Below are 57671 nucleotides of genomic sequence, written 5' to 3'. Positions count from 1 at the left end.
AAATACAGGCCGTATAGATGGACGTAAAGTGACTATTAAGGCATCTCAAGACGTAATAAATACTGGTAATATTCATGGTGAGAAACGGGTTAATATTAATGCTGGTCGTGATATTAATGTAGGTGCTCATGTAAATAGATTACAACATCACGATATTGTTGGTCGCCAAGGAACTATAGGTGTAGGAGAAAAAGGCGATTTAGTTTTATCTGCTAAACGAGATGTTAACCTTAAAGGTGCTATTGTTCATACTGGAGATAATTCTAAAGCAACGATTGAGGCTGGTCAGAATATTAATTTAACAACAGAGACATTATCCGCTAAAAAGGATATGACTGTTAATAGTGAGAATTATAATCGCACAGATCGTCGTACTGAATTAGGTACAGCTATTTTAAGTGATAGTAATGTTAATTTACAGGCAGGAAATGATGTAAATATCCGCAATGGTATTGTTAATAGTGAACATGGTGTCACATCTGTTGAAGCTGGAAATGATGTTACTATTACAAATGGGCAAAGTTATAGTCGTGATGAATATGGTCTAAAATACAAAGAAAAGAGTTTACTATCTCGTACAACTAATATCATACGTACAGATCATGAACGCACAGGTGTTTTATCTTCAACAATTGGTGGAGATACGATTAATGTGAAAGCTAATCGCAATGTTTCGGTAACAGGTTCTAATATTTTGGGAACAAAAGATGTATCTGTATCTGCAGGTAATGACGTGCGTACAGATTCAGGTGAAGAAACACAACGTGATGATGTATATCAATATAGTAAAAAATCTGGCTTAATGGGCGCTGGTATAGGCTTTACTATTGGTAGTAAGAAAGTGACTGATACACTAGAAGGAAATTCAAAAACTAATGTAAATACATTAATTGGTTCTGCGAATGGAAAAATTAGTATTGATGCTAATAATAAAGCACATCTCACTAGCACTGATATAATTGGTAAAGATGATATTGAAGTTAGTGCTTCTGATATTACTCTTGATGGTAAACATGATACTGTGGCATCGAAACAGGTGCATGAAGAGAAACAATCGGGTTTAACTGTTAGCTTAGGTGGATCTATCGCATCAGCACTGACTACTGCACGTGGATTACAACGTAAGGCTAATAGCCGAGATGATAAACGCTTAGGAACTTTAGAATCTCTTGAAGCTGGTAAGGAACTTAAAAAAGGTTATAGTAAGATTCAAGAGTATAAAAACTTTACTCCTGATTTTGTACGAGATGAAGCACAAAAATCAATAGCGTCTGGAATACTTAAAGAACAAAAAGTAAAAGAAATTGATAGTCTTTTACAAAATAATAAATTAACCGATAAAACTAGAAAGGCATTAGAAAAAGAAAGAAAAAGATTAGCTGAAGAAGCAAGTTATGAAAAAGCAAAAGGTTACAATGACTTAAATGACATAAATGGAGATCAAAAGCAATATAAAGAAAATAAACGGGCAAAAAAAGATGGATTAGCTAATATTCATGTAAGTGTTGGCTCTAGTAAAAGTAGAAGTGAATCAAGATTAGATAGTAGTAAATATGCAGGAGGTCATATAGTATCTGATAATGGAATTAAATTAGTTACAAAACCAACTACGACTGATTCAGGAGATATATTAGCTATTGGGGAAACCATTCGAGGAGAATCTGTTGAATTAGATGCAAGTAGAAATCTCTCCCTACAAGCTGGAACAAATACAACTACAATAACTGATAAATATGATAGTAAGGGCTGGTCAATCGGGGTTAACCTTAGTGTTAATGGTGGTGGTTTGCTAGGTATTGATGCTAATTATAATAAAGCAAAAGAAAATGGTACCATAGTTAAAACAACTCATTCGGGAACGGTTGTTCAAGGCAAAAAGGTAATTACAAACTCTGGTGCTGATACTAATATTGTGGGATCAAAAGTATATGGTGACTCTATTCAATCTCAAATAGGTAGTGATTTAACTATTAAAAGCTTGCAAGATAGTGAAACCTATAGAGGTGAAAAGAAAAATGTTGGATTTAGCATTTCTACAAATGGTACACAATTAGGTGGGGTATCTGCAGAATATTCAAAAGGTAAAATGACTAGTGATTATACTAGTGTTACTGAGCAAGCTGGATTATATGCTGGTGCTGAAGGCTTTGATATCACAACTAAAGGAAATACTAAATTAGAAGGTGCTGTTATTGATAGTAAAGCAAAAGCAGACAAGAATAAATTATCAACGAATTCCTTAACAGTTGAAGATATTAAAAATAAAGCTAAATATAAATCTAGTAATACAGGCTTAAGTTATACATCTGTATCTGGATTTAAAAATTTAAATCAAGCTGGTAAAGGTGCTGTATATAACTCTTTAGGTTTGTTACCAAAATTATTACCAGATTCGGAAAAATCAGTGGAAAGTACTACAAAATCTGTTATTGCTAATGGTACAATAACAACAGAATCATCTAATATTGATATTAATAAGATTTCCAAAGATACTAAAAATAGCCTAAATAAACTTGATACTATTTTTGATAAGAAAAAGGTAGAAGAACGACAAGAACTCGCACGATTATTTGCTAAAGATGCATTTGAACAACTTCATTATTGGGAACCTAAAACAAAAGAAGGAAAGGCTGCAAAAGCATTAGCACATGCAGTAGTCGCTGAAACATCTGCACGTATAGCGGGAAACCCTAAACGCAGTGGCTTCTATGCTGGTGCAACAAATGAAGCTTTGATTGGTGAAATTCAAAAAATTGCTAAATCTAATCCTGCTGTAGCACAATGGTTAAGTGCAAGTTTAGGGGCATTGGTAAATCATGGGCTTGGTAAATCTCCGATTACTGGGGCTACAGAGGCTCAATATGGAACTAAATATAATAGATTTTATAAAAGACGTGCAACGATTCCTGTTGCTGGATATATTAAAAAGAAAGATCAAGAAACACTTAACATGTATGGTTTAGGAATAAAAAAATCATATAATGGTATTAGTGAAAATGTTAGTACAGATAGTGAAGAAGATGAAAGCTATGTAGGAGCTCCTTATATTGTTTCAACTTGGGCTGATGCAGACACTGGAATGGCATATCATACTCTTTCAGATGGTACAGTTCAACCTATGAATAAAACTTGGGGTAAAGTTTTAGAGGGGCGTGGATACCCAACTGCTTTAGGTAATGATGGGGCGTTTTATACAGGAAGTGATGAAGTGGGTTGGTATTATAATCCTAATCCAGCTTTTGACTCAATAAAAAATGATAACCTTGCAAGAGCGATGTTAAAGAATGCAAATGATTCAGTAAATATAGAATTAGCTAGACTAAGACCTGGGACTGAGCAATCTATAAATGCTTTTGGATTTACATATAAGGTGAGAGCTGGAGATGAACCTAATACAGTATATAGAACCTATGGGTTTGGAAAAAGTTTAAATTTAACCGATGCATTGAAGGGTGCCGGGGTAATTAAAGAGGCTATGGGAGACACATTTGTAGTTAATAATAGTCAGCGGAGTGGTATTGGTTTATTAGGAATCAGCTTTGAAACAGTAAATACTCCTAATAATAGTGATATTGATTTAAAAAGCTCACGATTAAAATTAAGTCATACTGGCTGGGGTATTAATAATGATGTTAGGTTAAAGAAAGTAGAAGATTTAAATTTAAATATAGATAGACCAGATAAAGTTAAAAACCATACTCAGTATAATTTATCTGACTATACTAATTATGTTCCTGTAGGTACGGAGATTGAAGTTTCTAAAACCTATAAGGTTAAGTCCGATGTTTCAGCTGAAGATGAGCGTTTAGTTCAGCAATCAGTTCCTAATATGAATCTAAATACTAGGCGAGCTAGGGCTTTAGAAGTATTATTGAGAGACCAAGGAAAAATTTACATAAATCGAAATAATGGAGATCCTTATTTTGTAATAACTGATAAATATGGTCAAAGTCAACTATATACAAGTAGTGGGGGTTTTGCTTATATTAAAAATTCAATATTAAAATCGGATTACTATGAGGAGAAAAGTGATGATAAGTAGAGAAACGACTCTCCTAAAAAAAAATTTATACGATTTAGTTCATAATACTAGGGTGGGTAAAAAAGCATATATCTTTATGTTGATTGGCCTATTCTCAACGTATTTAGTGAGTAATGCCATTATTAATAATATATCAGTAGATTATATACTTATGTATTATGTAAGATATATTTTTAAAATATTGGGATTGGGGTTAACCCTAGAATTAAGTAGACGTAGATTACATGATTCTGGATATTCAGGAAAATGGTTATGGAACTGGGGGGCATTCGCTAGCATTATATATGCATATTATGTTTATGACATATATTCTACAGAGGGGCTGTTTTTGAGCTTTTTTGAACAGATATTCCTCATAGAGATATTGATTATATTTATTCCAGCAGTATTTTTATTCTTTTTGCCATCAGAACAATGTTTAAATAAATACGGTGATGGGAATTTGCAGATGATATCTAAAGTAAACTCTATTGGATATTTAAAATCTAAGATAAGTCTAGATAATGATAAAGGAATTATAGAATATTTACTAGATATTTATTTTTACCGCACATTTAAACCACAAGGACGTTCTAAGATTATTGAAACATGGATAGGAATAGGTACTTTAGGAACTATAATGAGCTTATTAGTAACTTTTGTGAATATTCTTTTTACAATAAAAAGTGAAACTGGAATAGAGATACTTGGAACTATATCTATTTATCTATTTTATCTACTATATGCTTATACGATTTTTTCTATTTTAGCATTATTTATTCGACGCCTGCATGACAGTTTGTATAGTGGATTTTGGGTACTATTGTTACTAATACCATTTGCAAATATTTTTGTCTTTTATAGACTATTAATAAAAGGTAGTTGGGATGTTAATAGCTTAAAGGAAATTTAATTTTTAATAAAATGGTGTTGAACTTTTTAGCGTTCAACATCATTTTGTGTATATTAAAATAATAGTGTAATTTATATATCTTGAATTGCAATAAGTAATGCGACAAAATTAAATCAATTTTCTAATCTCATGTTTAAACATGTCAAATGGTGTTTTAAACCCAAGGCCTTTCCTAGGTCGATTATTAATCAACATTAGTGCTTCTGTTAGTTTATCCAGTGTAACTTTAGCTAAATCGGTTTTCTTAGGGAAAAATTCTCGGAGTAACCCATTACTATTTTCATTAGAACCACGTTGCCATGCTGCATAAGCATCGGCAAAATACATTGGTATTCCAAACTTGTTTTCAACCTGTTCATAGCAAGCAAATTCCTTAACTCGGTCCACCGTAAAGGTTTTAAGTAATTTACTGGTTAATGTATTGTACAGGGAATTAATAGCTAAAAACATAGAATCTTTAGAGCGATCATTCATTTTTATAGCCACATAGAATCGTGTTTTACGTTCAACAAATGTAGCTAAACAGCCTTTGCTTTGACCTCTGGAAGAAACCATTGTATCTAGTTCCCAATGACCAAAAACCTCACGGTTTTCAACTTCTTGAGGTCGTTCTTTAATGGTTCTTTTAACACTGAAGCGTCCACGGGTTTCCTGTGTGCCAGGTTTTTTTCCTTTCCGGCGAAGTACTTTTTCTGTTACAGCAAGAAAACCACGATGGATCCAAGAATATATGGTTTTAAAGCTTAGAACATCAACTAATTCAGCGCCAATTACTTCTTCTGGAGACCAAGTTTGTTGTAACCTGGATTCAATTAAAGCCGCTAATTGAGGTGTTAACTCTGTTGGTCTGCCTTTATTAGCAGACTTACTAATTGCTAACTGCTGTGCTTTAATCGCAGAGTATTCGCCTTTAACACGATTTAATTCTCTTGCTACAGTAGAATGATGAACACCGATTAAACTAGCGATTTTACGAACAGAGTACCTTTCTTTTCTTAAAACTTCTATTTGACTTCGTTTTTCTATGGTAAGATGTATATAGCTCATATTAGAGACCTCCGTGTCATGTATTTGTGGTTATTTACATTTTATACGAGATCTCCAATATGAGTCTTTTTATTTATCGCAATATATTTTACAATTCATCATGTAAAATAATAAATTTAGTATATAATCCTTGTAAAAATATTCCAGCAGATGAAGTGGTAAAAATGAGGTGTAATAGAATCAATGAAATTAATATATTATTTTGCTACTATATCCTTGTTTTTAGTATTTGCCTATAGTGTAATTCAATATATCCGAAAATCTACTGAGGACATAAATGAAAAATATAGACTGATTAGTTTTGGAATATTTTTCTTTGTACTTTTTACGGATTTAAGGTTCTTAGATACCATAAATAAAGAATTTAAGTACCTAATTGAGTTTTTATTGTTATCATTTAGTACATACCTGTTTTCACTAATTTTTAAAAATAGTGATAATAAATGGATTTATTATTTATTTTCTCTATTTACTATATTGTTATTTTTAATGGCTATTTTGTTCTCAATCTAACTTTATATGTTACAAAAGCTTGTTATTAACTAGCGCCGCTGGATTTGATATCAATAATACGATAGGAAAATACCTTGATAAAAATACTAAGCAGATAAAAAAGTATATTAAGGAGAAAGAAGACGAATGGAAAAACAAATAGCAAGTATATTTTTCCTTTTAGGTTTTAACTATCTTATGATTAATTCTTGGGGTACTCGGAAGGGTATCTTCGTAGCACTCATAGGAAATTATTTCTTATTAAGTATTTTAATAGAATCATATTTTGGTTTACCTAAATTTATTGAGGACTTTAATGCACTATTTATGCTTGTAATCTGTATTTTAGGCACTTATAACTTATGGCATAAAAATAAAGCTGGAATACTAACAGAGTATGAAAAAAGAGGATGGATTTTGACTCGTACTTTCTTAGTATTATTTATTTTAGCTGTATTAGTATTTGCTTTAATTTTTATATTTATGGAGTATATTTATGGGATATACATTTAGACTGAGTTTTATTGTTTTAGAAGGTTCATGATATTCCGTTTTCAGTTAGTGGAAAATCTGTTAGAGAAAGATTATAGAATGAGCAAAAAATATTTATATTATATACTTACTTTTATAGTATCGATATCAATTTTAGGTATTTTTAGTTACTCTTTTAGGTATCAATGGTTTATAAACTCTATTGTTAATCAAAATCATAAACTTGGATTAAATCGTAATATAAAAGGTTTTGCTGCCGAATATCCTTATATTTATACTTATGGAGATTATGGAATTTTAATTATTAATACTTTACCTAACGGAAGTGTTAAGATTTTACCAAATTATAACGGGTTTACCTATATAGATGGGGCTTATAGTATTGATGATAGCAGTATACAGCGCTTAAAAAATGTGTACGGTGATAGACTACGTATTTATTCATCTATTGATGACTTTACTGAAGATGAACAATTGATAATAAATGAAATAACTAATATGCAACCTAAGAGATTTGATAAAAATGATTGGCTTTATAAATCTATTTAAATAAAAATGCTCAAAGAAAATAAAGTAGAAATTTTATAATAATTATTTTGTTTAGTGGATTTGACATTAATCCCTCTGTATTGCTACAATATTATGTATAATATATGCGATGAAGCAGAGTAGTAAACCTCTCTAGCGAGTGAGGATGGTGTAAGCTCACATTTGGTTGAAGGCGCTGTAGAGCATTGGCAGGAACGCAGGTATCTGTTAGTAAAGGCCAACATAGAAAAAAGAGGGCACAAGCCAAATAGGGTGGAACCGCGGGTATACTCGTCCCTGTAACGTTTTTCGTTACAGGGGCTTTTTTGTTTGTAACGAAATGGTTGATTTTATGTCGGTTGTGTAAAGTGGAGGCAGCAATGACATTTCAAGAGATTATTTTAAATCTACAAAAGTTCTGGAGCGATCAAGGTTGTATCGTTCAAAATCCATATGACATCGAAAAGGGTGCAGGTACAATGAACCCTGCTACATTCTTACACGCTATTGGTCCTGAACCATGGTCTGTATGTTATGTAGAGCCTTCTCGTCGTCCAGCAGACGGTCGGTATGGTGATAACCCTAACCGTTTGTTCCAACATCATCAATTCCAAGTTATCGTGAAACCATCTCCAGATAACATTCAAGAATTATACTTGCAATCTTTAGCTGCATTGGGCATTCTTGCTGAAGACCATGATATCCGCTTTGTAGAGGATAACTGGGAATCTCCAACATTGGGCGCTTGGGGCCTTGGTTGGGAAGTATGGCTCGACGGCATGGAAGTAACCCAGTTCACATATTTCCAACAAGTTGGTTCCATCGATTGTAAACCAGTTTCTGTTGAAATTACATACGGTTTAGAACGTTTGGCTATGTACATTCAAGGCGTAGAAAACGTATATGACCTTAAATGGAATGAAAACGTTACATACGGCGATGTTTGGCATGCCAACGAAGTTGAACAATCTGTTTATAACTTCGAATTAGCAGATACAGATATGCTTTTCAAATTGTTTGATATGTACGAAGCAGAAGCAAAACGCGTTTGCGAAGCTGGCTACGTATTACCGGCTTACGACTATGTATTGAAATGTTCCCACACATTTAACCTTCTTGATTCTCGTGGCGCTATTTCCATCAGTGAACGTACGGCTTTCATCGGTCGCGTGCGTGCATTAGCTCGTATTTGTGCCCAACAATACTTAGCTAAACGTGAAGAATTAGGTTTCCCACTTTTGAAAGGAGATAAATAAGATGGCAAAAGATTTATTATTTGAAATCGGTGCAGAAGAAATTCCTGCCGGCTTTATGCCAAATATCTTAGGTCAATTGAAACAATTGGCTGAAACAAAATTAAATGATGCCCATCTTCCTTTTGAAAGCATCGCAACATACGGCACACCACGTCGTTTGGCTCTTATCGTGAAAGGTCTTGCTGACACATCTGCTGAAATCAGCGAACGTCATAAAGGTCCTTCTGCATCTATCGCCTATGATGCTGACGGTAATGCAACAAAAGCAGCTATCGGTTTTGCTCGTGGTAAAGGTCTTGATGTAGCTGATCTCGTTGTAGAAGACGGCTATATTTACGCTGAAACTAAAACTGCAGGGGTTCCTGCAAAAGATATCGTAACTGATATGTTACCTCAATTGATTACAGGTCTCAACTTCCCTAAATCCATGCATTGGGGCAATTTAGATGCTAAATTCGTACGTCCTGTACGTTGGCTTGTAGCATTACTTGATGAAGAGGTAATTCCTGTAGAATTTGCTACTGTAAAATCTGGTAATGTAACACGTGGTCATCGTTTCTTAGGTGCTGATGAAATCACTATCAAAAATGCAGCATTATATGTAGACACATTAAAAGAAAACTTTGTTATGGTTGATCAAGACGCACGTCGTGAATTGATCTCCAAACAATTACATGATATTGCAGCTTCTAAAAATGCATCCATCGTTTGGGATGATGATTTATTAGAAGAAATTAACTATCTTGTTGAATGGCCTACAGCATTGTGTGGTGGCTTTGAAGAGTCCTACTTGGCACTTCCAGATGCAGCTATCATTACACCTATGAAAGACCATCAACGTTACTTCCCATTAGTTGACCAAGACGGCAAATTGTTGCCAATGTTCTTAACAGTTCGTAACGGCTCCGATCATTCTATCGAAGTAGTTCAAGCTGGTAATGAACGTGTATTGCGTGCACGTCTTGATGATGCTAAATTTTTCTTTAACGAAGACCGCAAGAAACCTATTATCGACCGTCAAGATGGTTTGACTAAAATTGTATTCCAAGAAGGTCTTGGTAACTTAGCGGATAAAACTGAACGTTTACTTAAATTGGGCCGTGTATTTGGTGAAGAATGTGGTTTACAAGAAGATGCAGCTGTTGTGTTAGAACGTGCTACAGAGCTCGCTAAAACTGACCTTACAACAGGTATGGTTACAGAGTTCACTGAATTACAAGGTGTAATGGGTAAAGAATACGCTTTACTTGATGGTGAATCTCCTGAAGTAGCAGAAGCTATTTTCGAACAATATTTACCACGTTTTGCAGGCGATGTATTGCCTCAAACTGAAGCAGGTAAAGTATTGTCCATCATCGATAAAGTAGATAACATCGTTGCCACTTTCAGCCGTGGCCTAATTCCTACAGGCTCTCAAGATCCATATGCATTGCGCCGTCAAACAATTGGTATTTTGAACATCTTGCTTGGTAGCGAATGGAATATCAGCTTACGTCCAATCTTCAAAGCATCTATGGAATTGCTTAATGTACCAGCTGAAAAACAAGACGAATTGCTTGGCCAAGTAGAAGAGTTCTTCACACTTCGTTTGAAAAATATCTTCCTTGATCGCGAAGTTCCTCATCATGTAATCGACTTGTTGTTGTCCAACAACGAATTGTCCGTTGCTGATGCTGAAGGGCTTGTAAATGCATTGTTAGCAAACCGTATCGATGAAAACGTTGAGCTTGTTCAAGCCTATACTCGTATGTACAATCTTGTAAAAGATGTGGAATATACAGGTGTTAATAGCGACTTATTGAAAGAAGACGCTGAAAAAGCACTGTTCGAAGCTGCTTCTAAAGCATTTGAAGCTAGCCTTGCAGCATGGGAAGCTGGTGACTACGCAGCTGTAGTAGCAGTTCCAGCTACTTTAGTTCCAGCCATCAACAAATTCTTTGAAGATGTAATGGTTATGGATAAAGATGAAGCTATTAAAGCGAACCGATTACAACTCGTTCGTTTAGCGTACAACGTAATGGCTATTATTGGCGATATTAGTGCATTAAAATAACATATTTCAGTAAAACTTAAAAGTTTTACAATGATATACAGGAGAAGAGGTACCGTGCGTACCTCTTTTTTGCTTTTACGAAGAATATGCAAATTTTATGCAGGATTTTTAGAGACTATGGCGAATACTTTATAATATACAAAGTTGTATGAGGAGATAGATGATTATGAATCATGATGAATTATATAAAGCCTTATGTAAGGTGCCAAGCGGCAAAGAAAAGTCTCGTGATAGAATTATTATTGAATTATATATGCGTTCTCAAGGAGCATCACAGAAGCAGTTAGTAGATGCTCTAAATATGCGTCCCGCTACTGTGTCGGAGCAGACAGATATTCTCATTGAATTGGGATATGTTACAAAACATATTGATTATATGGATAAACGTATATCTGTAGTCACCTTAACAGATGAGGGGAAACGGTTAGGCAAAACTCTTCTACATACATATAACGAATTTCTTAATGTAATGTTCTCTGATTTATCGGATGAAGAACAGGAGAATTTATACCGCTTATTAGGTAAGTTAAAACGACCAATAATACGTAAATAATACGTAAATAATACGTAAATATTTGGATTATTAAAATAATATAGAAAATACTTGCTAACAGTACGTGATTTATGATACTATATTGCTGTTAATTTGAGACAGTCCGCTGCCTATAAGGTGTAGGTATTGAATGTCTGCAAACAGGAGGAAACAATGAACATTATTAACGTACTTGAACAAGAACAACTTCGTACAGACATCCCTACTTTCCGCGCTGGTGACACAGTTCGCGTACACGTAAAAGTAGTGGAAGGTACTCGTGAACGTATCCAAGTGTTCGAAGGTTTGGTAATTAAACGTCAAAACGGTGGCGTACGTGAAACTTTTACAGTTCGTCGTATTGCATCCGGTGTAGGTGTAGAACGTACATTCCCACTTCACAGCCCACGTTTAGCTAAAATCGAAGTTATGCGCCGTGGTGTTGTTCGTCGTGCTAAATTGTACTACTTACGTAACCTTACTGGTAAAGCTGCTCGTATTCGCGAAAAACGCTAATGTTCATAAAAGGCTGCCGTCGGCAGCCTTTTATTTTTGCTAAAATTAGATATAAATAGTTCTATTTTATTATTCTATGAATTAAAGAGTTATAATAGAGGAATATAGAGCTGTAAAAAGATAAATATAAAATATACTAAGTATCTCTATTAGATGTATATAAAGTATATAGAAAGGATATAAAATGGCAGATTCACCTATCGTACATTGGTTCCCTGGGCATATGGCGAAAGCTACTCGTATGATTACAGAGTATATCAAGAAGGTAGATGTAGTTATCGAGTTATTAGATGCGCGTATTCCTCGCTCTAGTGCGAATCCTGTAATCCTTGAACTCGTTGGTCAAAAACCACATATTGTACTGTTAAATAAAATTGACTTAGCTGATCCTAAAGCCACAAAGGAATGGACTGAATTCTTTACTAAACAAGGCATTACAGTATTGGCTATCGATTCTAAATCTGGCAAAGGCAATAAAAAATTACTATCTACCGTAGAACGTCTAAGTAAACCTATCATTGATCGTTGGGTAGCGAAAGGTATTCGCAGTCGTTCTGTTAGGACTATCATCTTAGGCATTCCTAATGTTGGTAAATCTACATTGATTAACTCTTTAGCCGGTTCTGCTGCAACGCGTACAGCTAATAAGGCAGGTCATACACGTGGTCAACAGTGGGTTAAGATTGGTAAAAATCTTGAATTGCTTGATACACCAGGTGTATTATGGCCAAAATTAGAGGACCAACGTGCAGCGGCTCGCCTCGCTATGACAGGTGCCATTTCCGATGATGTTTATGATTTAGAGCATGTTATAAAACAACTATTAAATTACTTATTGACGAACACGCCAAATATTTTGGTAGAGCGTTATAAATTAAAAGAAGAAGAGATGACCGATGTTGATACGATTCTTGAAAGCATCGGACGTCGTCGAGGTTGTCTTGTAAGCGGTGGCATTGTAGATTTTGACAAGGCTCGCCGTATTATTTTGCAAGACTACCGCAATACTAAGTTAGGTACAATTACTCTCGATCAAGTTGATGAAGAACCGTACTACCCTGCAGATGGTGAGGAGAGTCATAATGGATAAGGATATATTTTCTAAGTTAAAAGTAGCAGATATTAAAGCTCTCTTTCAAACTGAACAAGCTTTAGAAATTTTGTCTTTTGCTCAAGAGGATACTCGTAGTTCTGTACAGAAATTGGCTGCTTCTTATATTAAGCGTCAAGAAAAAGAGTTAAAAGAACAGCAACGCCTCATGGGTATGTATGACTATGAAGGCATGTTCTATGATCAAGGTATCTATCATGTGGCTGGAGTCGATGAAGTGGGGCGTGGCCCTATTGCGGGCCCTGTAACGGTAGCTGCTGTTATCTTGCCACCTATGACATTAATTCCGGGGCTCAATGACTCTAAAAAACTAACAGAGGAAAAACGGGAAGCACTCTATGATATCATCATGGATGAAGCTGTTGCTGTTAGCTGTATTTTCTACGGTCCAGAAAAGATTGATGAACTCAATATTTATGAAGCAACGCGACAAGCGATGTATGAGGCTATTCGTACGCTCAGCGTACCAGCTGAAGCAGTAGTAGCCGATGCTATGAAATTGCCTGATTTGAGGATTCCCGTTGAATCCATCATTAAAGGTGATAGCAAAAGCGCTAATATTGCTGCTGCATCCGTCATTGCAAAGGTTACGCGAGATCGATATATGAAGAGCCTCGATGATGAATACCCTGGCTATGGCTTTGGTATTCATAAAGGTTACTATACGGAATTACATAAAGAAGCTATCGAGCAACAAGGGGTAACACCGCTTCATCGTAAGAGCTTTGAGCCTATTAAATCTATTGTGCGTTGGGTTAAATCTGAGTAAATCTTAGTTATTTATATATGGGGAATAGATTTATTTTATGATTCGACTATTAAGTTAATTCCTATAGTCGTATTAGTTTTATTCGTATTATCACATTATAAATTGCATATAGTTTATAACTGTAAAGAGGTTCCTATTGGTCACCTATGTGACTATTAGGAACCTCTTTTGTATTTACTTTTGTTACCTCCATAATTTACGCTACAAGTAAGTATTACCTGTTGAAAGATTAATATAGTATAGATATTAAATTCTATGAGTTGTTGTTGCAGATACACCTTATTAGGAGGTATATATGAAAACGATTAGTACTGGTAAAGCTTTTAATGAACTCGATTCAAAAGAACTGGGCAAATGGGGAGAACGAGTAGCTACCAATTATATTGAAAAAATGGGACTTACGGTAGTAGATACAAATTATCGAACCCGTTTAGGCGAAATAGACATCATTGCTAAACGTGATTTAGTCTATCATTTTATTGAAATTAAAGCTCGCCGAGGTATGCAACATGGACTAGCACGTGAGGCAGTTACCAAGAAAAAACAAAAGCATATTAAACGAGCTGCCATGTTGTTTCTATATGATCTAAATCAAAAAAAGCGCCGTTGGAAGGAAATATCCTTTGATGTAATAGAGGTGTATTTACACGAAGACTTTCAAAGTTCTATTCATTATTTACCACAGTGCTTTTAGTGAGGTCAGTTTATGTACGCAAAATTATATGGAGCCACCTTGCACGGCATTGATGGATGCATCATTACTGTAGAGGTCGATATATCACAAGGTTTGCCGGTTTTTGATATCGTTGGTCTACCTAATCAATCGGTTAAAGAGGCTCGTGAACGAGTGCGAGCGGCCATTAAAAATAGTGGCTACGAATTTCCAATGAGACGTATCGTAGTCAATTTAGCACCTGCCACAATTCGTAAAAGTAGCGCTGGACTCGACTTAGCGATTGCTTTAGGGATTCTGCTTGCATCAGGACAGATAAAGGGGCGTAAAGCAAAGATTTCGGCTTTATTTGATAAGAGTCTGTTTATGGGAGAGTTAGCGTTAGATGGTTCGCTATTACCAACCTTTGGGACTTTAGCTATGTCGCTAGCAGGATTAGATGCTAACTATTCAAAAGTTTATACAAGTATTGAAAATAGTAAAGTGCTACAAGCTATTCCTAATTTAACCATATATGGTGGATCATCACTACAAGAAATTATTACTATTTTAGAGGAACAAGCTAAGCCAAAGGTAGTTGATAAAAATAAACAAATAAGTATCAAAACAGAACATGTAGATAAACATAATATCAATAAATCAACTCTAGAGTCTATGCCATTAACTGGAACCAATGAAAATCTATATACAATGAGTAAACAGCACGTAAGCGCAATTAGTAATAGTTGTGTTGATACGTCTGTCACGGATGAAAGTATAACTATAAAGACTATTCAAACATATACAGTTGATTTTGGCGATGTACAAGGTCAAGAGTTAGGAAAACGAGCCATGCTCATCAGTGCTGCAGGTCATCATCATTGTATTATGATAGGACCTCCAGGTGGGGGTAAAACGATGATGGCCGAACGATTGCCTACCATATTGCCTCCTATGAATTGGAATGAAATCGTTGAAGTGAGTCGCATACAAGACGTTATTGGGTTACTCGGTGATAATGGGCTTGTTACATCTAGACCTTTTAGACATCCTCATCATACGGCAACTCTGGCTAGTATGGTAGGTGGAGGAATACAGGGGCGCCCTGGAGAGGTAACACTAGCTCATGGAGGCGTATTATTTATGGATGAGGCACCTGAGTTTCAACGTCAAGTAATTGATGCATTACGACAGCCACTAGAGTCTAGGACTATTACTATAAATCGGGCTCAAGGAAATTATATATATCCAGCTAATTTTATTTGTATTCTTGCGGCAAATCCTTGTCCTTGTGGTTATTACCATGATCCCCATAAGGAATGTGTCTGTACAGAAACGATGGTTAAAAACTACCAGCAACGGTTATCAGGGCCGATTATGGATCGTATTGATTTACATATTCCCGTTGAGAGACCGACCCTTGAACAGCTGTTAGATACATCAACTTCAAATATGACGAGTGAAAGTATGAGACAACAAGTTATCATGGCTACTGCTATGCAGCAAAAACGATTTGAAGGTTTTGACTTTAATTCGAATGGAGCAGTTCCTCATAAGGCAATTAGTGAACTATGCAATATTACAGATAAGGCCTGGAGTGTTTTAGGCAATATATTTGACCATTTTCATTTAAGTGGGCGAGCTTTTGATCGCATATTAAAGGTGGCTCGTACAATTGCTGATTTAGAAGAAAATCCAAAAGTAGAACCACATCATATTTCTGAAGCAATGTTATTTAGAACTGGCAAATAAAGTAATTATCTTATAAATTTAGTAGTTGTTTATTTGCCAAAAATAGTTGTTTAATTCTATATAAAACTAAGGCTTATATACATAGAAAGAATTACTAGGTGTTTATATGATTAGATACGATGACAATATTTATATTGCAGGATTACAAAGCTTATACAATGTTGGAGCCACATATGTAAGGCGATTTATAGAGGATTTTGGATCCCCTTATGATGCGTGGCAAGCTATTAAGAATGTAAAAAACTTAAAATCTTATACACATATTTCTGCATCTGATAAACGTGCTATTTCAACATCGGCTAAAGATGAGAAGTTGGATTATATTATCCATAAAGTAGACGAATACCAGATGGATTTTACTACCTTTTTAGACAAAGACTTTCCGTCTATTTTAAATCATATATATAATCCGCCAGCCATTTTATTTATGAGAGGTAATCGGGCACTCTTAGATGGACGATTAAATCGCATTGCTATTGTTGGAGCAAGGAGTTGCTCCTTATATGGCCGGAATGTGGCGAGAATGCTCGGCAAAGAATTGGGTAAATACAGTACCATTATTGTCAGCGGTGGAGCTCGTGGTATAGACTCACATGGTCATGAAGGCCTTCTAGCTAGTCAGGGGTATGGAATCATTGTTATGGGATGTGGTTTAGATATTACCTATCCTCGAGAAAATGCAAAATTATTTGATCGTATGTTACAAAATAATGGGTTACTTCTATCCGAATACCCGCCGGGTACACCGCCGTCCGCAAAACATTTCCCAGCACGGAATCGTATTATTAGTGGATTATGCAGAGGTGTTATCGTAGTGGAGGCCAAGTCCAGTAGTGGTTCTTTGATTACGGCAGATATGGCGGTTAGTGAAGGTCGAGATGTATTTGTGGTACCATGTAATCTATTAGACCATACGGCTGATGGAAATAAATTTCTAATGAGAAATGGTGCATATGTACTTACTGGGTATGAGGATATAGTTGAACAATATCATTTAACATTGCGGGAATATTTTTCTAGTGAACAAAAATTTTTACCAACAAGGAATAATGAAAATAAAGGTGTAAAAGATAGCGTTCAAATAGGGAATCATAGTCAAAGTGTTGATAGAAAAGGGTGCTCTATGTTAAGCTTTAATGTGGATAGGAGTGTAATATTGAGTGAAATACCTCATGATCGATGTATTACGGTTAGTGATATTTTGAAAGCTACTCGTATTCCATTACAACAACTACAGCCCTTATTACTAGAGTTAGAAATGGAAGGGGCTATAGAGAATCATCCGCCGAGAGGCTATATTAATATGACTAGGAGTGATATACTTGTCCATTAAACGATCTATCGTTATTGGCGAGCCGAAAGCAGCTAGTACTAGTAATGACACAAAAAAGAAAAATACTAAGAAAGAAAGTACTACGATAAAGCGTAAGGTAGCTAAGGAAGCCCTTACTCCAATGGGGATTGTACGGGATAAATCTGTACTACAAACTTCAGTGCCACCGGAGCAACGCGAACCTCGCGTATATAATCCTGATGGCAAAGTATTAGTAATCGTAGAGTCTCCTGCTAAATCTAAAACAATTGAAAAATTCTTAGGTCCCAACTACGTTGTAAAAGCGAGTATGGGCCATTTACGAGATTTGCCTAAATCTCAAATGGGCATCGATATAGAGCATGATTTCACGCCGCGCTATAGTAATTTGGTAACACGTAAAAAGGTTATTGATGAACTAGTTTCTTATGCTGATGAAAGCAGTGCCGTATTGCTCGCAACTGACCCTGACCGTGAAGGGGAAGCTATTTCTTGGCATTTAGCGTACATTCTAAATGTAGATCCTACATCTACATGCCGTATTACGTTCAATGAGATTACTAAAAATGCGGTAGCAGAAGCATTAGGTTCTCCACGTACTATCGATATGAACATGGTAGATGCTCAACAAGCACGCCGTGTATTAGACCGTATCGTAGGCTATAAATTGAGTCCTTTATTATGGAAAAAGGTTTGTAAAGGCCTCAGTGCAGGTCGTGTGCAATCCGTTGCAGTTCGACTTATCTGTGAAAGAGAGCGAGAAATTCAAGCTTTCGTGCCACAAGAATATTGGACTATTGAAGGCAATTTTGAAACGCCTAAAAAAGAGGCTTTCACAGCGGAATTAACCCATATTAAAGGTGAAAAAATCGATATTACTACTGAAAGTGATGCACAAGCCATAGTTGATGCTATTGGCAATGAAGATGCAGTAGTGACTAATATTGAAAAGCGCAAGCGTTCTCGTAAAGCGGCACCTCCATTTACAACATCTACCTTGCAACAAGATGGTGTGCGTAAATTGAACTTTGGTGCTAAGCGTACGATGATGATTGCTCAACATTTATATGAAGGTTTAGAAATTGGCTCCTATGGCCACGTAGGTTTGATTACATATATGCGTACAGACTCTACGCGTATCTCTAAAGAGATGCAAGCTATGGCTAAGGACTTTATTCTTCGCAATTATGGGGAAGACTATTATCCGTCTAAACCAAATGTGTACGGCTCTAAGGGTTCTGCACAAGATGCGCATGAGGCTATTCGTCCTACATCTCTCGAGTTAACACCTAAAATGGTGGAACCATTCTTGAGTCGTGATGAACTTAAGCTATATACGTTGATTTGGAATCGTTTTATGGCTAGCCAAATGGCGCCGCAACTAAATGAATCCACAACGATAGAGTTGAATGTAAAAGATGACTATACATTTAAAGCGACTGGCTCTCGTGTTATCTTCCCAGGTTTCAGTACCGTTTATGAAGATGCAAAAAAAGAGGATGTACCTCAATTACCTGTTTTAAAAAAGAATGATGCTGCCCATACGGTAGAGGTATTGCCTGAACAACATTTCACACAACCACCTCCACGTTACTCTGAGGCGAGTCTTATCAAGACATTAGAAGAACTCGGCATTGGTCGCCCTAGTACATACGCACCAATTCTAGATACTATCGTAAGCCGTAACTATGTGGAAAATACGAATAAACAATTCGTGCCTACAGAGCTAGGCTTTGTGGTGGTAGATTTCTTGATTGCATACTTTGAAAAAATCATCAATACTGGCTTTACCCGTGATCTAGAAGAAGAACTAGATGCTATTGCGTCTGGCAAGGATACGTATGTAAAAGTATTATCTGATTTCTACGAGGTCTTTGCGCAAGAGCTAGAAGATGCAAGTGACGTAGACCGCATTGAAATTGCATCTATGGAAAGTGATGAAATCTGTGAACTTTGCAATAGCCCAATGGTATATAAATTTGGTCGCTACGGTAAGTTCTTAGCATGTTCTAACTTCCCGGAATGTAAAAATACTAAACCTATTACAGTAGGAACTGGTGTAACATGTCCTAAATGTAAAGAAGGGGAAATCGTAGAACGCAAGTCTCGTCGTGGGCGTATTTTCTATGGCTGTAATCGATACCCACAATGCGACTTTACATTATGGGATAAGCCAACTCATGATTTCTGTGAAACATGTGGTTCTATAATGGTTGAAAAGACATATAAAAATGGTACAGTTAAAAAGTTCTGTTCCAATGAAACTTGTCCTACTAGGCCACCAAAGAAAACAAGAAAGAAAAAAAGCGAAGCTAGTGAAGAAACTGTAAAAGAATCTAAAAAGTCTAGCAAAGCTAAAAAAGAGGAAACTACAATTGAATCATAAAAATGTTATCGTTATTGGTGCAGGCCTTGCAGGATCCGAAGCAGCTTGGCAGCTTGCTAACCGAGGCATTCATGTAGACTTATATGAAATGCGTCCTGTTAAGAGTTCTCCTGCGCACCAAACAGATCAATTTGCAGAGCTCGTATGTAGTAACTCGTTGCGCGCTGGTAATATTGAAAATGCGGTAGGTCTTTTGAAAGAAGAAATGCGTCGTCTCGGTTCCATCATTATGGAATGTGCCGATGCAACTGCTGTTCCTGCAGGTGGTGCTTTAGCCGTTGATCGTCATTTATTTAGTGAAATGGTGACGAAAAAAGTAAAAGGTCATCCTAATATTACAGTTCATCTAGAAGAGGTCACTGAACTTCCTACAGAAGCAACTGTTATTTTTGCATCTGGTCCGCTTACATCTGAAGCATTAGGAGATAAGATTAAGGCCTTAACTGGTGAAACAGGCTTTTACTTCTACGATGCTGCTGCACCTATTGTAACGGCTGAATCCTTAAACTATGATAAAGTTTTTGCTGCCTCACGTTATGATAAGGGCGATGCGGATTATCTTAACTGTCCTATGACCGAAGAAGAATATAAAGCGTTCTGGCATGAGCTTACAACGGCTGAAGCCGTACAACCAAAAGATTTTGAAAAGGAAATCTACTTTGAAGGCTGTATGCCCGTAGAAATTATGGCGAGCCGTGGGGAAGATACATTGCGTTATGGGCCCTTAAAGCCTGTGGGCTTAGTGGATAAACGCACCGATGAGGAATCTTATGCAGTTGTGCAATTGCGTAAGGAGAATAAAGAAGGTACCATGTTTAATTTGGTAGGCTTTCAAACTCATTTAAAATGGGGCGAGCAAAAGCGTGTATTCGGTATGATTCCAGGCCTTGAAAATGCCGATTTTATTCGTTATGGTGTTATGCATCGCAATACGTATATCAATTCTCCTGAGTTATTGAATCATGCATTCCAGCTTAAAAAGGAACCGCGTTTATTCTTTGCTGGTCAAATGACTGGAGTTGAAGGTTATTTAGAATCTGCTGCTAGTGGTCTAATGGTAGGCCTACAAGTAGACCGTTACTTAGAGGAACAACCATTTATTGAGTTTCCTAAGACGACGGCTATCGGTTCCCTTAGTCACTATATTTCTAACTACGAAGGCTCTAACTTCCAACCGATGAATGTCAACTTTGGCATCATGGATCCATGGCCTCAAAAAGTACGCAAGAAAAAAGAAAAAAATGCACTGATTGCAAATCGTGCTTTAGAAGAACTGGATGCTCTAAAAGCTAAAGAAAATTTATAAGAAATAGCCTTTTAAGAAATAGTTTTATTTCAAAAAATAGTAAAAGTCCTACATTCATAGGTAAAACCCATGAGTGTAGGACTTTTTTGTTAAGTATTTTTGTATTTATTATTTACGTTTTTTAGTTTTTGTTGTTGATTCTGTAGCTACTATAACAGCTTGATTTTTCTTTTCAAGATAGCCTAGATAAATGAATACACAGATACCTACAATGATGGCTATTAAACTCGTCATTTGAGCAGATTTTAAACCTAGCGTTAAGTTTACGTAATCGCCACGTAAGAACTCTAAGAAGAAGCGAGCCGTAGAATAGAGAATGGCATATAGTACGAACACTTGGCCCTTAGCATGTTTGAAAGATCCAAATAATAGAAGGGCTACAAAGATGAGAATATCAATTTGACCTTCCCATACTTCGGCAGGCCAAAGCGGCTGATTACCGTAGGTGCGATAGGCAAGGGTACTTTCAGGATAGATAATACCATAATTACCACCCGTAGGATGACCGAAAGCATCACCGTTTAAAAGGTTTGCCATACGGCCTACCGATTGAGCTAAAATCAATGCAGGGGCAAATAAATCGGCAAAAGCCCAAAAGTCAATTTTGTTTTTACGAAGATACCAATAGCCAGCAATTGTGCCTAGTACCACGCCACCTTGAATGGCCATACCTCCTTGCCAAACAAAGGGAATTTCTAATAAATGATTACCGTAATAATCCCAATCAAAGAAGAATACGTCCCATAGACGAGCACCGATGAGACCAGCTACGGCTACAGTAATGGAAAAGTCGATGATGTGTTCATGCCAACCGCGGCCATCCTTTTTCAAAAGTACATAGGCAACAGAGGCACCACAAATGATAGCCAAAGCTAACATGGTACCATAGGCTCTAATAGGGAAGTCCCCTATGAAAAATAAATATTGATGCATACAAAACTCCTTATGTGATAATTTTTTATTAGTACATAAATTAAATTATAAATTACATATATCCTTCATGCAAGAAAAGAGATGAACTATATATAATATGGTATAATATAGAGATTGGTATTGTATCCCAGTATGGGACCTAGAATTAGGAGAGTACATGATTCGTAAATCTACTATTATAAAATCATTAACAGCTTTAGTAATGTCTGCATTATCTAGTACAATCGTACAAGCAGAGGTATTGGTACCATTAGATCAATTTTTAGCCACTACTACACGTCATTACGAAGCAAATCAATATAAAACAGCATATACAGTATATATTCCACAAAGTGAATTACAAGGTGATACGGTTATTTTAAATCCTGCAGCCGTAGGTGAACCTGTTAAATTGCCCATTACCAAAAAAGATGGTATATCCTATGTAGATATTGAGTCTGAGCCAGCTATGCTGGGTGTTAGTTATACAAAAAATAATGGTCAACTTATTTTAGGACCTGCACCAGAAGCATCTACGGTGAAAGCACCTTATACATTGCAAACACCATTGGCTTGGGCTTTTGATCCATGGACAACAGAGGGAATTCCGTATCAGGCAAAACTCAATACGAGTGGTGATAATATTATTTCTCCAAGTTGGTTTAAATTGCATAGCTTAGGTTTAGAAGCAAGTTCAAATGTAAATATTGATTATGTGAAAGCGTATAAGGATAAAGGCTATCATATTTGGCCGTTAATTACTAATCGGTTTGACTCTAATTTTACAAGTGGTATTTTGTCGGATCAATCGGTATGGAAGAAATTTGCTCATAACCTTGTTCAATATGCCTATATATATGGGTTTGATGGTTATAACTTTGACTTTGAAAACATTAATTATGCTGATCGTGATCGTTTAACAACATTTGTAACATATTTGTCTAATCATTTACATCAGTATAATATTAAAACTTCTATCGATGTGACTGGCTATTCTGATAGTCCAGAATGGTCATTAGTGTATAACCGTAAAGCTTTGGCAGATACAGTAGATTATGTAGTTCTTATGGCGTATGACGAAACTTGGGCTAAGAGTACTACTGCAGGTCCTGTTGCAAGTTATCCTTGGGTCCGTAGCCATACAGAAAGAATGCTATCTGAAGTTCCTTCTCAAAAGTTAATATTAGGCGTACCATTCTATATGCGCTTATGGCATGAAACGAATGGTTATGCAAAAAGCGAGACATTGGCTATGAAGAATACAAGTAATTACTTTGCTAATTACAGAGATAAAATGACTTGGGACGATCGATTAAAGTTATACTATTTATCTATTCCAACAGCTTCTGGTTCAGATCGTATTTGGTTTGAAGATAATACATCGTTAGGCTTAAAACTTGATCTGGTAAAAGAATTACACCTTGGTGGGTTTGCAGCATGGCGTAAAGGGTTTGAAGATATTTCTACGATTACTATGATTCAAGAAAAAGACTTAGGACGTGGTATTCCTAAATCTCCTACAGCAGTTGTTCCTGAACCTGTAGTTCAAGAAGCTAAACCATTAACAAAGCTTGAACAATACAAATTACGCTTAGAAGAAAAAGAAAAAGAAAAAGCAGCTAAAGCGGAAGCAAAACGGAAAGCTAAAGAAGAGAAAGAAGCTGCTAAACGCAAAGCAAAAGAAGAAGTTGAAAAAGTAAAAGCTGAGAAAAAACGCTTAGAAGAAGAGGCTAAAGCTAGAAAAGAACACAATAAACAAACTGTTAAAGAGCAAAATGATTTATATACTAGTCATAGTTCTGATCAAAATACAAGCCCTAAAAATGATTTAATAAAAACTATTCAAGTCGTAAAACGCTAGTGTTTGACTGCTTTTACAGTACGTAGTAAAATAAAAATATTAATTATAAAATGGCAACCTATGAGGTTGACCATATGAGGAGGCCCCTACATGAACGAAAAGTATGTAGCCCAAGATATTGAAAAAAAGTGGCAACAGTATTGGGAAGATAACCATACATTTAAAACAGAATATGATGAATCTAAAGAAAAATACTATGTATTAGAAATGTTCCCGTACCCATCTGGTAACTTACACATGGGTCACGTGCGTAACTATTCCATCGGTGACGTAGTAGCTCGTTTCAAAAAAATGAAGGGCTTCAACGTGTTGCATCCAATGGGCTGGGACTCCTTTGGTATGCCTGCTGAAAATGCGGCTATCAAACATGGTATTGCACCTAAAACATGGACTCTTGATAATATCGAGAACATGAAATTACAACAAAAAGCTCTTGGTTTGTCCTACGATTGGGACCGTGAAGTAGCGACTTGCAAAGAAGATTACTATAAATGGACTCAATGGTTCTTCCAACAATTTTATAAAAAAGGCTTAGCGTACAAAAAAGAAGCTAAAGTAAACTGGTGTGAAACTTGTCATACTGTATTGGCAAACGAACAAGTCATCGATGGTGTTTGCTGGCGCTGTGATAACCCAGTTGAGAAAAAAGACTTGTCTCAATGGTTCTTGCGCATCACTGAATATGCAGATCGCTTGTTAACTGATTTGGATACTCTTGATCACTGGCCACAACGCGTTAAATTGATGCAAAAGAATTGGATTGGCCGCTCAGAAGGTACGGAGTTTTCCTTTGAAGTACCGTCTATTAATGAACGTGTATCTGTGTATACGACCCGTGTAGATACAATTTATGGCGTAAGCTATGTAGTACTGGCTCCTGAACATCCATATGTAGAACGCATTATTGAAAACGCTCCTAATAAAGCTGAATTAGAAGCTTTTATTACACGTATGCGGAATATGAGCGATATCGACCGTACATCTACAGAGGCACCTAAAGAAGGTATGTTCACAGGCTCTTATGCAGTAAACCCTATGTCTGGCGAACAAGTACCGGTTTGGATTGCTAACTATGTATTAGTAGACTACGGTACAGGCGCTGTAATGGGTTCTCCTGCACATGATGAACGTGACTGGGAATTTGCTCATAAATACGATTTGCCAATTAAACAGGTTGTAGCTTGTGAAGGCGAAGAATATAGCCTTGAAAAATGGCAAGAATGGTACCATGAAGATGGCATTCTAGTTAACTCTGGCGATTATAACGGCCAAACATCTGCAGAGGCTCGTAAAAATATTACAGCTTCTCTTAATGAACGCGGTATTGGTGAAGGTAAAGTAAACTTCCGCCTTCGTGACTGGTTGATTTCTCGTCAACGTTACTGGGGCGTGCCAATTCCTGTAGTATATTGTGAAAAATGTGGTGAACAACTCGTTCCTGAAGAAGAGTTGCCAGTACGCTTGCCAGAGAATGTTAAATTTGAATCTGGTGCCGTATCTCCATTAGCTACATCTGAAAGCTTCCTAAATACTACATGTCCTAAGTGTGGTGGCCCTGCACGTCGTGAAACAGATACAATGGATACATTTATCGATTCTTCTTGGTATTTCTTGCGCTATGCAGATGCTAAAAACGATCAAGCTCCATTCGATAAAAAAATCGCTAACTACTGGATGAATGTAGACCAATATATCGGTGGTATTGAACATGCTATCTTGCACTTGTTGTACTCTCGATTTTTTGTGAAAGTTATTCACGACTTAGGTCTTATCGAAGCTAACGAACCATTCCGAGGCTTATTGACGCAAGGTATGGTTCTTAAAGAAGGCAGCAAAATGTCTAAATCTAAAGGTAATGTAGTTTCTCCAGAAGAAATCATCAATACCTATGGTGCAGATACTGCTCGTTTGTTTATTCTATTCGCGGCTCCTGTCGATCGTGACCTTGATTGGTCTGATCAAGGTGTTGAAGGCTCTTACCGTTTCTTAGGTCGTGTATGGCGTATCATTGATGCGTATAACGAAGAAGCTAAGAAGAATGTAACCGGTGAACTTACAAAAGACGAATTCGGATTACGTCGTGAGTTACACCGTGTCATCAAAAAGGTTACGGAAGACTTAGATAATAATTTCAACTTTAATACAGCAATTTCTGCAATCATGGAACTTGTGAATGCTATGTACGCTCATAAGGACAAAGCAGAGACTATCAATAGCGCATTAGCAAATGAATTGACTCGTTCCTTATTGCTTCTTTTAGCGCCATTCGTTCCTCATATTACAGAAGAGTTATGGCATGAATTGGGTGAAGCTACATCCATTCATACTGAAAATTGGCCTGTATACGAAGAAGCTGCGCTTGTAGTAGATGAAGTAGAAGTAGTATTGCAAGTAAATGGTAAAGTTCGTGATAAACTTACTGTTTCCGTAAATATTACAAAAGAAGAATTAGAAACATTGGCCAAAGAATCTAGCCGTGTTCAAGAATTTATAGAAGGTAAGAATATCGTAAAAGTTATTTACGTACCTGGTAAACTTGTAAATATCGTTGTTAAATAAGGATATTCTATTTGTTTAATATTGTAAGCCCCCAACTACATAGGTAGAAGGGGGCTTATTTTAAGTGAGGTAATTATGGCAAAACGTAGCGATTATATTTCCTGGAATGAATACTTCATGGGTGTTGCCATTTTGGCAGCACAACGTTCTAAGGATCCAAATACACAAGTTGGTGCATGTATTGTTAGTAATGATAATAAAATCTTGTCCATTGGTTATAATGGTATGCCTTTGAATTGCAGTGATGATGATTTCACATGGGAACGTGATACAGCTGATGATAATAAGTATTTCTATACCGTACATAGTGAACTGAATGCAATTTTGAATTATCGTGGCGGTTCTTTAGAGGGCTCTAAAATATATGTAACGCTTTTCCCATGTAATGAATGTGCGAAAGCCATCATTCAAAGTGGTATTAAAGCCGTTATCTATCGCGATGATCTCTATAAGGATACAAAAGAAGTAAAAGCATCCAAACGGATGTTGAAAACCGCAGGTGTAGACATTATTGAATACAAATCTACAGGCCGCACATTGAATATTACATTGTGATATAATAATTTTTTACCACTAATAAGAGCCCCTATATACGCTTGTATATAGGGGCTCTTTTATATGTAGTTTTCTATTATAAATTGATATCAACCAGATCCGTTAGATTGAACGTACAGTTTTTACTATCATCCAATGTAGGATTACACTGTAGTCATGTTTATACTTGTAAACGGCCATCAATCATAATGTCTACTTCTTGGCCATCACGAGTGTAGCCTTTAATATTCATATGTTCATCACCAATCATAAAGTCTACATGTGTTAAGGAGTAGTTAAGGCCACGTTCTTTTAATTCTTCTTCAGATAAACCATCACTATTTTTGAGGCATGTAGGATAAGATGCACCAATCGCTAAGTGGCAGGATGCATTTTCATCAAACAATGTTTCGTAGAAAATTTGGTTAGATTGGCTAATTGGGCTGAAGTGGTCCACCAAAGCAACTTCGCCGAGGTAGTGGGAGCCTTCATCGGTTTCTATTAACTCTTTTAATACTTCATAACCTTCTTTTGCAGTATAATCAACGATTTTACCTTCTTTGAAAGTAAAGGAGAAATCAGAAATAGTATTGCCATGGTAAATTAAAGGTTTTGTGCTGTATACAATACCATTAACACCATTATATTGGGGTGCGGAGAAAACTTCCTCTGTAGGAATATTGGCATTAAAAATAGTGCCATCTTTTGAAGATTCTTCACCACCTAGCCATATATGACCTTCTGGTAATTCTAATAAGAGGTCAGTACCATTTTTACAAGTATAACGCAATGCCTTTAAGTCTAATTTATTCAATGCTTCACAGCGGTGACGCAATTTTGCCATGTGATGACGATATGTGTCTTTCGGTTCTACACCTTCAATACGGCAAAGTTTTAATAGGGTAGCCCATAGTTGTTCAATTTTCTCTTCATCTGTACCTTCATAGCCAAGTAAATCTGCCCATAGAACAGTTGGTACAGAAGCAACGCACCACGTAACAGAGGACTTCATAATCGCTGTATGGTAGAAGGATAAAGCTTTATTTAAGTTGCGAGATTGTAGTGAAATACGATTTGTTGGAATACCTTCTAACGCTTTTGGATTCGCACTAATCAAAGATAAGAAAGCGGCCTTATCATCGATGTATTGCTTGTAGAATTCAGGAATCCAGTTAGCCGGTCTTTGTAATACAGATTCCTTAGCATGTAATAAACGTTGACGAGCGATTGGAGAACATCTCCAGTTGAGGACAACCTCTTTGGCACCTAATTCATATGCTTCTTCTGTGACGATAACTGCAAAGTCTTTGTTTTCCACATCTACAGAAATAACAAGAGTTTGATCTTCTTGTAAATTTACGCCATATTTTAACAAGGTATGGGCGTATTTTTTTAATGTTTCTTGATTCATTGTATCTCCTTATATTTGACATCAATTATGAAACTCCTGCTGGTGTGACCAATAGAGTCAACGATAGGAGTTTACTTTTTCATAGGGAATTCCTTCAGTAGGAGGTGCACTATGAAAGTAAAATTGAAGCCATATATGACAATTATATTAATCCTATGTGTTTTAGTAGGAATTTATTTCCTATGGCCTATTATAACAGATGAAAGCGATTCTGTCTTAGTTGAAGGAGCAATAGATGGAAATTCTTCTATATCAACTGTTGAACAAACATCCAACAAACCTATAGCTTATATTACGGGCGCCGTAGTTTCACCTGGTTTATATGAGTTTGAAAGTAGTGCTACTGTAGGTGATGTAGTTCAGTTAGCAGGTGGGCTATTACCTTATGCTGATGTAGAATCAGTTAATATGGCAAAGTCGGTTAATGCGGGAGATCATATCCACATAGTATTTAACTTCCACGGCAATCCAGAGGTTTTATTGCGCGGTAACAAAATTAATATCAATACAGCTTCTGCAAAAGATCTTGATGCATTACCAGGCATAGGACCCGCTATGGCAAAAAGAATTGAAGAGTATCGTTCACAAAAAGGACCCTTTACATCCGTTGAAGGTATCAAGGGGGTGAAGGGCATCGGTGATGGCGTATTTAAGAAGATTAAAGATAAAATTACAATCTAAATTTAGGAATACAGAACGAGCGTTTGAGGAATCAATCTTCAATACTCAAGTTTTAGTTAATACAAAGCCATTTATAACTTATAGCCAATGGGCACATACTATATTGGGATCTATAATAATTGGCACTATATTAGGATATGGTAAATATTATCCCGTACTTAGTCAAATGCATTATATTTTTGCGATTGCTTTAGCTATTATTGGTGTAACTGTTATTAAAATAATGCAATCTTATTGTAGGTGGCGTTTATATGCCAATTTATTAATATTAGTTTTTGCTGCAATGGGATTATCCTATTATCATACAGACTTACAAATTATTAATTATAGTAGCTATACATCATACTATTTACAGCAAGAAGGAGAATATCTAGGTACTGTTGTATCATCTCCTGAAATAGTAAATCTAGATGGACAGGAATATTACAAATATAATGTAGAGTTACATGGATTACATCCCTATAAAGATTCTGCTAAAAATGACTATATTAAGGCACAGGGTCGATTACAGATTTACTCAAAGGTATCTGCTACAAAGTATTCAATACGGCTAGGGGAACAAGCAATAATTGAAGGTACACCAAAAAGCTTATTTCTCATTGAAGAGGAAGGACGCATTAATCTTAGAGGCAGATATATGAGCTCTAATACAAGAGGTCGAATCTATGATGGTGTATATCGATCTGCTACTAATAAAGATTTACAAGCATTCCACTTTAAAGAAACATTTTCTGAAAAACTATATGGAAAAAGTTTATATTTATGTGGTCAAATACGAGAATCTATTGAAAAAAATATTGCTAGTAATCTAGATGGTCCACAAAAGGTATTAGCACAAGCCTTATGCTTGGGTGGTCATTATAGTGAGCTAGGGGAAAAGCGAATGAAAGATTTTGCTTATACGGGTCTCATCCATATTTTATCTATCTCTGGCTCACATATTGCACTGCTATTAGCCTTAATTTACGGTTTAGGAAGACTCGTTAAATTAGGGAAGCGCACATGCTTAATTTTAGGTATATTAGTAGCTTGTATATATTGCTGTATCGTTGGTGGAGATGCACCAGTTATACGTGCAACGATGATGAGTATACTCATGTGCATGGCTTATGTAAAAGGGCGATTATATCAAGCTAAACAGGCTTTATGTATATGCGCTATTCTATGTCTTGTATATGATCCATTCTCTTTGTTTGATGTTAGCTTTCAACTATCCTTTGGTGCAACCTATGGTTTACTTATATGGGGAAAGGTACTATATGAACGGATACAATGGCTACCAAAATGGATAAAAACACCGTTAGTGTTATGTGTATCAGCACAGTTGCTCATCTTGCCGCTACAGCTGTATTACTTTCACTATATTAGTATTGCTAGTTTGTTAGCAGCTTGCATAGTAGCACCTATATTAGATATATCCATCATTTTAATCTTTATAAGCACTGTTATTAGCTATGTAATGTCTATATCGTTTCTATGGTCTTTGATAGATGCACTATTACGCATATCGTTATATTTAAATCATGTCTTAGGGCGTAGTGGTAGTTTACTTTGGCTTGGTATGATGCATCTTTATTGTGTTTATGTATATTATGCTTTACTAGGTTTGTTTACGTACTTTTTGACACATAAGAAAAAGTATACTGTATATGTAGTGATGTCTTTATTATGCATGGTTACAGCCTATGGTGTTTCATACTATGTGACTCATCATCACAAGAATACGTTAATCCATTATATTCCTATGAAACAGTGTAATGTGCTGCTGTGTATAGCACCAAACCATGAACAGGCAGATTTGTTAATCGATGCACCAGATTATATTAAAACGATGCCTAATGAAAGACTAATTAATCAAACTATTAGAGCCTATGGCATAAACCCAAAAATGGTAAAGGTTAAGTACTTTCATAGTAACGGTGCTTCAAGTGTGGTATATAAAAATGGTATGAATCAAATAGTTGTATATAATGGACAAAGTAGAGAAAAAAATCTAAAATTAAATGATAAGACTAATGTGTTATATATTACGAGCCGATCTAGTGTAATGCGTGAAATCAGTCGTATTTCACCGCGTAGTGCGGTTCTGTTTAGTAGTCCTCATGGTGCTTTACGCGATGTGGATCCATCAACAGAACATATGTATATAATGGGATATAGCTATATTAAAGATATCTATCTGTGAAAGGAGGAAACATGGCACATATTCAACTCATCTATGGCGACGAGCCACAATTAATTGAAGAAGAAAAACGCAAATTTTTAAGTGCCTATCCCGACATTCCAGTGACCGTATTAGACGATGAGGCAGGTCCACAGAAGATAAGCGAAAAACTTTGTGAAGACTCACTTTTTGGCGATCAAAAGGTATTCTGTTTAGTCAACTTGCCTATCATTCGTAAAAGTGGCAAAAATAGCGATGCTTGGGTTCCGTTATATGAGCTCATTATGGAATATGATGGAGATAATCCTATTGTTTTGATCTATCATGACATGATTGATAAACGAATTAAGCAGAATAAAGAGATTTTAAATAAAATACCAAATCGTGAATGCAAGCGCCTTGAAGGGGCAGACCTTGTCATGTGGATACGTCAGTACTGTACGTCTAACGGCTTTAAAATGACGCCTGATGCGCAGGAATATGTGGCTCATCTCATTGATTTGTGGCAAGAGGTACCTGTTTCTTTTATGAGAACTGAGTTTGACCGATATTTTTTACAAATTACTGGGGAAAAGGTTATTACCAAAGAATTTCTCGAAGAAAACGGTAGTGACTATGGAGCCAAAAACATTTTTACTTTTAAAGAGGCTCTATTAAAAAAAGATATCGATACATTACTTGAACTATTTCCATTTATGTTCGGCTATAAAGAATTAGACCGTGCTATGAGCTATATTGAGGGGCAATTACGTTTACAGTTGTTAGTTAGCGAATGTCGCCAAGCGGGTATGTCTGTTCAAGCCATACAAAACTTATGTAAGGATTATGATTCGTCATTTAAACCATATCCGATTAAGCTAGCTTACGAGGCGAGTCCGAGAATTTCAATTAAGGCTCTACGAGCTTTATTAAAAGGGCTTTATGAGATTATATTAGATAGCCGTGGCAGCAAGGGCGATATTTGGCGATTTAGAGATTTATGTATTACCTACTGTGGGTATAAGGGATAAAAATGAAAGTACGTTATCGTGTTGTACCAAAACAGAATAAGAAATCATCCTTCTATGTGAACTGTCATAGCCAACATGTGACGATTCAAGCAGCAGACTCTGCATTTTCCACATTGCTTAGTCTACGTGAAAGGTTGTCTGCATGGTATAAGGAAAAAAATATCTCTTTTGATGATATTCCAACAAATACAGATACAGCTTGTTGCTTTGCTTGGAAGGTAGATACTGAAACGGGTGAAGGTTTAGATACCTATTATTATGGTGGCGGCTGCGGTGCTGGGGAATGGATTGAAGCTGCTGAGGCGCAACGTGAGGCTGAAGAGGCTAAAAATCAAGAACCTAGAGGCAAGTCTTTTGTGGGTTATGACCAACAAGATGAATATGATGATGTAGACGAAGATGATTTTGCCCCATTTGTAGAAGCTATTGAATTAGGCTATTTCAACAATAGTCCAGTTGTTGTGTCTCGTTCTAATCATACGGCTGCCGAATCTAGCAGTAGTGATACTATCGCATCTGTGAGCAGTACACCTAAAGTAAGCAAAGGCTTTGGCCCTAAAAAAAATACAAAATCTACGGCTAAAGGAAGTGAAGGGGATGGTAAATATCCTCGTCGTGCACCAAAGGATGCACCTACTGATGAAGGCATGATTTTAGGACCTAAAATTGAAGGGGTCACCTCTAAAATCATGGGCACCTTGGATACACCTAGTGTAATTTTTGAAGGTGTCTTTGTTGGTTTAGATAAACGTGATACTAAGACGGGTAAAAGTATCGTTAACGGCAGCATTGTAGATGATACAAATAGCATTAAATTTATCAAGTTTACGAACAGTCCTGAAGAAGGGGATGAGTTACTAAAACAACTAAAAGGCTTACAACGGGTTCGCGTACAAGGTAGTGTTAGCTTTGATGATCGTTTTGACAAGGATTATATTCTTTCTATTCGCAGTATTGAAGCAATAGAAACTACTAGTGTGGAACGAACTGAAAATCGTCCGGACTCTCGTGTGGAACTCCACTTACATACCAAGATGAGTGATAAAGATGCTCTTGTATCTGTAAAAGACTTGTTTAAAACAATTAAAAAATGGGGCCATCCTGCGGTGGCTATTACGGACCATGGCGTAGTACAAGCCTTCCCAGAAGCGCAAGCTCTTGGTAAGGAGTTAGGTGTTAAAGTTATCTATGGTGTAGAAGGTTACCTCATCGAAGATGAAACGGTAATAAAAGATGAAGAGCCTGTACTAGATAAAAAGAAAAAGAAAGAAAAAGATAAACGTTACCATATTATTTTATTAGCTAAGAATATGGTTGGTTTGCGTAATTTATATAAAATGATTTCCATTTCTCACCTTGAACATTACAAAGTTCGTCCGCGTTTGCCTCGCTCCGTTATTGAAGAACATCGTGAAGGTATTATCATCGGTTCTGCCTGTGAAGCAGGGGAGCTTATGCAATCCATTGTTCGTGGAGCTACAAAAGAAGAGCTTTTGGAAGTAGCATCCTTCTACGATTATCTTGAGATTCAACCACATACTAACAATACGTTTTTGGTTCGTAAAGGTCTCATGCCCGACGAGCAGGCACTTATTGATATGAATAAGACCGTTATCGAATTAGGAGAAGCCTTAAATAAACCTGTATGTGCTACTTGTGACGTTCACTACCTGACACCAGAAGAAAAAATTTATCGTGAAATCATGTTAACTGCATGTGGTTATCCAGATGCAGATGAACAACCAGATTTACATTTACGTACTACAGATGAAATGCTTGCGTCCTTCCCTTATTTAAGCGAAGAGAAAGCATACGAAGTAGTCGTTACTAATACACGTGCTATTAATGATAGCATTGAAGATATTAAGCCCGTTCCTGATGGTACATATTCACCTAAGATTGAAGGTGCTGACGAAGCTTTCACAGAAATGTGCTATAGAAATGCGAAGGCTATTTACGGTGATCCATTGCCGCGTGTCGTACAAGAACGTCTCGATTATGAATTGGATTGTATTATTTCCAATGGTTATGGCGTATTGTATTACATCGCTCATAAGCTTGTAAAAAAATCTCTTGATGATGGGTATCTCGTAGGTTCCCGTGGTTCCGTAGGGTCATCCTTTGCCGCTACCATGTCTGAGATTACAGAGGTAAATCCATTACCGCCTCATTATGTATGTCCTAACTGTAAATATTCAGAATTTTTTGAAAAAGGCGAATATGCAGGTGGCTTTGACCTGCCTCGTAAAGACTGTCCTGAATGCGGTCATGCTTTACAAACAAATGGACATGATATTCCATTTGCAATTTTCCTTGGTTTTGAAGGTGACAAGGTTCCAGATATTGACCTTAACTTCTCCGGTGATTACCAAGCAAAAGCTCACAAATATACGGAAGAACTATTTGGTCGTGATAATGTATTTAAAGCCGGTACAATCGGTACTATAGCTGATAAAACTGCTTTTGGTTATGTTAAAAAATACGCTGAAATTCGAGATATACAAGCCCGCAATGGATTCTTTGAACATTTAGCGAAAGGCTTTACAAATGTAAAGAATACTACGGGACAACACCCTGGTGGTATTATGGTATGTCCTCGAGATATGGATGTGCATCATTTTACGCCCATACAACATCCAGCGAATAAAAAGGAAAGTGGCGTATTAACGACACACTTTGATTATCACTCCATCGAAGGTCGTATGACTAAGCTAGATATTCTGGGCCATGATGATCCCACAATTATTCGTATGCTAGAGGATTTGACAGGTATCGATGCTAAGACAATACCATTTGATGATCCAAAGACATTGAGCTTGTTTTCCTCTACAGAGGGGATTGGTTTAACACCTGAACAATTGCAAGGTGACCAGGTAGCCAGCTTGGCCGTACCAGAATGTGGTACGAAGTTTGTACGGGGCATGTTGGAAGACTCTCGTCCGCAAACCTTCTCTGACTTAGTACGTATCTCTGGTTTCTCTCATGGTACAAACGTATGGCTCGACAATGCGCAAGACCTCATTAAAAATGGTACTTGTAAGTTGAACGAAGCTATTTCTACCCGTGACGACGTAATGAATTTCTTAATCCATCGTGGTATGGATAGAAAGCACAGCTTCTTCGTTATGGAAAACGTACGTAAAGGGAAGGGGATTGAAAAACGAAATAAACAAGGTCAAGCTACAACGGAATTTGAAGCAGAAATGCGCAAAAATAATATTCCTGAATGGTTTATTGAGTCTTGTAAAAAGATTTCCTATTTATTCCCAAGAGCCCATGCGGTAGCTTATGTAATGATGGCTTTCCGTATTGCTTGGTTTAAGGTATATCATCCATTGGCATTTTATGCAGCTTACTTCTCCATTCGTGCGAAAGCCTTCGATCTACGAATCATGACAGGGGACCTCAAAACACAATTGACCGAGTTTAACCGTATCAAGGCTCTTGATCGTGCTGCCAGTCCTAAAGATAAGGACCTTATGAGTGCCTTGGAAGTATCTATGGAGATGTATCAACGGGGCTATCGTTTTATTAATGTAGATATTCAACATTCCGAAGCTAGACGCTTTAGTATTAAGGATGGCGCTTTATTGCCACCATTCTTAGCTATTGATTCTCTAGGTGAAACAGTGGCTGATGCTATCGTCGAGGAAAGAAATGAACGTCCATTTACATCTTTAAAAGACTTACAACGCCGTTGTAAAGTATCAAATACCATCATTGATCTTATGAAAGACCTCAAATGCTGTGGTGAACTACCTGAAGATGAACAAATGTCACTCTTTGGGGCATAATTTAATACAAAAAATTACTAAATACAAAGTAAGCACTATACACCTAAAAAGGTATATAGTGCTTATTTTTATGTAATTTGCTACAATATATTTAAGATATGTCTTTGATACTAGGGAGTGTTGAAATATGATTGAGCAACTTCAAAATCATGCTGATGAGATAGAATTTTGGGAGATTGAACCTGAAGATACTATTGAATTAGAAGAATCAGATATTCCAGGTGTATACATTAACGAATTCATGGAATATGTAGATGAAGAGGGGAATGTACTATCTCCATCAGAGGTCGATGCGATACGGTATAAAGACGATTATGAGGACGATTATTATAGATAGAAATAGTTAATGTGTTATATGTATATTGAATCGAGTTGGTGAATTATGAGAGTTCCAATATATGAAGCTTTAGCACACTATAAAAAGAATGAAGAGCTACCTTATACAGAATATTTTAGCTTGGGATTTTTTTCTGATATATCATTAGCTGAAGAGGCTCTAGTTGAATCTAAAATATTGTCTGGATTTTCTAAGTTAAATGATGATTCCTTTTCCATAAAAACTCACTATTTAAATGATTGTTCTCATATAAGTAATCAAGTTAGTTATGAAATAATAAATAATAAAATCTATGGTGTTTGGTATGATTACGATATAAATCCATATTATTCCAGTTCTGGATACATAGGTTTATTTAGCACTTTAGAATATGCAGAGAAAGCATTAAAGTGGTATAAGACCTGGGATATATTTAAAGTATATGGTTTAGATTGTTTAGGAATTGATACAATTACTCTCAATTTAAGGGGCTGGACTGAAGGTTTTATAACAGTATATGATTAAAATTATGCAATAAAAGAGGTATCATCGAATGATGACACCTCTTTTTGAAAGTTTTGCAGTTTATTTATTTTGGCAGATTTTGTAAATTTTGCAATATTAGTATAAGGATTTATATTTCATCCAGTTTGTTTTGGCCATTTCTTTAAGCTCTGTACCACGGCCATCAAGGATTGCATTGATTAAATATTTGCTAAAGCCTTTAGCTTGTTGATATGCAATTTTAGGAGGCATAGCAAGTTCTTGTTTATCTACGCGAACGTTAACGATGACTGGGCCATTATGGTTAAGGGCTTCCATGATTTTTTCATCAACTTCGCTAGAGTTATGAATGCTCACACCTTTGATACCAGCAGCTTCAGCAAGTTTACCGAAATCTGGATTTACAAAGTCTGTAGCGTAGTCTAGATAGCCGGAAGCCTTCATTTCCATAGCGATAAAGCTAAGTTCTTCGTTATTGAATACAAAGATTTTAACAGGTAAGTTAAGTTGTTTTAATGTTAACATTTCGCCCATCATCATTGTAAAGCCACCATCACCAGAGAGGGAGATGACTTGACGATTTGGACAAGCATTTTGAGCGCCAATAGCATGCATCATAGCATTCGCCATAGACCCATGGTTATAGGAACCTAAGATGCGACGTTTACCATTTGTTTTTAAGTGACGAGCAGTCCAAATAACTGGAGTACCTACGTCAAAGGTAAAAATTGCGTCTTCTGCTGCTAGTTTATTGAGGCGATTTACGAAGTATTGAGGGTGAATTGCTACACCATCTGGTTCAGCTACGGCATAACTATCTAAGTCAGCTCTAAATTTTGTATATGCTTTACGTACAGTATCAATAAATTCAGTATCACCACGTTGGCCTACAAGAGGTAATAATTCTTTTAACGTATCTTTTACAGTACCAATGATACCTTGTGTAAGAGGTACGCGACGACCTAAAGCGCTAGGATCTCTATCTACTTGTATTACTTTCGCATTTTCTGGATAGAATGGACGGTAAGGGAAGTCTGTACCAAGCATTACCAAAGTATCACATTGTTCAATAGCACGGTAGCCAGATGTATAGCCTAATAGGCCAGTCATACCTACATCATATGGATTTTCCCATTCAACCCATTCTTTACCTCTGAAAGCGTGTACAACTGGTGCTTGCAAGCGTTTTGCTAATTCTACCACTTCATCATGAGCACCTTCACAACCGGCACCACAGAATAGGGTAATACGTTTGCCTGTTTCTAAATGAGCCGCCATTTCTTCAATATCTTCTCGTTGTGGAACAATATGAGGTAAACGAGGTGGGTTCCACACAGGTAATTCATCAATTTCCATTTCCATAACTGCAACGTCCCCAGGAAGAACGATAACAGCAACATCTTGGTTACCAACAGCAGCGTTCATAGCACGGAATAGAAATTCCGGCATTTGCTTAGGATTGGATACAAGTTCGCAGAAACAAGAACATTCTTTGAATAGATTTTCTGGATGTGTTTCTTGGAAATAGTTCAAACCTACTTCAGATTGAGGAATGTGAGAAGCAATGGCCAATACTGGAACACGATTGCGATGACAGTCGAAGAGACCATTAATTAAGTGTAAGTTGCCAGGACCAGAGCTACCAGCACATACAGTTAGTTTATGAGTTAGGGATGCTTCTGCACCGGCAGCAAAGGCTGCTGTTTCTTCATGTCGTACATGTTCAAAAGCTATTTTACCATTGCGGCGTAAACTATCATTTACAGAGTTTAGACTATCTCCAGTGATACCGTAAATGCGTTCGATGCCCGCATTGGCTAAGACTTCTATAAGTACATCAGAAATTCGTTTTTTTGCCATATTATCACCTATATTTAATAATTACTATCATTAAAATATGGTTATTCAAACCATATATACTATATTAGACTTGTTTAACATGTAATTATGTGATAAAAGTTACTATTTACTGTATACATAGTTTATATATGTTTATATTAAAAGTAAATATATATTATTATTTATATTATTCTAGTATTTGTGTTCTAAAAATTATATTTTAATCAAATTATTTAATATTCTTTCTCAATACAAAACTATTATTCTTGCATAACATTAATAAAAGTGTTACTATTAATTCATAAACAAAATAGATAAGTCTTTGGGGATAGGTGAAATTCCTTACCGGCGGTAAAGTCCGCGAACCTTTTTGGTATGAATCGGTGCAATTCCGATACCGACAGTAGAGTCTGGATGAGAAAAGACGAGGCACATTTGTTGTGCGCATTTATGATGACCCAAGGACTATGTAATAGTCCTTTTTTTATTGAGGTGATATGGTGGATGACGTAGTATATATGAAGCGCGCCATTGAACTGGCAAAATTAGCCACAGGTCACACCTCACCAAATCCTTTGGTTGGTGCTGTTGTGGTAAAAGATAATACAATAATCGGTGAAGGTTATCACCATAAAGCTGGTACAGCTCATGCTGAGGTGCATGCACTAAATCAAGCAGGTGATAATGCCAAAGGTGCTACTTTATACGTAACATTAGAGCCATGTTCTCATTATGGAAAAACACCACCTTGTGCGCTTCGTATCATTGAGGCTGGCATAGCTAAAGTAATAGTAGGTAGTACAGATCCAAATCCACTAGTTTCTGGAAAGGGAATGGAGTTACTTCGTGAAGCAGGTATTAAGGTTGTTTGCCCCGTATGTAGTGATGAATGTGCTGAACTAAATGAGCATTTCTTTACCTATATACAGACAGGTAAGCCTTTTGTCACTATAAAAAGTGCTATGTCATTAGATGGGAAAATTGCTACATCTACTGGACAATCTCAATGGATTACAAATGAGTCCTCTCGTCGCGATGGACATGTGTTGCGTGCCACGCATGATGCCATGCTCGTTGGAATTGGTACAATTTTGGCAGATAATCCACAGTTAAATTGTCGTTTAACGGATAGTGAATTATCAGATGCGTTATTAGATAAAAGCATACTTGATGAACCGATTACGATTCATCAACCAGATGTAATTATCTTGGATAGTCTTGGTAGAACACCTACTACTAGTCGCGTCTTTGAAATAAATAATCGCAAGATTCATATATTCGTATCTAAAGGTTGTCCTAAGGATCGGATACAAGTATTAGAACAAGTTGGTGCTCAAGTAACCGTAGTAGAATCTATTTCTACTCGTAAAAGCAAGAGCACAGACATTGTGATTGATATTAAGAAATTATCTATCGATGATATTCTTACAAAACTAGGTGAACTAGGTTACACATCTATTCTTGTTGAAGGTGGATCTGCAATTATCAGTTCCTTTGTGGAAACGAAGAACTTTGATAAGGTCGTAACATATATTGGAAATACCATTATTGGTGGTAACGATGCAACACCAGCTGTAGGTGGACGTGGCTTTGAAAGTTTGGAGGTTTCACCGCAATTAACTTTTACCAAGACTAAAGTATTAGATAATAACATTCGCATTGAAGCGTATCGTCAAGGGAGGAGGGGCGCTTATGTTCACGGGAATTGTTGAAGAAATTGGCCGTGTCGAAAGCATTAAAAAGGGCCCTAAATCGTTAGCCATAACAATTAGGGGAGAAAAGATTTTTAGCGATTTAAAAATCGGTGACTCCGTAGCTGTTAATGGGGTGTGCTTGACGGCCACAACGATTGGTAATGGCGTATTTACAGCGGATGTGATGCCAGAATCTATTAAGATGACTACGTTTACTAATTTGAAAGTCCATCAACCAGTCAACTTAGAGCGGGCCATGCTTGCTAATGGTAGATTTGGTGGTCACATTGTGGCAGGCCATGTAGATGGTACAGGCCGCATCATTAACCGTGAACAAACGGATAATGCCATTATCTTTACTATCGAGGCTCCAAAATCCGTTATGGATTATGTTATCTATAAGGGCTCCATTACCATTGATGGGATTAGCCTCACAATTATGCGACGAACAGACAGTAGTTTTTCCGTCTCTATCATTCCTCACACTTTGAGTGAAACTATTTTAGGTTCTGCTCATATTGGAACAGAGGTCAATTTAGAAACGGATATTGCTGGACGATATATTCGTCATTTTATAACTCTTGGTAGTGAACCTACCGAAGAAAAGCCTAAAAAATCTATGCAATCCCTCTTAGTAGAGAATGGATTTATATAAGTAAGGAGCGTTCCTATGAGCGAACAATTACATTCTATTGATGAGGTCTTACAAGACCTTAAAGCAGGTAAACCTGTTATTATCGTTGATGATGAAAGCCGTGAAAACGAAGGCGATCTTGTCATTGCTGCAGAGTTTGCGACGCAAGAAAACATTAACTTTATGGTTAAATACGCACGCGGTATAGTATGTACACCTATGCGCCGCGAAGCGTTAGAAAAGCTTGGGATTCCCGCAATGGTTACTAAAAATACTGATAACCATGAAACTGCTTTTACTGTGACTGTGGATCATGTAGATACTACAACAGGCGTGTCTCCTGCAGAGCGTGCTTATACAATTCAAAAACTATTAGATCCTAATGCGAAACCTCAAGACTTTCGTCGTCCAGGGCACGTATTCCCACTTGTATATAAAGAGGGAGGCGTACTGGTACGTCAAGGTCATACTGAGGCATCTATCGACCTTTGTCGCCTAGCAGGGTTACAAGAGGCTGCCGTTATTTGTGAAATTACAAAAGATGATGGCAACATGGCTCGTTTGCCTGATTTGATGAAATTTGCTAAGGAGCATGATTTGAAAATTGCTTCTGTAGCAGAACTTATTGAATATCGTAAACAACATGAAGATATGGTTGAGCTTGGTGCTTGTTCTAAATTGCCTACTAAATTTGGTGATTTTAATATCTTTGTATTTAAAAATGAATTAGATCATAAAGAGCATTTAGCTATCGTAAAGGGTAATGTTCAAGATTGTAGCGATGTGCTTGTACGTATTCATTCCGAATGTTTAACAGGCGATGTATTTGGTTCTAAGCGCTGTGATTGTGGCGAACAATTAGACAATGCATTGCGCGCTATTGAAAAAGAAGGCAAAGGCGTTGTTGTATATATGCGACAAGAGGGCCGTGGCATTGGTTTGACCAATAAAATTAAAGCCTATGCATTACAAGAACAGGGCCTTGATACAGTAGAAGCAAATGAACAATTAGGCTTCCCTGCAGATATGCGTGAATATTCCTTAGCGGCTCAAATTATCCGTTTCTTGGGTATTAAAAGCATCCGCTTATTAACTAACAATCCCGAAAAGCGTCATGGCTTAGAACATTGGGGAATCAATGTAACTAGCCGTGTACCACTCATCATTGCTGCAAATAAATTTAATGCAGGCTATTTAAAAACAAAAGAAGAAAAAATGGGTCATATGTTAGAAGACTAATTAACTTTCACCATATAACTCGGTCGTTACATATATATTTCCTTAGATGGAATAGAGGAGGTCAACATAATGATGGTTCAAGAAGGTAACTTATTAGGTACTGGTAAGAAATTTGCTATTATCGGTTCTCGTTTCAACGAGTTCATTACATCTAAATTAATCGGAGGCGCTGAAGATTGTTTACTTCGTCACGATGTTAAACAAGAGGATATTACAGTAATTTGGGTTCCAGGTGCTTATGAGATTCCTTTGATTGCTAAGAAAGCAGCTTTATCTGGTCGTTATGATGCAGTTATTTGTGTAGGTGCTGTTATTCGTGGAGCCACTACTCATTATGACTATGTATGCAACGAAGTGGCTAAAGGTATCGCACATGTATCTTTGGAAACTGGTATTCCTGTTATGTTTGGTGTAGTAACTACTGAAAACATTGAGCAAGCTATTGAACGTGCTGGTACAAAAGCGGGTAATAAAGGTTATGATTGTGCTATGGGTGCAATCGAAATGGTTAATCTTATCGATCAAATCTAAGAATTGTATATAACACTCAGTATCTTATGGTACTGAGTGTTTTTATATCATCGAAAATATGTTCTTTTAACTTTAAATCATACTAGACGAACATATATTCTCTATTATTGAAAGTTAAATATTTGACATGATATACTATATAAGCAATATAAAAATAATACCTTAATAAAATAAGTAGAAATAAGGAATGATAGAATGGATTATATAAAACGTTTTACAACCCGAGAAGGGGTTCGTATGTCTTTAGCTGTAACAACAGATACAGTTGAAACGGCTCGTGTACGTCATGATTTATGGCCTGTAGCAACAGCTGCTTTAGGTCGTGCTATGACGGGAGCTATTTTGTTGGCTGGTGATTTTAAAAACCATGAAAACGTAAGTCTTCGTATTAAAGGTGATGGTCCACTAGGTGTAGTTCACGTAGATGCATTTTCTGATAATACGGTTCGAGGCTATGTAGATGAGCCACATGTTGATGTACCTTTAAAGCATGCTGGTAAGCTTGATGTAGGTGCTGCCGTAGGTCATAATGGTGAAGTACAAGTTACGCGATTTACACAATTAGCGCAAGACTATACTTCTACAAGCCCGATTCAAAGTGGTGAAGTAGCAGAGGATTTGGCATATTATTTATATGCATCTGAACAAGTACCGTCTACGATTAGTTTAGGTGTATTAGTAGATCCAGATTACCATACAGTTGTAGCTGGAGGTTTTATCGTACAAGCCTTACCGGATGCTACAGATGAAGCATTAGCACAAGTAGAAAAGAATATTAATGAACTTGGTCCTATTACAGAATATTTGAAAGCAAATCCAGATGGTAAAGGTCTTATGGAACGTGTTCTCGATGGTTTAACTGTGAATGAAGTATATAATGAACCAATTCATTTCCAGTGTCGTTGTGGTCGTGATCGCTTTGCCAGTGTGCTAATGACATTACGTGAAGAAGATAAGAATGCTATTTTGGAAGATGACGTAACAGAGCTTGTTTGCCATTATTGTAATGAAAAATATCATTTCACACGTGAAGAGTTACAAAATATGTTCACCCAAAAAGGTCCAATTCAATAAAAACTTTATAATATGTAGAAAAAATACAGGCTACTAGGTTTTTCCTATAGCCTGTTTTTCTATTCTATGAGAAAATAAAAGATAGAGTTATTAATAATAGGAGGTCACAATGAGTGCAATTGGCGTAATTGGTGGTACTGGTGTTTATGATCCGTCCATCTTTGAAAATATACATGAAGAATCCTTAATGACACCATATGGTGAAATAGATTATGTACAAGGTACATACCATGGGAAAACTGTAATCTTTGTAGCTCGTCACGGCAAAGATCATACAATTCCTCCACACAAAATTAACTATCGTGCTAATATTTGGGGCCTCAAAAAACTAGGCGTTACATTTATTATCTCCACGACAGCAGTAGGTTCTTTAAATGAGAACTTTAAGCCAGGTCATTTTGTTTTGACTGATCAATTCTTAGATTTCACAAAGAACCGCATCACTACGTTTTATGAAGGTGGGGACCGTCCAGTGGCACATCTTGATGTAACAAACCCATACTGCCCTGAATTGCGTGATATCCTTCAAAAGGTAGGTACGGAACAAGGCCTTACGATACACAATGGCGGTACCTATGTATGTACTGAGGGACCTCGTTTTGAGACTCCTGCAGAAATTAAAATGTTCCACATGCTCGGTGGCGATACAGTAGGTATGACAAATGTACCGGAAGTAAATTTAGCGAATGAAGCTGAAATGGCATATGCTACGATCTCTATGATTACCAACTATGCAGCAGGTATTTCTGAATCTGCTTTGACACATGCGGAAGTTGTAGAAATGATGGGCAATATGGCGGCGCAACTAAAATCTCTTATCTTAGGTGCTATTGATGCAATCGATGTGGATGTTCGTTATGATGCGCATAATCGCATGCATGAATATGGTGGTTTTAAGCTATAATCAACTCATAATGATACACAATAGTTCATCGAAGGAGAAGTTATGATTAATATTGAATGGCGTAAAGATACGCTGGTACTATTAGATCAAACTAAATTGCCTACTGAAATTACATACGTTCACTGTACAGATTGGCGCCAAGTGGCCGAAGCTATTAAAATGCTTCGCGTTCGTGGCGCACCTGCTATTGGCGTAGCTGCTAGTTATGGTCTCATTTTAGCTGCTATGGAAGCAGGACGTTTAGAGGCGCCATTTAGTGAACAACTTACAAGCTTATATGAGTTTAGTGAGATCTTAAAAGAAACTCGCCCTACGGCAATCAACTTAGCTTGGGCTGTAGATCGTGTAATTTCTCTTGTGAAAACTAATGTTGACAGTATGTCCTCAATGAGTGAAGTAGTAGAACTCATTACAAAAGAGGCTATTATCATTCACGAAGAAGATGTGTCTTTGAATAGACGTATGGCCGAAGCAGGTTTTACATTATTTGAAGGTAAAAAGAATATTCGCATCTTAACTCATTGTAATGCGGGTGCACTAGCTACAGGTGGTCTAGGAACAGCACTTGGTGTTGTTCGTAAATTACATGAAAATGGACAACTGGAACGCGTGTATGCTGATGAAACACGTCCATTATTACAAGGTGCTCGACTTACAGCCTTTGAACTTCACGAGGATGGTATTCCTATTACTCTTGAAACAGATAATATGGCCGCCTATGCGATGCAACATGGGTTAATTGATGCTGTTATCGTCGGTGCTGACCGCATCACTACAAAAGGGGATGTAGCCAATAAGATTGGTACCTATGGTGTGGCTGTACTAGCTAAATTCCACAATATTCCGTTTTATGTAGCCGCTCCTTATAGTACATTTGACTTTACTCTGGAAAATGGTGGAGATATTCCTATTGAGATGCGCAATGATGATGAAGTAACAGCTTTACACGGTGTTCAAATAGCCCCTAGTGGTATTGGTGTACTTAATCCTGCATTCGATGTAACACCTCATGAACTTGTAACAGCGATTATCACCGAAGAGGGAGTATTGACTCCAAATTATGAAGAGTCAATTGGTAAGCTACGCCAGATTGTAGAATCTAAATAATTTATGATTTTAATAATGTAGCTTATTAAGAAGCATTCGATATATAAGTAATTTATTATCTATATAAGCAATATATTATCTATATAAGTAAGTATCTATAACGATATTAACAAAATTATATAGTATCAATAAATCTAAGTAGATTTACTATCAACTATTTATTCTATTGTATCTACTTGTATGAGTAAAAGGAGATATTATGCAATCTTTAATTAGAGACATAAATTTAGCAACAGAAGGTCGCAAAAAAATTGATTGGGTTTCTAACTTTATGCCTACATTAAACACATTAGGTGACCGTTTTGAAGCAGAACAAACTTTCAAAGGCCAAACAATTGTTGTTAGTGTTCACTTGGAAGCAAAAACAGCATACCTTGCGACTGTATTAAAACGCGGTGGTGCAGATGTAATTGTAACGGGCTCCAATCCGTTGTCTACACAAGACGATGTAGCTGCAGGTCTTGTAGATATGGGCATTACTGTATATGCTTGGTACGATTGTACTGATGAAGAATATTTTAACTTCCTCCATAAAGCACTTGATCATAAACCACATATTATCATTGATGATGGTGGTGATTTAGTAAATCTATTGCATACTACACGTCAAGATGCAAAAGAACGTTTGTTAGGGGGGAGTGAAGAAACCACAACAGGTGTACATCGTTTATATGCATTAGAGAACGCTAAACAATTAACATTCCCTATGATTGCTGTAAATGACTCTTACTGTAAATATCTTTTCGATAATCGCTATGGTACAGGTCAGTCCGTTTGGGATGGTATCATGCGCACTACGAACTTGACTGTAACAGGCAAGAACGTTGTTGTTGCTGGTTATGGCTGGTGTGGTAAAGGCGTTGCGATGCGCGCAAAAGGCCTTGGTGCACACGTATATGTAACTGAAGTAGATCCAATTAAAGCTATAGAGGCTGTATTTGATGGTTTCAAGGTATTGCCTATGATTGAAGCCGCTAAGGTTGGCGATATCTTCTGTACTGTAACAGGTTGTAAAGATGTTATTGTAAAAGAACATTACAAAGTGATGAAAGATAAAGCTATCTTATGTAATGCTGGTCACTTTGACTGCGAAGTGAATGTTTCTGATCTTACTGAACTTGCTATAAGCCACGAAAGGGTTCGCCAAAACATCGAAGGCTATACTATGTCTGATGGTCGTAAACTCTATGTATTGGCTGAAGGCCGTCTAGTAAACCTTGCAGCTGGCGATGGTCACCCTGCAGAAATTATGGACTTGTCATTTGCTATGCAAGCCCTTGCTGCAGAGTATATCTTGAAAAACGGTAAAGAAATGGATCCAAAAGTATACGTATTGCCTCATGAATTAGATGTGGAAATCGCTAAACTTAAATTGAACTCCATGGGCTATGATTTAGATTCTTTAACACAAGAACAAATCGATTATCTAACAAAAGTAAACTAATACTGTATTGAAATATAATAGTTTCTGTAATACATTTTGTATCTAAACTATTACTAGCTTTCAAATTAAACAAATATAACCGAGCTATCATGGCTCGGTTATACCTATGAGGGAAGACTATGTCTGAATTATTGATTACTCATGTAGACGTCCTCACCGATGAGGGGGTTTTAAAAAATCATGCCATTGAAATTAATAATGGTTATATTACAGCTATTTTAAACGATAGAGAAGTTGAAAAGGTAAAAGACTCTGCTAAGGAAGTACTAGACGGTAAAGGTCAATTGGCTACGCCAGGTCTTGTAAATACACATACTCATATTGCGATGGGTCTATTTAGAAACTATGCAGATGATCTTGAGCTTATGGAATGGCTTGAAACGGCTATTTGGCCAACAGAAGCAAAATTAAATGACGATTATGTACGGTACGGCACACAACTCGGTATTGCTGAAATGTTGCGCACTGGCACCACTACATTTAGCGACATGTATTTCTTTATGAATACTACTGCTGAGGTGGTAAAAGAAACAGGTATTCGCTCTGTATTGTCACGTGGCTTAGCCGGTGTATCCCCAACAGCAGATCAAGCATTAGTTGAAAATGTTGACTTATTCCGCACTTGGAACGGCTTTGATAATGACCGCATCAAAGTATTGCTTGGACCACATGCACCATATACTTGCCCTGATGATTATATGGAAAAGGTGATTGCCTTATCTCATGAATTAAATTGTGGTATTCATATGCACTTGTCCGAAACAAAAGGAGAAGTGGAGAATGTTATGAAAGCTACTGGTAAGACACCAATTGCGCATATGCATGATTTAGGTTTATTCTGGAATACTACCTTAGCCGCACACTGCGTTCATGTGACAGACGAAGATATGGCTATTATGGCTGAAAATAATGTAGCCGTAGCTCATAACCCACAATCTAATTTAAAATTAGCTAGCGGTATTGCACTAGTACCTGAGATGATTGCCAAAGGTATTACGGTTGGTCTTGGTACAGATGGCTCCGCTTCTAATAATAATGCTGATATGCTTGAAGAAGTACGTCTTGCAGCAACATTACATAAAGCACGTCTTTATGATCCAAAGGCTATTCCTGCTCAAGCAGCATGGAACATGGGCACTGTAGAAGGTGCAAAGGCGTTGGGATATACAGATCTTGGAGTACTAGCTAAAGGCTATCGTGCAGATATTGTGTTATATGACGTATCTGGTATGCACTGGATGCCTCGTTACAATGATTTAGCAGCTCTTGTATACTCTGCTAATAGCTCCGATGTAAATACTACAATTGTGGGTGGTAAAGTTCTTATGAAAGACAAAGAACTGCTTACAATTGATGAAGAAAAACTACGGGCAGAGATTGATAAAGCTCAGGTATATTTTAGTAATTAGCAGTTAATCTAAACACAAAACCCACTCATGATAATCATAGAGTGGGTTTTGTGTTATATATTATATAGATTTATTTAATTGCTTTCACCAAGAACATGGGTACAGGAATATAAAACTCGTCTTCCTCATTGTAAATACGCGGACCTACAGTTAGATCAATGGTAACAGAACTAACACCTAATTTAGTAAGTAGTTCTTTATCCCATTGAGGTCGTGTATAAGACGAAATGTCGAGCATATGATAAATGGTATGACACCGTTCTTTTAATTCGTTGCTTACATTTTCATGGGCATGATGAACAGATTGTGGTACATTATGATGATTACGAGCATGTTCCGCATCATAGTTTAAAATCAAACCGCCTGGGCGAATGACGCGAAACCATTCGGCATAGGCTTTGTCAGGATGGGGTAAATTCCACGTTACATTTCTGGCCACAACGATATCAAAGGTATTAGTATCAAATCCTAGATTCTCTGCATCCATCACAGAAAAGGTTGCATCACAATCGAGGGACTCTGCTAGTTGATTTGCCTCATCTATCATATTAGGTGTAATATCAATGCCATGCACTGTATGACCAAGCTGAGATAGTATAATACTAAAAAAGCCGGCTCCACATCCAATATCCAATATTCGTAAAGATCTATAAGAATCAAATATATGACAAGTTAATTCTTCTCTCCATAATTTTAGTTTGGGACTTTCTAATTCTTTTGCACGTAAAGCACCAAAATCGTGAGCTCGATCTGCCCAATAGGATGTAATAAATTCTTTATCATCCTTCATAGGATGGTTGCGTTCAAAAATATCATTCATAATTTAGTTCTCCTCATATTCTATAGTATGTATAGTACCATAAAATAATAATGAACTATACAGCAAAAATCACATTAACTCCATAAATACTTACTATTAGATATGATATAATACTCCTATGTTTTTATTTTACAGAAAGGGCAGGGGCTATGATATTACAGACTGGGCAACGTACAGATATTCCTGCTTTTTATGGGAAATGGCTAATCAATCGTATACGTGAAGGTTTTGTAGATGTTCGTAACCCTTATAATCCCCTACAGGTGACACGGTATCCAATTAATCAAGAGGTGGTAGATGGTATTGCATTCTGTACAAAGAATCCTTTACCGTTTATTCCACTACTAAATAAAATTATTGATTACAGACAATACTGGCATATGACTATAACGCCTTATGGAACTGATATTGAACCCTACGTGCCAACTTATGCGTCTGTTATAGAAGGATTTAAACACATTTCTAAACTACTTAATCCTCAATCTATGGTGTGGCGTTATGATCCTATCATTTTAACCAATGAGTATACAGTAGATTTTCATTGTGAAAGCTTTTACAAAATGGCTCAAGCCCTTAAAGGTTATACAGATACAGTTGTTGTTAGCTTTTTAGATATATTGGATAAGGTGGCTCAGAATTTTCCAGAAGGATATAGACCAAGTTTAGATGTTCAAACTAAGATCATTAAAGAATTTGTTTCCATAGCTCATTCCAATCATATGAATCTTAAAACCTGTGGAGAAAGGGATATCTTTAAAGAGTTTGGTGCTGATACAGAGGGGTGTTTAACCTTAGATTGTTATGAGAGGGCCTGGAATATAAAATTAAAAGCACCTAAACGCACACCAGCACGATTAGAATGTAATTGTTATTTACATGGTGATATTGGTGCCTATGATAGCTGTAGCCACTTTTGCCGTTATTGTTATGCTAATACTAATCAAGCAGTAGTTCGATATAATCGTTTACATCATGATCCAAATTCTAGTTTACTTATTGGAAGACTTTCAAAAAGAGAAATTATCAAAGAAAGTACGGAAAAGAGCTGGATTGTAAAAGAAACTGTAACACAGGATAGCTTATTTTAGAGAGAATTACGAGGAATTACTAAATTAAATGAATTGACTTATCGTGTAAAATAGATACCAAAGGGGTTGTCAAGCAGGTATCTCAGGAATATAAGAGAGTGTAAATGTATTTTTTGTTTAGTTTAAAAGGAGGTGCATTTATGATAACGTATAAGAAAGATAGTAAAGATAATTTACTATCACCTGACTCGTCTATGCCCGTGTTAGCAATGTGTTATGACTTTGATAAGACATTAACCCCTGACGATATGCAGGCACAAGGTTTTATTCAATCGGTAGGCTATAACGAAGAGCAAATCAAACAATTTTGGCATGAATCAAATCAATTGGCTAAAAAACATGATATGGATAATAACTTAGCCTATATGTACAAAATGATTCAAGAAGCAGTAGGCCATTTCTATGTAACAAAAGATAAGCTCATGGAATACGGCAATCAAGTAGAATTATACGAAGGGGTGCGGACTTGGTTTGAACGCATTTGTCAATATGGCTTAGAACAAGGCGTTAAGATTGAACATTATATTATTTCGTCTGGCTTAAAAGAAATGATCGAAGGCACTGAAATGGCAAAAGAGGGGGCTTTCACCAAAATCTATGCCAGTGCATTTATGTTCGATGATAAAGGTGTAGCTGTTTGGCCCGCACAAGCCATTAACTATACGAATAAGACACAATTTTTGTTCCGCATTCAAAAAGGAATTCTCGATATTAATGATACTGGTGTTAATGATTACATTAAGCCTGAAAATCAACGTGTGCCGTTCCGTAACATGATTTATATTGGGGATAGCGATACAGATATTCCTTGTATGAGTCTTGTGAACGCTAATGGAGGTCATTCTATAGGTGTTTATGATCCATTTAAGAAGGATAAAGAAAAGGTATATAAGATGATGCGTCATCATCGTATCCGTTATTATGCACCTGCAGACTATTCTAATGGTTCAAAACTAGATACCTTAGTGAAGCAAATTATACGTAAAACCGCAGCCTATGAAGTATTAGAAGGCGAATATATTCATTGTAAATACGAAGCCGAGGAGTAATATGGAACAATCTAAATTAACTAGCGAATGGATTCAAACCTTTAACAGATTAGGTTCTGAAGGTAAATTAAAACCTACCGTACCATATCACGATTTATTTAACCGAAAGGAGTTAAAAGGATTTCCGTTACACACATTACCTATGTGGACGGTAAATTTTCCAACAGGTTATATTACGTGTTGTGATCCTCTAGTAACATTGCCAAGCAAACCAGATACATATCTTAGACAGGTAACACCAGGTACGTATTTGTTAGAGACTAAGATAATTGAAATGGAACCAAATGAGTATCGTTATGTAGCTAGTCGAGTTGTTTTTAGTGGCAATGAGCCTGTATACTATGAATTAGCATTAAAAGGGACAGAGGACTTAACCGATTTAGATGATGGAGATACCTATATTGGATTTCCTGTAGATTCGGGTTTAGCTACAATTGTAGATGCACAAACTATTGAAACATATAATAAGTTTTATGAACAATGGCATATAAACTATCCTGAAAAAAATATATACGATGACTATTATAGTGATTTATTCCAATTAAATGCTATGGCCTATCCACAATACCAACGTTCTAAAGGTGATTGGATTAACTTTACAATTCCTGATACAGAATTGACAGTACCGATGATTCAATCTGGATTTGGTGATGGTTTATATCCAGTATACTGGGCATTTGATAAAGATGGTCAAATCTGTCAAATTATTATGGAATACATTGATTGTAGCGAAGCATATGAATAATACACTGGGTGTATAGTTAAGGAACTAATTTTATAAATCAAAATATATAAAAATAAGGCGCTTAGATAACTAAGCGCCTATTAATATGTTTATATTCATCTGAGAAATTAGATACCAAAAATCCAGTTAACTAACACGCGAATAATACTTAAACCAACAACCATTTCAGCAAGAAATCTTAAAGAACTCTCCATGCCATTTCCTAAATGTTTTAAACCGCCAATTTTGGCTTTACTTACAATATCACACCAGCACATAAAATTCCTCCATAAGAGTATGAGTAAATCAGATAATTTATATTACTATTTTACAATCTAATTCTAAAAAATTCAATATAAATTTTATGTAATAATAATACTTTATTGGCATATAGAAAAATTAATTTTTACTGATTATTTTGATTAACTAAAATAAACTAGCTTATAAACTTATAGGCTAGTTTTTGTTTTTAATATGAATAACTTCCGATAACGATATATTATCGGAAGTAATTTATATAAGAAAATTGGGCCTAAATGGCCCAATCCTTTATTTCATCAAGTTTTTTGCTTATTTACGTTTAAATGTGTATGGTTCGTATTTTACATCATTATGACGGTTAGTCCACCAGTTCCAACCAATTCTTGCTAATTTCCAGGCAATAAATCCTACGATGATCCCTAATACTAAACCTGTTAATACATCTGTTGGATAATGCGCAAATAAGTAAACTCTAGAGAACGCTACTACTATTGAACCTAACAATGCTAAAATCCCTAAATATCGCTTCTGAGGCGCTATTTGAGTTAAGCCTAGGTAAATGGTCATAGATGATGCAAATGAACCAAAACTATGACCTGATGGGAATGAATAGCTTGTAGCTTTTGGTAGTGCAGATTCCAACGGCACCGTTACATTTGGAAAATCAACAAATGGTCTTAATCTCGCTACATTTGGTTTTAAACCTTGGTCGCCAATTATAAATACAAATCCTAAAGCAATAATAATTGCCACGCCTAAAACGCGATATTTTTTTTGTAGCATTAATAATAAGGCTATTATAATCCATAATGCGCCATTACTTGTGATTTTTGAAATAAATGCCATAATTGGTGTTAAAAAACTATATACAAAATGTTCATGTACATAGAAGATTAAAGAGTGATCAAATTGTAAAATTGTGTCCATAAATTCCTCTTCTATTCTACTCTCATCTAAATGATAATTATTGAGAATATCTTATGCTTTTTATTTTAATAATTAATCTATACTAATTTATTTACGTCTATAATGATTTCTCATTTACAGCCCAAATTATAGCCTAAACTATTTATATCTAATGGTCAATAGTTTAGGCTATATTTCATAAAAACTATAATTATGTTTTCTTTTTGTCACCTTTTTTTACTGCTGCTTCAGATGTAGTAGGCATTGTAATAATTGTATCTACTGGGTCATATACAGACTCAAAGGAATCGGTTTGAGTAACCCAGTTGCCATATGTAATGGTTCTATATGTATTCATTTTCAAGCCTACATGTCCTTCTTGTACCTCTTTTTCTTTTAAAGATGGATCTACCTTAGTTATTGTTTTATTAGGAATCTCACTGTAATCGCCTACAGAGATAGATACATTTTTTGGTTTATCTTGAGCTGTACCAATAATATAAATAGTTAAGGTTCCATTATTCATAACGCTTAAGATATAAATAGAATGCTGATATGGATTTCTAAACTTAAAATCTAAATAGCCCCAAGCTACAGTAGCATCTCTGCCAGCTTGAATATATCCAACTGGTTCAAAGTGAGGAGTTCGTTCAACAATATTCATTCCGGATAATAAAGCTGTATTAAAAATAGTAGAACTTACTTGGCAAATACCGCCACCAATGCCAGGAACTAATTTGCCATCAATCATAACAGGTGCATCATCATAGCCAGCTTCTGCAGTACGTTCGCCTACAACATCGTTAAAGGAGAATTGTGCGCCTGGCTTAATGAGTGTACCATTTATCTTATCAGAAGCTAATTGGATATTATGTGTTCTGCTTTCATTACCTGGATTATACTCCGTTGTGAAAGATGCTAATACAGTATTTAAAGGTTTTAGATCAGTATCGGTAACTTTTACTGTATTCTGCGTAGTAAATACCATAGAAAGTGAATTTATACTATCGCCAGATTGTAAATCATCTTTCAGCTTTTTGAGGGTGGCATCGATATCAATACGTTTACCTTCTTTGGCGGGATGTATTACTACTTGTCCATTTTCAACAGTAAGATATGCATCATGACCAGGTGTATCTATTGTTTTTGCTAACTCAGTGAGATATGTTTTCCCCTTTACTTCGTCTAACTTATATTGTGGTTTAAAATGATGACCATAAAATAATCCATTAAATCTATGTGACAGTACTGTCCACATATCATCCTCATAGCCGTATGTGGAAATAGCTTTTACCAAACCCTCTGTATCGAATTGAATGCCTAAATCATGATATGTAGCTTGTTGTTTTTTATTATTTCCCATATCGATAGATATAGTCTGAGGTATCTTATCGTTCAACTCTTGCAAACGCGCTTGTAATTTGTTCTTTGGTGTATTTGATAGATCTGTATCATTATAATATACACCATAAGAAATATTTTCTGTTGGAATGTATGAGCAGCCAGTTGTACCTAAAAGAACAAAGACCGTTCCTACTAATATATATTTCTTCGTCATGTATTGGTAAATTCTCCCGAATAAGTTATTATATTCTCTAATTATAGCATATATAGATCTAATCTATGGTACAATTATATTGATATTTTAGGGGTAAGGGTGAATTATGTCAGAGTCTAAGAAACAACAAAAACATTTCTATTTGCGCAATAACGATGCGCTTATGAATAGTACAAAGTTGTCTATGAAAGCAAAACAAAGCATATTGTTATCTAAGGCCGAGAATACTCTTGATGCTTACGAATCGGATTGGGACGATTTTGTAGATTGGTGTACCTATCAAAAGGTATCTTATTTTCCAGCTACACCAGAAACAATAGTAAATTATATTAACGATCTAGCAGATTATGCAAAGGCAAATACAATTTCACGTCGTATAAGTGCTATATCTGAAAATTTTAATGCTTCTGGTCAAAGAAATAATCCATGTATGGCACCTATTGTAAAACAGGCCTTACGTGGCATTAGACGGTTAAAAGGAACGTTTCAACAAGGGAAAACACCAGTTTTATTAGAAGATATTGAAGATATTATAGACTGTATGGCTAAGCTAAATGTTCCGGAACTTCAATTATTGCGTGATAAAGCTATTCTTTTGATTGGCTTTATGGGTGCCTTCCGTCGCAGTGAGATTGCGGCTATTACAGTAGAAAATCTTCAATTTTTACCACAAGGTGTTGAAATCTTTGTAGCATCCTCTAAGGCCGACCAAGAAGGTCAAGGTGCCGTGGTAGCTATCCCACATTTATCTGCTTCTCCGTTAGATGCAGTACGAGCCTTACAACAATGGTTACGTGCTTCTGGTATTACTGAGGGACCTGTATTTAGAGGGTTTACAAAAAATATGTCTTTACGTAAAACAGCTATATCCGATAAGATGATTTCAGAAATCGTAAAAAAATATATTTCTCTTATTGGTCTAGATCCGACTATGTATGGCGCCCATAGTTTACGTCATGGCTTTGCAACGACTGCAGCAGCTTATGGTGTTGAAGAACGTAATATTATGCGACAAACACGTCATCATAGTGTAAATATGGTTCGTCGTTACATTAATGAGGCAAACAAATTTGTAGATAATCCTATTTCAACGATCTTTGAAAAACGATTTAGATAACAATCATAAATCAGTTGATTTAGACAATAACTATAAATCGTTTAATAACATACATTAGATAACAAAAAGCAGCTATCTCTGTTAGAGTAGCTGCTTTTTTGCGTGGGATTAACCCATATATATTTAGTTTTGAGCCATATAGTCCAAAGCTCTAACTGGACTATCAGATTTATTTGTTGGTACTTTCAAAACGGTACCAGGTACAAGCGCACCAGAATCGCTAATATTGTTGAGTTCCTTCATGGTATATACCATTTCACGAACATCCATATCTTTATGAGCTGTACGTGCTGCAATATCCCACATTGTATCGCCTACTTGAACCTTTACTTCACGTACATTATGTGTATTTACCTCTGTTGCAGGATTTGACATATTATAACCAAATAATACTGTTAAGCACATTCCTACCATCATCAATATATTTTTCATCTCATACCTCACATTTACATCGAACATAATATCTGAGAACATTTGTTTGTTTACATGCTTATAATACCACACGAACGAATGTTCGGTCAAGCGTTTTAGAACAAATGTTTGCAAAAACTTTTAAAATTGCCTATAATAGGTATATAAGTTAAGTAAATATCTTATATTTTTATTATATAGTACATTATGTGGTAATTTTTACTCATAGATATATTGATACTATTTTGACCTTAGATTGGCTTTGGAGGTTTATCATGAGACGCCCTGCTACAGATATTAATACAAAACAGCGCCGTATATTAGAATTTATAAAAGATTCATTACATAATGAATATCGTTGTCCTACAGTTCGTGAAATCTGTACACATGTAGGGCTAAGTTCCACTTCTACTGTTCAATCTCATTTGAATGCGCTAGAAAAATTTGGCTATATTAAGCGTGATCCAAATAAAAATCGTGCTATTACTGTTTTAGAAGATACTAAACCTTCTATTTCAGTAACTGGTAATGAAACGTCTAGCTCTGATAACTTTGAGTTTTTAGGTGCAGGTCTTAAACAAGTACCTCTTATCGGTACTGTACAAGCAGGTATGCCTATTACTGCGGTGGAAAACCTAGAGTCCACGCTTACATTGCCAGTTCAATTGACTGGTGATTCTGACTGTTTCTTATTACGTGTTCAAGGCGAATCTATGATGAATATAGGTATGTATGAAGGTGATATGCTCATCGTGCGGCATCAAAATACTGCTAATAACGGCGATGTTGTTGTTGCTCGTATTGATGATGAAGCTACAGTAAAACGTTTTTATAAAGAAAATGGTCACATTCGTTTGCAACCTGAAAATGATGACTTTGATCCAATCATTGTAGATGATTGTCATATTGAGGGCCTTGTAATCGGTCTTGTACGAGATAGAATATAAGCAACAAAAAAACGGCAACATATTGTTGCCG

47 protein-coding genes and 1 riboswitch (1 of these 48 running past the window's edge) are annotated in these 57671 nt (G+C 36.3%); of the genes, 38 read left to right on the top strand and 9 right to left on the bottom strand.

All coding sequences use genetic code 11. The annotated features are described in order from the left end of the window. Both HMPREF0873_RS01885 and HMPREF0873_RS01880 read left to right on the top strand, forming a co-directional pair. A protein-coding gene (locus HMPREF0873_RS01885) for a hemagglutinin repeat-containing protein (RefSeq protein WP_008713989.1) crosses the window boundary here: on the top strand, positions 1 to 4042 show its 3' portion. Its footprint begins 2783 nt before the window's first position; 4042 of the gene's 6825 nt are visible here — the last part of the coding sequence; its start codon lies beyond the left edge, outside the window; it ends in the stop codon at positions 4040 to 4042. After that, a complete protein-coding gene (locus HMPREF0873_RS01880) occupies positions 4032 to 4934 on the top strand; it encodes a DUF805 domain-containing protein (RefSeq protein WP_038125367.1) in 903 nt (300 codons plus the stop codon). Before HMPREF0873_RS01885 ends, HMPREF0873_RS01880 begins: the two co-directional genes overlap by 11 nt. Before the next feature lie 108 nt (positions 4935 to 5042). On the opposite strand, the gene HMPREF0873_RS01875 is transcribed toward HMPREF0873_RS01880, so the two are convergent. Further along, positions 5043 to 5981, bottom strand: coding sequence for an IS30 family transposase (locus HMPREF0873_RS01875; protein ID WP_008713984.1), 939 nt, complete (start codon positions 5979 to 5981; stop codon positions 5043 to 5045). Between the two features lie 639 nt (positions 5982 to 6620). Here HMPREF0873_RS01875 and HMPREF0873_RS01865 point away from each other — a divergent pair. The 13 genes from HMPREF0873_RS01865 (at position 6621) to trmFO (ending at position 21138) form a co-directional block, all read left to right on the top strand. After that, positions 6621 to 6986, top strand: a complete 366-nt coding sequence (locus tag HMPREF0873_RS01865; RefSeq protein ID WP_008713982.1) for a hypothetical protein — start codon at positions 6621 to 6623, stop codon at positions 6984 to 6986. Between the two features lie 27 nt (positions 6987 to 7013). Continuing rightward, entirely contained in the window at positions 7014 to 7514 is a 501-nt protein-coding gene (locus HMPREF0873_RS01860; protein ID WP_008713980.1) for a hypothetical protein, read from the top strand. A 359-nt stretch (positions 7515 to 7873) separates the two neighbouring features. After that, complete coding sequence (gene glyQ, locus HMPREF0873_RS01855; protein WP_038125365.1) at positions 7874 to 8749, top strand: glycine--tRNA ligase subunit alpha; 876 nt, start codon at positions 7874 to 7876, stop codon at positions 8747 to 8749. Between the two features lies 1 nt (position 8750). Further along, complete coding sequence (glyS, locus tag HMPREF0873_RS01850; RefSeq protein ID WP_038125364.1) at positions 8751 to 10802, top strand: glycine--tRNA ligase subunit beta; 2052 nt, start codon at positions 8751 to 8753, stop codon at positions 10800 to 10802. Between the two features lie 166 nt (positions 10803 to 10968). Next, positions 10969 to 11355, top strand: coding sequence for a MarR family winged helix-turn-helix transcriptional regulator (locus HMPREF0873_RS01845; protein ID WP_024061633.1), 387 nt, complete (start codon positions 10969 to 10971; stop codon positions 11353 to 11355). 153 nt (positions 11356 to 11508) lie between these two features. Next, positions 11509 to 11850 (top strand): 50S ribosomal protein L19, encoded by a 342-nt coding sequence (rplS, locus tag HMPREF0873_RS01840; RefSeq protein ID WP_004695921.1) that lies wholly within the window; start codon positions 11509 to 11511, stop codon positions 11848 to 11850. A gap of 184 nt (positions 11851 to 12034) precedes the next feature. Then, complete coding sequence (ylqF, locus tag HMPREF0873_RS01835; RefSeq protein WP_008713976.1) at positions 12035 to 12940, top strand: ribosome biogenesis GTPase YlqF; 906 nt, start codon at positions 12035 to 12037, stop codon at positions 12938 to 12940. Further along, positions 12933 to 13730 carry a ribonuclease HII gene (locus HMPREF0873_RS01830; protein WP_038125362.1) on the top strand — a complete coding sequence of 266 codons (798 nt, stop codon included), beginning with the start codon at positions 12933 to 12935 and terminating at the stop codon, positions 13728 to 13730. Before ylqF ends, HMPREF0873_RS01830 begins: the two co-directional genes overlap by 8 nt. 295 nt (positions 13731 to 14025) lie before the next feature. Continuing rightward, a complete protein-coding gene (locus HMPREF0873_RS01825; protein WP_004696986.1) occupies positions 14026 to 14424 on the top strand; it encodes a YraN family protein in 399 nt (132 codons plus the stop codon). A gap of 12 nt (positions 14425 to 14436) precedes the next feature. Then, positions 14437 to 16134: a YifB family Mg chelatase-like AAA ATPase gene (locus HMPREF0873_RS01820; protein ID WP_008713974.1), complete on the top strand. Its 1698-nt coding sequence runs from the start codon at positions 14437 to 14439 to the stop codon at positions 16132 to 16134. A gap of 106 nt (positions 16135 to 16240) precedes the next feature. Continuing rightward, complete coding sequence (gene dprA / locus HMPREF0873_RS01815; protein ID WP_008713973.1) at positions 16241 to 17467, top strand: DNA-processing protein DprA; 1227 nt, start codon at positions 16241 to 16243, stop codon at positions 17465 to 17467. After that, positions 17457 to 19832, top strand: a complete 2376-nt coding sequence (gene topA, locus HMPREF0873_RS01810; protein WP_038125361.1) for a type I DNA topoisomerase — start codon at positions 17457 to 17459, stop codon at positions 19830 to 19832. The genes dprA and topA overlap by 11 nt, the downstream gene beginning before the upstream one ends. Beyond that, positions 19822 to 21138, top strand: coding sequence for a methylenetetrahydrofolate--tRNA-(uracil(54)-C(5))-methyltransferase (FADH(2)-oxidizing) TrmFO (gene trmFO, locus HMPREF0873_RS01805; RefSeq protein WP_008713971.1), 1317 nt, complete (start codon positions 19822 to 19824; stop codon positions 21136 to 21138). Before topA ends, trmFO begins: the two co-directional genes overlap by 11 nt. A 108-nt stretch (positions 21139 to 21246) precedes the next feature. Here trmFO and lgt read toward each other — a convergent pair whose 3' ends face one another. After that, positions 21247 to 22071, bottom strand: a complete 825-nt coding sequence (lgt, locus tag HMPREF0873_RS01800; protein ID WP_008713970.1) for a prolipoprotein diacylglyceryl transferase — start codon at positions 22069 to 22071, stop codon at positions 21247 to 21249. A 157-nt stretch (positions 22072 to 22228) separates the two neighbouring features. Between lgt and HMPREF0873_RS01795 the strand changes: the two genes are divergently transcribed. The 3 genes from HMPREF0873_RS01795 to HMPREF0873_RS01785 all read left to right on the top strand — a co-directional run bounded on the left by HMPREF0873_RS01795 (position 22229) and on the right by HMPREF0873_RS01785 (position 27025). Further along, positions 22229 to 23911: a glycosyl hydrolase family 18 protein gene (locus HMPREF0873_RS01795; RefSeq protein ID WP_008713969.1), complete on the top strand. Its 1683-nt coding sequence runs from the start codon at positions 22229 to 22231 to the stop codon at positions 23909 to 23911. Positions 23912 to 24001: 90 nt separating this feature from the next. Continuing rightward, the gene (gene leuS / locus HMPREF0873_RS01790; RefSeq protein WP_008713968.1) at positions 24002 to 26470 is read left to right on the top strand and encodes a leucine--tRNA ligase; all 2469 of its coding nucleotides are present in this window, start codon (positions 24002 to 24004) and stop codon (positions 26468 to 26470) included. 75 nt (positions 26471 to 26545) lie between these two features. Beyond that, entirely contained in the window at positions 26546 to 27025 is a 480-nt protein-coding gene (locus HMPREF0873_RS01785; RefSeq protein WP_008713967.1) for a dCMP deaminase family protein, read from the top strand. A 160-nt stretch (positions 27026 to 27185) separates the two neighbouring features. Here HMPREF0873_RS01785 and HMPREF0873_RS01780 read toward each other — a convergent pair whose 3' ends face one another. Then, positions 27186 to 28415 (bottom strand): aminopeptidase, encoded by a 1230-nt coding sequence (locus HMPREF0873_RS01780; RefSeq protein ID WP_008713966.1) that lies wholly within the window; start codon positions 28413 to 28415, stop codon positions 27186 to 27188. A 111-nt stretch (positions 28416 to 28526) separates the two neighbouring features. Between HMPREF0873_RS01780 and HMPREF0873_RS01775 the strand changes: the two genes are divergently transcribed. The 6 genes from HMPREF0873_RS01775 to HMPREF0873_RS01750 all read left to right on the top strand — a co-directional run bounded on the left by HMPREF0873_RS01775 (position 28527) and on the right by HMPREF0873_RS01750 (position 36905). Beyond that, entirely contained in the window at positions 28527 to 29096 is a 570-nt protein-coding gene (locus tag HMPREF0873_RS01775) for a helix-hairpin-helix domain-containing protein (protein ID WP_008713964.1), read from the top strand. Then, positions 29053 to 31281, top strand: coding sequence for a ComEC/Rec2 family competence protein (locus tag HMPREF0873_RS01770; RefSeq protein WP_008713962.1), 2229 nt, complete (start codon positions 29053 to 29055; stop codon positions 31279 to 31281). Before HMPREF0873_RS01775 ends, HMPREF0873_RS01770 begins: the two co-directional genes overlap by 44 nt. Before the next feature lie 11 nt (positions 31282 to 31292). Next, positions 31293 to 32270, top strand: a complete 978-nt coding sequence (gene holA, locus HMPREF0873_RS01765) for a DNA polymerase III subunit delta (protein WP_038125359.1) — start codon at positions 31293 to 31295, stop codon at positions 32268 to 32270. Between the two features lie 2 nt (positions 32271 to 32272). After that, positions 32273 to 36064, top strand: coding sequence for a PolC-type DNA polymerase III (locus tag HMPREF0873_RS01760; protein ID WP_038125358.1), 3792 nt, complete (start codon positions 32273 to 32275; stop codon positions 36062 to 36064). Between the two features lie 127 nt (positions 36065 to 36191). Beyond that, entirely contained in the window at positions 36192 to 36401 is a 210-nt protein-coding gene (locus tag HMPREF0873_RS01755; RefSeq protein WP_008713956.1) for a hypothetical protein, read from the top strand. Between the two features lie 45 nt (positions 36402 to 36446). Then, positions 36447 to 36905, top strand: a complete 459-nt coding sequence (locus HMPREF0873_RS01750; protein WP_008713954.1) for a hypothetical protein — start codon at positions 36447 to 36449, stop codon at positions 36903 to 36905. A gap of 96 nt (positions 36906 to 37001) precedes the next feature. Here HMPREF0873_RS01750 and poxB read toward each other — a convergent pair whose 3' ends face one another. After that, entirely contained in the window at positions 37002 to 38744 is a 1743-nt protein-coding gene (gene poxB, locus HMPREF0873_RS01745) for a ubiquinone-dependent pyruvate dehydrogenase (protein ID WP_008713952.1), read from the bottom strand. Positions 38745 to 39037: 293 nt separating this feature from the next. Then, positions 39038 to 39153: riboswitch (FMN riboswitch) on the top strand. A gap of 67 nt (positions 39154 to 39220) precedes the next feature. Here poxB and ribD point away from each other — a divergent pair. From ribD to HMPREF0873_RS01700, 9 genes are all read left to right on the top strand, one after another. Next, positions 39221 to 40435, top strand: a complete 1215-nt coding sequence (ribD, locus tag HMPREF0873_RS01740) for a bifunctional diaminohydroxyphosphoribosylaminopyrimidine deaminase/5-amino-6-(5-phosphoribosylamino)uracil reductase RibD (protein ID WP_038125357.1) — start codon at positions 39221 to 39223, stop codon at positions 40433 to 40435. After that, positions 40416 to 41072 carry a riboflavin synthase gene (locus HMPREF0873_RS01735; protein ID WP_008713947.1) on the top strand — a complete coding sequence of 219 codons (657 nt, stop codon included), beginning with the start codon at positions 40416 to 40418 and terminating at the stop codon, positions 41070 to 41072. The genes ribD and HMPREF0873_RS01735 overlap by 20 nt, the downstream gene beginning before the upstream one ends. A 15-nt stretch (positions 41073 to 41087) precedes the next feature. After that, positions 41088 to 42290, top strand: a complete 1203-nt coding sequence (locus tag HMPREF0873_RS01730) for a bifunctional 3,4-dihydroxy-2-butanone-4-phosphate synthase/GTP cyclohydrolase II (protein WP_008713944.1) — start codon at positions 41088 to 41090, stop codon at positions 42288 to 42290. 69 nt (positions 42291 to 42359) lie between these two features. Continuing rightward, positions 42360 to 42821, top strand: a complete 462-nt coding sequence (gene ribE, locus HMPREF0873_RS01725; RefSeq protein ID WP_004697404.1) for a 6,7-dimethyl-8-ribityllumazine synthase — start codon at positions 42360 to 42362, stop codon at positions 42819 to 42821. A 195-nt stretch (positions 42822 to 43016) separates the two neighbouring features. After that, positions 43017 to 43895 carry an Hsp33 family molecular chaperone HslO gene (hslO, locus tag HMPREF0873_RS01720; protein WP_008713942.1) on the top strand — a complete coding sequence of 293 codons (879 nt, stop codon included), beginning with the start codon at positions 43017 to 43019 and terminating at the stop codon, positions 43893 to 43895. A 109-nt stretch (positions 43896 to 44004) separates the two neighbouring features. Further along, positions 44005 to 44799 (top strand): S-methyl-5'-thioadenosine phosphorylase, encoded by a 795-nt coding sequence (gene mtnP, locus HMPREF0873_RS01715; RefSeq protein ID WP_008713941.1) that lies wholly within the window; start codon positions 44005 to 44007, stop codon positions 44797 to 44799. A 42-nt stretch (positions 44800 to 44841) separates the two neighbouring features. Then, positions 44842 to 45906 carry an S-methyl-5-thioribose-1-phosphate isomerase gene (gene mtnA, locus HMPREF0873_RS01710; protein ID WP_008713940.1) on the top strand — a complete coding sequence of 355 codons (1065 nt, stop codon included), beginning with the start codon at positions 44842 to 44844 and terminating at the stop codon, positions 45904 to 45906. A gap of 199 nt (positions 45907 to 46105) precedes the next feature. Continuing rightward, positions 46106 to 47350 (top strand): adenosylhomocysteinase, encoded by a 1245-nt coding sequence (locus tag HMPREF0873_RS01705; protein ID WP_008713939.1) that lies wholly within the window; start codon positions 46106 to 46108, stop codon positions 47348 to 47350. 119 nt (positions 47351 to 47469) lie between these two features. Continuing rightward, entirely contained in the window at positions 47470 to 48759 is a 1290-nt protein-coding gene (locus HMPREF0873_RS01700) for an amidohydrolase (RefSeq protein ID WP_008713938.1), read from the top strand. Positions 48760 to 48829: 70 nt separating this feature from the next. Here HMPREF0873_RS01700 and HMPREF0873_RS01695 read toward each other — a convergent pair whose 3' ends face one another. Beyond that, positions 48830 to 49579, bottom strand: coding sequence for a class I SAM-dependent methyltransferase (locus HMPREF0873_RS01695; protein WP_008713937.1), 750 nt, complete (start codon positions 49577 to 49579; stop codon positions 48830 to 48832). 149 nt (positions 49580 to 49728) lie between these two features. Here HMPREF0873_RS01695 and HMPREF0873_RS01690 point away from each other — a divergent pair, with 149 nt between their 5' ends. The 3 genes from HMPREF0873_RS01690 to HMPREF0873_RS01680 all read left to right on the top strand — a co-directional run bounded on the left by HMPREF0873_RS01690 (position 49729) and on the right by HMPREF0873_RS01680 (position 52461). Continuing rightward, positions 49729 to 50667 (top strand): DUF1848 domain-containing protein, encoded by a 939-nt coding sequence (locus tag HMPREF0873_RS01690; protein WP_008713936.1) that lies wholly within the window; start codon positions 49729 to 49731, stop codon positions 50665 to 50667. A 140-nt stretch (positions 50668 to 50807) separates the two neighbouring features. After that, positions 50808 to 51716, top strand: a complete 909-nt coding sequence (locus tag HMPREF0873_RS01685) for an HAD family hydrolase (RefSeq protein WP_004697132.1) — start codon at positions 50808 to 50810, stop codon at positions 51714 to 51716. A 1-nt stretch (position 51717) separates the two neighbouring features. Continuing rightward, positions 51718 to 52461: a DUF4241 domain-containing protein gene (locus HMPREF0873_RS01680; protein WP_004697361.1), complete on the top strand. Its 744-nt coding sequence runs from the start codon at positions 51718 to 51720 to the stop codon at positions 52459 to 52461. Positions 52462 to 52568: 107 nt separating this feature from the next. On the opposite strand, the gene HMPREF0873_RS09990 is transcribed toward HMPREF0873_RS01680, so the two are convergent. The 3 genes from HMPREF0873_RS09990 to HMPREF0873_RS01670 all read right to left on the bottom strand — a co-directional run bounded on the left by HMPREF0873_RS09990 (position 52569) and on the right by HMPREF0873_RS01670 (position 55165). Beyond that, complete coding sequence (locus tag HMPREF0873_RS09990) at positions 52569 to 52718, bottom strand: hypothetical protein (RefSeq protein ID WP_008713935.1); 150 nt, start codon at positions 52716 to 52718, stop codon at positions 52569 to 52571. 292 nt (positions 52719 to 53010) lie between these two features. Next, positions 53011 to 53628: a phosphatase PAP2 family protein gene (locus tag HMPREF0873_RS01675; RefSeq protein WP_008713934.1), complete on the bottom strand. Its 618-nt coding sequence runs from the start codon at positions 53626 to 53628 to the stop codon at positions 53011 to 53013. A gap of 190 nt (positions 53629 to 53818) precedes the next feature. Then, the gene (locus tag HMPREF0873_RS01670; protein WP_008713933.1) at positions 53819 to 55165 is read right to left on the bottom strand and encodes a VanW family protein; all 1347 of its coding nucleotides are present in this window, start codon (positions 55163 to 55165) and stop codon (positions 53819 to 53821) included. 106 nt (positions 55166 to 55271) lie between these two features. Here HMPREF0873_RS01670 and HMPREF0873_RS01665 point away from each other — a divergent pair, with 106 nt between their 5' ends. After that, a complete protein-coding gene (locus tag HMPREF0873_RS01665) occupies positions 55272 to 56282 on the top strand; it encodes a site-specific integrase (RefSeq protein ID WP_008713931.1) in 1011 nt (336 codons plus the stop codon). A gap of 123 nt (positions 56283 to 56405) precedes the next feature. Here the strand turns inward: HMPREF0873_RS01665 and HMPREF0873_RS01660 are convergent, their stop codons facing one another. Continuing rightward, positions 56406 to 56714 carry a LysM domain-containing protein gene (locus tag HMPREF0873_RS01660; RefSeq protein WP_038125356.1) on the bottom strand — a complete coding sequence of 103 codons (309 nt, stop codon included), beginning with the start codon at positions 56712 to 56714 and terminating at the stop codon, positions 56406 to 56408. Between the two features lie 254 nt (positions 56715 to 56968). On the opposite strand from HMPREF0873_RS01660, the gene lexA reads away from it, so the two are divergent. After that, positions 56969 to 57640 carry a transcriptional repressor LexA gene (lexA, locus tag HMPREF0873_RS01655; protein WP_008713928.1) on the top strand — a complete coding sequence of 224 codons (672 nt, stop codon included), beginning with the start codon at positions 56969 to 56971 and terminating at the stop codon, positions 57638 to 57640. Positions 57641 to 57671 lie beyond the last annotated feature (31 nt).

This window comes from Veillonella sp. 3_1_44 (assembly GCF_000163715.1).
GTDB lineage: Bacteria > Bacillota > Negativicutes > Veillonellales > Veillonellaceae > Veillonella > Veillonella parvula_A.
Note: the sequence above shows the minus strand (reverse complement) of the source record. Positions and strands in the feature narration are given on the sequence as shown.

Bases quoted from the DNA above. Each gene is read 5' to 3' on its own strand.
- HMPREF0873_RS01680 (WP_004697361.1), top strand. From the start codon at position 51,718: ATGGAACAATCTAAATTAACTAGCGAATGGATTCAAACCTTTAACAGA.
- rplS (WP_004695921.1), top strand. From the start codon at position 11,509: ATGAACATTATTAACGTACTTGAACAAGAACAACTTCGTACAGACATC.
- glyS (WP_038125364.1), top strand. From the start codon at position 8,751: ATGGCAAAAGATTTATTATTTGAAATCGGTGCAGAAGAAATTCCTGCC.
- HMPREF0873_RS01820 (WP_008713974.1), top strand. From the start codon at position 14,437: ATGTACGCAAAATTATATGGAGCCACCTTGCACGGCATTGATGGATGC.
- HMPREF0873_RS01785 (WP_008713967.1), top strand. From the start codon at position 26,546: ATGGCAAAACGTAGCGATTATATTTCCTGGAATGAATACTTCATGGGT.
- ylqF (WP_008713976.1), top strand. From the start codon at position 12,035: ATGGCAGATTCACCTATCGTACATTGGTTCCCTGGGCATATGGCGAAA.
- HMPREF0873_RS01685 (WP_004697132.1), top strand. From the start codon at position 50,808: ATGATAACGTATAAGAAAGATAGTAAAGATAATTTACTATCACCTGAC.
- HMPREF0873_RS01670 (WP_008713933.1), bottom strand. From the start codon at position 55,165: ATGACGAAGAAATATATATTAGTAGGAACGGTCTTTGTTCTTTTAGGT.
- HMPREF0873_RS01825 (WP_004696986.1), top strand. From the start codon at position 14,026: ATGAAAACGATTAGTACTGGTAAAGCTTTTAATGAACTCGATTCAAAA.
- HMPREF0873_RS01845 (WP_024061633.1), top strand. From the start codon at position 10,969: ATGAATCATGATGAATTATATAAAGCCTTATGTAAGGTGCCAAGCGGC.
- glyQ (WP_038125365.1), top strand. From the start codon at position 7,874: ATGACATTTCAAGAGATTATTTTAAATCTACAAAAGTTCTGGAGCGAT.
- HMPREF0873_RS01705 (WP_008713939.1), top strand. From the start codon at position 46,106: ATGCAATCTTTAATTAGAGACATAAATTTAGCAACAGAAGGTCGCAAA.
- lgt (WP_008713970.1), bottom strand. From the start codon at position 22,071: ATGCATCAATATTTATTTTTCATAGGGGACTTCCCTATTAGAGCCTAT.
- HMPREF0873_RS01775 (WP_008713964.1), top strand. From the start codon at position 28,527: ATGAAAGTAAAATTGAAGCCATATATGACAATTATATTAATCCTATGT.
- mtnA (WP_008713940.1), top strand. From the start codon at position 44,842: ATGATTAATATTGAATGGCGTAAAGATACGCTGGTACTATTAGATCAA.
- holA (WP_038125359.1), top strand. From the start codon at position 31,293: ATGGCACATATTCAACTCATCTATGGCGACGAGCCACAATTAATTGAA.
- ribE (WP_004697404.1), top strand. From the start codon at position 42,360: ATGATGGTTCAAGAAGGTAACTTATTAGGTACTGGTAAGAAATTTGCT.
- HMPREF0873_RS01875 (WP_008713984.1), bottom strand. From the start codon at position 5,981: ATGAGCTATATACATCTTACCATAGAAAAACGAAGTCAAATAGAAGTT.
- HMPREF0873_RS01730 (WP_008713944.1), top strand. From the start codon at position 41,088: ATGAGCGAACAATTACATTCTATTGATGAGGTCTTACAAGACCTTAAA.
- HMPREF0873_RS01660 (WP_038125356.1), bottom strand. From the start codon at position 56,714: ATGAAAAATATATTGATGATGGTAGGAATGTGCTTAACAGTATTATTT.
- dprA (WP_008713973.1), top strand. From the start codon at position 16,241: ATGATTAGATACGATGACAATATTTATATTGCAGGATTACAAAGCTTA.
- HMPREF0873_RS01880 (WP_038125367.1), top strand. From the start codon at position 4,032: ATGATAAGTAGAGAAACGACTCTCCTAAAAAAAAATTTATACGATTTA.
- HMPREF0873_RS01750 (WP_008713954.1), top strand. From the start codon at position 36,447: ATGAGAGTTCCAATATATGAAGCTTTAGCACACTATAAAAAGAATGAA.
- HMPREF0873_RS01690 (WP_008713936.1), top strand. From the start codon at position 49,729: ATGATATTACAGACTGGGCAACGTACAGATATTCCTGCTTTTTATGGG.
- HMPREF0873_RS01795 (WP_008713969.1), top strand. From the start codon at position 22,229: ATGATTCGTAAATCTACTATTATAAAATCATTAACAGCTTTAGTAATG.
- poxB (WP_008713952.1), bottom strand. From the start codon at position 38,744: ATGGCAAAAAAACGAATTTCTGATGTACTTATAGAAGTCTTAGCCAAT.
- HMPREF0873_RS01760 (WP_038125358.1), top strand. From the start codon at position 32,273: ATGAAAGTACGTTATCGTGTTGTACCAAAACAGAATAAGAAATCATCC.
- hslO (WP_008713942.1), top strand. From the start codon at position 43,017: ATGGATTATATAAAACGTTTTACAACCCGAGAAGGGGTTCGTATGTCT.
- HMPREF0873_RS01860 (WP_008713980.1), top strand. From the start codon at position 7,014: ATGATATTCCGTTTTCAGTTAGTGGAAAATCTGTTAGAGAAAGATTAT.
- HMPREF0873_RS01780 (WP_008713966.1), bottom strand. From the start codon at position 28,415: ATGAATCAAGAAACATTAAAAAAATACGCCCATACCTTGTTAAAATAT.
- HMPREF0873_RS01735 (WP_008713947.1), top strand. From the start codon at position 40,416: ATGTTCACGGGAATTGTTGAAGAAATTGGCCGTGTCGAAAGCATTAAA.
- HMPREF0873_RS01665 (WP_008713931.1), top strand. From the start codon at position 55,272: ATGTCAGAGTCTAAGAAACAACAAAAACATTTCTATTTGCGCAATAAC.
- HMPREF0873_RS01675 (WP_008713934.1), bottom strand. From the start codon at position 53,628: ATGGACACAATTTTACAATTTGATCACTCTTTAATCTTCTATGTACAT.
- HMPREF0873_RS01700 (WP_008713938.1), top strand. From the start codon at position 47,470: ATGTCTGAATTATTGATTACTCATGTAGACGTCCTCACCGATGAGGGG.
- HMPREF0873_RS09990 (WP_008713935.1), bottom strand. From the start codon at position 52,718: ATGTGCTGGTGTGATATTGTAAGTAAAGCCAAAATTGGCGGTTTAAAA.
- mtnP (WP_008713941.1), top strand. From the start codon at position 44,005: ATGAGTGCAATTGGCGTAATTGGTGGTACTGGTGTTTATGATCCGTCC.
- HMPREF0873_RS01755 (WP_008713956.1), top strand. From the start codon at position 36,192: ATGATTGAGCAACTTCAAAATCATGCTGATGAGATAGAATTTTGGGAG.
- lexA (WP_008713928.1), top strand. From the start codon at position 56,969: ATGAGACGCCCTGCTACAGATATTAATACAAAACAGCGCCGTATATTA.
- HMPREF0873_RS01865 (WP_008713982.1), top strand. From the start codon at position 6,621: ATGGAAAAACAAATAGCAAGTATATTTTTCCTTTTAGGTTTTAACTAT.
- ribD (WP_038125357.1), top strand. From the start codon at position 39,221: ATGGTGGATGACGTAGTATATATGAAGCGCGCCATTGAACTGGCAAAA.
- HMPREF0873_RS01830 (WP_038125362.1), top strand. From the start codon at position 12,933: ATGGATAAGGATATATTTTCTAAGTTAAAAGTAGCAGATATTAAAGCT.
- HMPREF0873_RS01695 (WP_008713937.1), bottom strand. From the start codon at position 49,579: ATGAATGATATTTTTGAACGCAACCATCCTATGAAGGATGATAAAGAA.
- leuS (WP_008713968.1), top strand. From the start codon at position 24,002: ATGAACGAAAAGTATGTAGCCCAAGATATTGAAAAAAAGTGGCAACAG.